Source organism: Hydrogenophaga sp. (genome assembly GCF_030651625.1).
In the GTDB taxonomy this organism is placed as follows: domain Bacteria; phylum Pseudomonadota; class Gammaproteobacteria; order Burkholderiales; family Burkholderiaceae_C; genus Hydrogenophaga.
This window is the reverse complement of sequence record NZ_JAUSCF010000022.1, coordinates 170844-228514: the sequence shown is the minus strand read 5'-3', so window position 1 is coordinate 228514 and position 57671 is coordinate 170844. Positions and strand designations below refer to the sequence as shown.

Here is a 57671-nt window from a genome sequence, read left to right as displayed (position 1 = left end):
ATGCGGGCTTGTCCCTGTGGCGATCCCCTACCGCGTTGGAGACGAGCCAGGCGCTGCTGTTTGTGGATGTGTTCCACCGCACCACAGCTTCCCACCCTGTGTTCTGGCAGGGCAAGGCGCAAGTGTCCGCCTTGCTGCCGCTGGTGGGGCGCTTCCTGGGGCCGGAACCCGCTCAAAGGCTTTTTGAGGAATACGCCCGCCGCATGGGCGCGGACCGCATTGAAGACATCTCGGCAGATGCCCGTCTGGTGCAGTTCGTGGAAACGCAGCTCGCAGGGGCCATTGGCAGTGCGTCTGCCCGTGTGATGGTGGCCTCGGTGGTGGAAGAGGAGGCGCTCGATCTCGACGACGTCATGCGCATTCTGGATGAGGCCTCCCACCTGCGTGCCTATTCCCATGCACTGGAAGACAAATCGCGTTCACTGGAGCGAGCCACGTCCGAGCTGCGCAAGGCCAATCAGGCGCTCAAGAGCCTGGACCGCATGAAAGACGATTTCATGTCCTCTGTTTCACACGAGTTGCGCACGCCGTTGACTTCGATCAGGGCGTTGTCTGAGCTCATGCGTGATGATGACCACATGGAGTTGGCCCAGCGTCAGCAATTTCTGGACATCATCGTCACCGAGGCCGAACGACTGAGTCGCCTGGTGAACCAGGTGCTGGACATGGCCAAACTGGAGGCAGGGCATGCCGATTGGCACCCCACAGACGTGGACATGCGAGCCTTGCTGACGAAGGCCTCGGGTAGCATGGCCGAGTTCTTTCGGGAAAAGGGCATCACATTGACGTTGCGCATGCCCGAGCAGGTGCGCAGCTTGCGGGTAGACGCCGACAGGATCACGCAGGTCGTGCTGAACCTGCTGTCCAATGCAGTCAAGTACGCTCCGAGAGGCACAGGCCTGGTTGAGTTGTCGCTGAGTGAGAGTGCAGAGGGCGTCACGGTCGAGGTGCAGGACAACGGACCGGGCATTCCCGAGGACCAGCAAGCCATGGTGTTCGAGAAATTCCGGCAGGTCGAAGGCGACGAACACTACCGCCCTGGTGGCACGGGGCTTGGATTGCCAATCAGCCGACAGATCGTGGCGTACTTTGGCGGGCGTATGTGGCTGCGTTCAGTAGCAGGGCACGGTGCCAGCTTCGGATTTTTTCTGCCTTGGCGCCGTGATGTGCCTGACGATCAAGATGAGTCCCTGAACCGGAGCAGTGAAACATGAACCAGAAGATCCTGATCGCAGATGACGAGCCCAACATCCTGATCTCACTGGAGTTCCTGATGAAGCGGGAGGGTTATGAAGTGGTGGTGGCCCGCGATGGCCAGGAGGCCATTGATGCCATCGAACGCGAGCGGCCGGCGCTCGTGTTGCTTGACGTGATGATGCCGATCAAGACGGGCTTTGATGTCTGCCACGAGGTGCGCGCCAGCGATTCGCTCCGCGACACGCTCATCCTAATGTTGACTGCCAAGGGACGCGACACCGATGTGGCAAAGGGATTGGCCCTGGGTGCCAATGCCTACATGACCAAGCCGTTTTCTACCAAGGAACTGGTACAGAAGGTTCGTGAAATGCTGGAGCAGACGCCATGAGCGCCGCGCCGGGCCGTTCCCAAGCAAGCTCGCACCGCAGCCCGCGGGGCGAAGGTACTGCAGTGAGTGCCGCTTGGTCGTTCCGAAGGCGCTCAGCTTCGCAGTGCGTAGCACGGAGGGCAGTCCGGTGAGCCGTCGACCGCTGGACCGACGCGTCTTGTGGGGTAGCGGCCTGTTGCTGGGGGCGGTCGTGGTGTGGCTGCTCGCCGCAGCGGGGTTGTTGTGGTCCACCTTGAACGCTGTCCAGCGCGATAGGTTTCTGCTGGTCTGGGCCGAATGGGGCTTTTCGGCCATTGCCCTGCTTGTGATGATGTGCCTGGTCCTGGCCATGCTGAGCGGGTTTGCCCTGCATGCATTGATACAGAATTTCCTGGCGCCCGCCGCCCAACTGGCCGAAGAAAGTGGTGCGGTGGCGCGCGCAGACGTGGCGAGAGAATTGCCGGAGCGCGGCAGCATCGAGAACCGGGCGTTGGCGCGCGTGATCAATCTGTTGGTCGAGCAGCGCGGGCGATTGCGCCACGACATGGACGAGCGCGTGAAAGAGGCGAGCCACAACATCGAGCTGGAAAAGAGCCGTCTGGCAGCGCTCATGTCGGAGCTCACGCAAAGCGTGGTGGTGTGCAATCTGGATGGGCGCGTCATTCTGTACAACAACCGCGCACGCATTCAGTTTCGCGCGTTGTCCTCCACGCCGGTGGTCGCCGGTGGCGCCGAACTGATCGGCTTGGGCCGATCCATTTACAGCGTGTTCGATCGCAAGCTGGTGGCACACGCGCTGGAGAACATTCAGCAGCGCATGCTGCGTGGTGCGGACCAGCCATCCGCACAATTCGTGACCAGCACCACCGCCGGGCAATTGCTTCGCGTGCAAATGGCGCCGGTGCGTTCCGTGCAGGCTCAGGTTGCTGAATCTCCCGCAGACCGGGTCGAACTGACCGGTTTTGTGTTGATGTTGGAGAACATCACCCAGGACTACGAGTCGGACTCCGCCAGAGATCGGGTCCTGCATGCGCTGACCGAGGGAAGCCGGTCGGCTTTGGCCAGCATGCAGGCTGCTGTGGACATGCTGGACTTTCCCGATCTGGACGCCGCCACCCGAGAGCGATTTCTTCGGGTGATCCGGGAAGAAACGCAGATGCTCACCCGCCGCATTGCTGATGCGGAAGCTGGTGCCATTGCTCACATCAAGAGCCGCTGGCCGCTTGAGGACATGCTGGGGACCGACTTGCTGCAGGCGGCGCTTCGCCGTATCGAGACGGTGACGGGCCTACCGGCCTCGTCCATCGAGGTGGACGCATCACTGTGGCTCAAGGTGGAGAGCTTTTCACTGCTTCAGGCACTGGTCTATCTGTCGGGTCGATTGGCAGACGAGTTTTCGGTGCGGTTCGTGCAACTGCGCCTGACCGCCGCACCTGCAAGTCCCGGCAAGGGTCAGCTGGACCTCATCTGGGGCGGTGGTGCAATGAGCACCGAGACCGTGATGAGCTGGGAGATGGACACGATGAAGGTCGGGGCTGAAGCCACGCGTCTCTCGGTGCGCGATGTGGTGGAACGCCACGGGGGTGCCTTCTGGTTTGAACGCGAACGGGTTCGGCACCAGGCCTTCTTCCGCTTTTTGCTGCCATTGGCCAACCCACAGGAGCAACTGGATGTGGCCACCATTGTTCGAAACCAGGGCCGCCCGGAATACTACGACTTCGATCTCTTCCAGACATCCGAATTCACCCGGTCGCTGGACGACCGCAAACTGACGGAGCTGGTCTATACGGTGTTTGACACTGAAACCACGGGATTGAATCCCCTTGAGGGTGACGAGATCATTCAGGTGGGCGCCACGCGCATCGTCAACGGCAAGCTGCTCAGGCACGAGTGCTTCGATCAGCTCGTGGACCCGAGGCGAAGCATCCCTGCGGCCTCGATTCCCATTCACGGTATCCGGCCTGAGATGGTCAAGGGCCAGCCCACGATCGAAGTGGTTTTGCCTGCCTTCTACACGTTTGCCCACGACACCGTTCTGGTGGCACACAACGCGGCCTTCGACATGCGGTTTCTGCAGATCAAGGAGCGCCAGACGGGGGTGGTCTTCGACCAGCCGGTGCTGGACACGCTGCTTCTCTCGGCGCTCATCCATCCGCAGCAGGACTCCCATCGCCTGGAAGCGATAGCCGAACGTTTGAACGTCACGGTCATTGGACGCCACACCGCCATTGGCGACGCCATGGTCACTGCCGAGGTGTTTCTGAAGCTGATTCCCTTGCTGGCCGAGATGGGCATTCACACGTTGGGGCAGGCCCGCGAGGCCGCGCAGCGGACGTTCTACGCCCGCTTGAAGTATTGACCCCCCGCACCGGCCTGTCGGCCGGCACCCCCCCAGGCTGCGATGCGAGTGACCTGGCAAAGCCAGTTCCACCGCATCCTGGATTGAGGGGCAGGCTCTCCGTAAATTGCGCTGCTGGAATCAGAGGCGATGGCGAGACAGAGGGGGAGTCGCTCCAGGGCACCGCGGAACCGGCTTTCCGGGCAGTGCCGCCCCCTGGGGGTGGCGGCCGCAGGCCGTCGCGGGGGCAACGGCTAAAACCTGAATCGCTGGCCCAGCACGCTTTGCATGGATTTCACCACCGTGAAGGCATCCTTGAGCTGGGTGCGCTCGAAGTTGGAGATTTCTTCCAGCCGCATGTGGTTGTCGGGAGGCTGGCCGTTGCTGATCTGACGGGTCTGGTGCTGGATGCGCAAGAAAGCCAGAAATTCCAGGGCATCGCGCAGGTCCCTTGCGCTTTGTTCGCCGATGGCGGCACCTGCCACGCTGGTGGCGAGCCGGTCATGGGTGTTGACCGCATCGTCGCCGCTGGAAAGTGCATGGACACGGGCCAGATCGACGATGGGAACGATACCTCCATGCTTGAGATCGATCGTGCCTTTGTGCTCGCCACTTCGGATGGTCGTGATGCGATTGAACACGCTCAGGGGTGGAAAGTGGGTGAGGGCGTTGCCCACCATGTGTGCCAGGAAGAGGGTATTGCCCTTCGTGCGCAGCAATACATCCTGGCGCAATTTTTCCAGCAACTCTGAGCGACCGTAGATGGCCCTCAGATCGAAGAACACACAAGTCAGCATGAGCGCCTTGGGATCAGGTTGCCCGGTCCAGCGGGCGAAATACTCTGCCCACCGGCTCACGGGCTGTCGCCATGTGTCGGTCATCGCCATCATTTCGCCTGGGCAATAAATGTAGCCACAGGCGTCCAGGCCATCGCAAACAAACTGTGAAAGCGACTTGAAGTACGCCCCATGGGTTTTTTCGTCGAAGCTGTCGTCCAGCAACATGCAGTTGTCCTGGTCCGTTTTTGCCGTTTGCTCACTGCGGGCCTGGGAGCCGGCCGCTACCCAGACGTAGTCCACTGGAGCTGGACCGAGCTGGGCCTCACCCAGTTGCAGCAAGCGGCTGGTGATGGCGTCGGTGATCGTGGTGATGATGTGGCCGGTGCTGTAGGCGGACGCATCGGCCGAAGCCAGGCTGTGTTGCAGTGCCTTGATCTTGGTGCTCGCCTGCTGCAGGCCGCTCACCGAGGATTGCTTGTAGATGTCGCCAGCCAGGTACACCGCTGATGTGCTGTGCTGCTCGGTCAGATCGGTCGCCGTGATCATGCCCACGACCAGCTGACCGTCAAGTACCGGCACGTGATGAATGTTGTGCCGTGCCATCAATAGCAGTGCATTGAATGCCGGGTCATCCACATCGACTGACAACGGCGCCAACGTGGCAATGTCCATGATGGGGCGCCCGGTGTCCAGCCCGGTGGCGATCACGCGGTTGCGCAAGTCGCGGTCGGTGATCAATCCGAAGAGCAGGCCTTGCTCGACGATCAGGATGGAGGAGACGCGCTGCTCGCTCATCAATTGCGCGGCCGCCCGGATGGTTGTCTGGGGCGGCAGCGAGATCGGCTCCCGCTTCACTAGCGCCCTCACAGGCGTCGTCATGAGAGTGAGTGCCGGATCGTTGGCAGAGCCCGAGACATCACTGGGTGACTGGGCAGGCAATGCGGGGTCGAGGAAGTGGCTGGTCATCAGAGAGAAGAAATCGGGAGCTCGAAAGCGACACTTCATCCTAACCCTTGTGATCAGTTTGAGATGCGGGTAAATCCTGAGAGGGTTTGACCTGAGTCAGGGCAGAGATGAGTCAATTTGTAAGAACTTGGTAAGGTGCAAATCCAGAATGGCACCAACTCACACGAGGGCACGATGCTCTTATTCATCTCATCGATCAAACTGATCGCCGAAATCGCACTGCTGGCCTTGTTTGGCCAGTGGGTGCTTGGGTTGCTTGCCGGGCAGCGCAAGCAGCAGAACCTGTTCTATCAGGTGCTGCAGATGGTAGGAAAGCCTTTCGTGCAACTGGCCAGAGTGATCACCCCCAAATTTGTACTGGAGCGCCACCATCCATTGGTGGCGTTTCTGGTTCTGGGCTTCGTCTGGGTAGCGGTGACCATTGCCAAAATCAACCACTGTCTCAAGATCGGGGTGGCGCTGTGTCAATGAGCCAATCCCTCAATCGCCGCTTCATTCAGCTCCAGATTCGCGCCCTGGTTCTGTTCGGACAGCGACAGCGGGCGCTGGACAAAGTGGACCAGGTGCTCACGTCCAGTGCTGCTGACGCGCATGCCTTGGCCACACGCGCCCACCTGCTGGCCGAAATGGGCGACCAGGCCGGCGCACAGCAGAGTTTGAAAACCTTGGTGACCATTCAAGCAGACCAGCCTGCGGCATGGTTCAACCTGGGCTATCTCTGCGAAGAAATGGGTCAGCTGGAGGAGGCCGAATCGGCCTTTCGCCGTGCGACCGAACTGGATCCCAAACTCGACCGTGCCTGGTACGGCCTGGGTCTGAGCCTCATTCGCCAGCATCGCTTCGAAGAAGCCATTGAAGCCCTGCGCAAGAACACCGAACTGCAACCCATGAGTCCTTATGGCTGGTACCAGCTGGCCCGGGTTCATGTCGACCGGCACGAGCCCGACGAGGCGGCGAAGATCATTCGCCACCTCCGAAAGTTCGAGCCCAAAGTGGCGGCACAACTGGAGCGCGAGACCGGTCTGGTGCAAACCCAGGCCTGAATTGGCGCTGCCGCTGCGCAGCCATCAAAAGGGGGAGCTGGCGCAAGCGGGTTCCCGAGAAACGCGGACGGGTTGCAGGGCTGCCGGGGGGACATTGGCAGCGTCCGCGACGTGCCCGAAAGGGTGTTGTTGACTGGAGGTCGATCGCATGGAACTGTCTGACAAGCACCGCCGTTATTGGCGGAAAAACCTCAACATCACCGCCATATTGCTTGCAATATGGTTTGTGGTGACGTTCGTCGTGGGCTATTTCGCCAGAGAGCTGAGCTTCAACTTTTTTGGTTGGCCCTTCAGCTTCTGGGTGGGAGCCCAGGGCGCCTTGGTGGTGTACTGCGTGATCATTGGGTACTACGCCTGGTACATGAACAAACTCGACATCGAGCACGGTGTCGAAGAGACCGAGGAATAACACCATGGCTGGCATATTCGAAACCAAAGCCGGCATGAGTGCCGGGGACTCCAATCGGGCGTTCAAGAAGCAACTCAATAAGGTGTACAAGTGGTACACGGGCGGCTTTTTCGTCTTCGTGGTGGTCTTGGCCATCCTTGAGCAGATGGGGCTGTCCCGAGAGTGGATTGGCTTCATCTTTCTGCTTGCCACCATCGGCTTGTACGCTGGCATCGGCATCATGAGCCGCACCACCGACGCGGCCGAGTACTACGTGGCAGGAAGGCGGGTCCCGGCGGTCTACAACGGAATGGCCACCGGGGCAGACTGGATGTCCGCTGCGTCCTTCATCGGCATGGCCGGTACGCTCTATCTGACCGGCTACAGCGGTCTGGCCTTCATCATGGGCTGGACGGGTGGCTACTGTCTGGTAGCACTGTTCCTGGCACCCTACCTGCGGAAGTTCGGTCAGTTCACCATCCCTGACTTCCTGGGTGAGCGCTACGGTGGCAACTTGCCGAGATTCATCGGCATCTTCGCTGCCATCCTGTGTTCGTTCACCTATGTGGTGGCGCAGATCTACGGCGTGGGCCTGATCACGTCTCGGTTGACTGGTGTGGCGTTCGAGTTGGGCGTGTTCCTGGGGTTGGGCGGCATTCTGGTGTGCTCTTTCCTGGGTGGCATGCGTGCGGTGACGTGGACGCAGGTGGCGCAGTACATCATTCTGATCATTGCCTACATGATCCCGGTGGTATGGCTCTCTGTGAAGCAGACCAGCATACCTGTGCCGCAAGCCATCTACGGCTTCCAGCTGGAGAAGGTCTCGGCCAAGGAAAAGCTGCTGACGCAAGATCCCAAGGAGCTGGAGGTGCGCGGTATCTTCAAGGCGCGTTCCGATGCGCTGGCCGAGAAACTCAAGGACCCAGCAGCTGCACTGGTGGCGGACAAGGCCGCTGCCGAAGCCAGGCTGGCCGAATTGCGTGCTGCCAATGCGCCATCCGTCGATATTGCCGCAGCGGAGAGGGCGGTCGCCGACGTGCCCAGAGACGAGGCCGCCGCCCGCGCGGCCTGGACGAGGGCAAAAGCGGCTGCAGATGCCAAGGCACGACCGCTCAACGGCATGCCGCCACACGCGCAGCAGTTCGCGGGTGACCCGAACGGTGATGCGGCAGCGGTGGCGGCCTACGACACCTCGCGTCGCAACTTCCTGGCACTGATCTTCTGCCTGATGATCGGTACCGCCGCGCTACCCCACATCCTGATGCGCTACTACACGGTGCCCAGCGTGAAGGAGGCGCGTCAGTCGGTGACCTGGTCGCTGTTCTTCATCTTCCTGCTGTACTTCACTGCGCCGGCTTTGGCCGTGCTGGTGAAATACGAGGTGTTCCATGTGCTGGTCGGCACGCCCATCGATCAGCTACCGGCATGGGTGGCCTCGTGGAACAAGGTGGATCCTTCGCTGATGTCAATCACCGACATCAACAGGGACGGCATTCTGCAGCTCAATGAGATGACCATCGGTGGCGACATCATCGTGCTGGCAACCGCTGAAATTGGCGGCTTGCCTTACGTGATCTCAGGCCTGGTGGCCGCAGGTGGCCTGGCAGCTGCGCTGTCGACCGCCGACGGCCTGCTGCTGACGATCGCCAACGCGCTGTCGCACGATCTGTACTACAAGATGATCGATCCGAACGCATCAACCGCTCGTCGCGTCACCATCTCCAAGATGCTGCTGCTCATCGTGGCCCTCGCAGCGGCTTACGTGGCGGCGCAGAAACCGGCGGACATCCTGTTCCTGGTATCGGCGGCGTTCTCGTTCGCGGCAGCGGCGTTCTTCCCGGCCCTGGTACTCGGCATCTTCTGGAAACGAGCCACTGGCATTGCGGCATCCATCGGCATGATCGCCGGCCTGGGAATCACCTTCTACTACATGGCGACCACTCAGGTCTGGATGCGCGGACTGTTTGGCATCACCTCCCCGATCGAGCTCTGGTGGGGCATCCAGCCAATTTCGGCTGGACTGTTTGGTGTGCCCCTGGGCTTCGCCGTGATCATCCTTCTGAGCCTGGTCACCCCGGCGCCCAACCGCAAGATTCAGGAACTGGTGGAGCATGTTCGCTACCCCAATCTGAGGCCTGCATGAGGCGCGGAACTGCCTGACCTGAGCTGATGCGACCGGTGCCTTGATGCCGGTCGCACCACCTGAACCCGGCCAGTCTTGCGACTGACCGGGTTTTTTTGTTAGAATCGCGGGCTTGCCTTGCTGCACCCCAATCGACGCTGGGGGTAGCTTTCATCCAGTCCCGCCGCTGAAGTCGGTGGGCGAATCCACAAGGAGAGTCTATGCGTCACTATGAAATCGTTTTGCTGATCCACCCGGATCAAAGCGAACAGGTTCCGGCCATGCTGGAACGCTACAAGGGCATGATCACCACTGGCGGTGGTCAGATTCATCGGGTAGAAGACTGGGGTCGCCGTCAACTGGCCTACCAGATCAACAAGCTGTCAAAGGCCCACTACCTCTGCGTCAACATCGAGGCTGACCAGGCCGTGATGGCCGAACTCGAGCACGCCTTCAGGTTCAACGACGCCGTGCTGCGTCACCTGACCGTGCTGCGGAAAAAGGCCGAAACAGGCCCTTCGTCCATGATGAAGTCGGTCGAGCGCGAAGAAGCCCGCAAGTCCCAGCAACAACCGCAGGAACAGGCCGCAGCTTGATGCTGCTGCGTGACATCGTCAGCGGGTGAACCAACTCCAGTTGTCCGCCTTGGTGGTGCAGGTGCAGAGCATGCGCTACACCCCGGCAGGCATACCGGCCGTCAATCTGGTGCTTGAACACGAGTCCCAGATCGTCGAAATGGACACACCCCGGTTGGTGAAACTGCAACTGAAGGCCATTGCCTTTGGTGCCCAGGCCGAAGTTCTGTCCCGACAGGGGCTCGACGCGGTTTGTGAGTTTCACGGCTTCATGGCGAGTGCACGCAACGGCAAAGGCGTAGTGTTCCATATCCAAGATTTCAGCAAAACATAGGAAGGCCCATCATGGCTGCACCCAAACGTTTCAACAAAGACAAGCGCCCCAAGCGCAACACCCAGTCGCTGCTGTTCAAGCGCAAGCGCTTCTGCCGCTTCACCGTGGCAAACGTCGAAGAAGTCGACTACAAGGACGTTGATGTCCTGCGTGACTTCATCGCCGAAAACGGCAAGATCATTCCCGCGCGCCTGACCGGCACGCGTGCCTTCTACCAGCGCCAGGTCAACACCGCCATCAAGCGTTCACGCTTCCTGGCCATGCTGCCGTACAGCGACCAGCACCGCGTCTGAAAGGGAGCCTGACATGCAAATCATTCTTCTCGACAAAGTTGTCAATCTCGGTGCGCTCGGCGATGTGGTCAAGGTCAAGGACGGCTATGCCCGTAACTTCCTGATCCCGTCTGGCCGTGCTCGCCGTGCCACTCAAAACGCCATCGCTGAATTTGAAGCCCGTCGTGCCGAACTTGAAAAAGTGGCCGCCGCCAAACTGGCTGAGGCGCAAGCCCAGGGTGAAAAGCTGGGCGCTGCTACGGTCAAGCTCTCGCAAAAGGCCGGTGTGGATGGACGCCTGTTCGGCTCCGTCACCAACCACGACGTGTCCGAAGAACTCAACAAGCAGGGCTTCAAGATCGCCAAGTCGCAAGTGCGCATGCCCAATGGTCCCCTCAAGAACGTGGGCGACTACACGGTGAGCGTGAACCTGCACACCGACGTCACCGTTGAGGTGGCCGTGACCGTTCTCGGCGAGTCAGCCTGATCCTCTCCTGCCGGCGCCCAGGCGCCTCGCAAGAAGCCGCCGCCCTTGAACGGGGTGGCGGCATTTTTTTTGGACTGGTGGATCACATCAGGCAGACCGCTGGTCGGTGCCTTGTCTTAAACCGCGTGTTCACCAACTCTGCACCGGTTTTCCACAGGGTTGTCCCATGACTTCCGGTGCCTCAACGCGTACCATCACCAATTGTCCTTGGAAGCAGCGGTTGACCGCGCTCTATCCGCTGGAGAAGCCATCGGGCATTGGGAATGCTGGCCACGAAGTGGCTCACCACAGGGGTGAGGGCGCTACAGACCCGAATGAGCTGCCAGAGAGGGCGCTGGACGCGTTGTTCTCCCTTGCGGGCGGGGCCGTAGCCCGTTGCCTCGCGCGCTTTGTCAGAGCACCCCTGACTGCCCACCAGGGTCCGTCCAACTGCCGTTTCTAGGCTGACCAAAGAGAGCCCATGTCCGCCGTATTTTCCAGTCCGTTTCCGCCATTTGATTCGGGTTTTGATGACCCTGCGCTGGGCGACCGTCAGATCGCGCAGCTGCGTGTTCCTCCCCATTCGATCGAGGCCGAGTCCAGTGTGCTTGGGGGACTGCTGCTCGACAACGGCGCCTGGGACCGCGTGGCCGATCTGGTCAACGACTCCGACTTCTACCGTTATGAGCATCGCCTGACCTATTCGGCCATCGCCACACTGGTCAACGCCAGCAAACCCGCTGACGTGGTCACGGTTTTTGAGCATCTGCAGAACCTGGGCAAAGCCGAGGACGCCGGCGGGTTGGCGTACCTCAACTCGCTGGCGCAGTACGTGCCCAGCGCAGCCAATATCCGCCGCTACGCCGAAATCGTCCGTGAGCGAGCCATTTTGCGCAAGCTGGTGGCGGCCAGCGACGAGATCGCCACCGCCGCATTCAATACCCAGGGTCGTCCCGTCGACAAGATTCTGGATGAAGCCGAGCAGAAGATCTTCCACATCGGGGAAGAGGGCTCTCGCATGAAAGAGGGTTTCCAGGGCATGGACACGCTGGTCGTGGACCTGCTCGACCGCGTGCAGGAAATGGCCGACAACCCGAACGACATCACCGGCGTGCCCACAGGCTTCGTGGATCTCGATCGCATGACGTCCGGGCTGCAGGCCGGCGACCTTGTTGTGCTGGCCGCCCGTCCTTCCATGGGCAAGACCGCTTTTGCAATCAACATTGCGGAACATGTGGCCCTGAACGAAGGCCTGCCGGTCGCTGTGTTCTCGATGGAAATGGGTGCATCCCAGCTGGCTGTGCGTATCGTCGGCTCCATCGGGCGGATCAACCAGACCCACTTGCGCAACGGCAAGCTGACCGACGACGAATGGCCTCGACTGACCGAGGCGATCGAGAAGCTGCGCAATGTGTCTCTGCATATCGATGAAACGCCTGGGCTGACCACCAGTGTGCTGCGCGCCAATGCCAGACGTCTTTCGCGACAGTGTGGCAAGCTGGGCCTGATCGTGGTCGACTACCTTCAGCTCATGAGCGGCAGTGGCTCAGACGGCGACAACCGGGCCTCCGAACTGGGTGAGATTTCCCGTGGCCTGAAGATGCTGGCCAAGGAACTGCAATGCCCGGTGATTGCACTGTCCCAGCTCAACCGCAGCGTCGAGACCCGCACGGACAAGCGCCCCATGATGAGCGATTTGCGCGAATCCGGTGCCATCGAGCAGGATGCGGACATCATCATGTTCATCTACCGCGATGAGTACTACACCAAGGATGCATGCAAGGAACCCGGCGTGGCAGAAATCATCATCGGCAAGCAACGAAATGGCCCCACAGGAACGGTGAAGCTGGCGTTCCTGAACATGCTCACCAGGTTCGAGAGCCTGGCGGGGGGCGGGGACTACTGACTGACCACGCAGGGCAGGCTGGGATCTACTTCTTCTTGACCAGACCGTAAACAAACAGCAGCAGGATGGCCCCGATCACTGCGGCCACGAAGCCGGCGGGCTGTCCTGGCTGGTACAAGCCCAGCGCCGCACCCAGATAGGTGGCCACAAAAGAGCCTGCCACACCCAGCAAGGCGGTCATGATCCAGCCCATGCTGTCGTCGCCCGGTTTGAGCGCTCTTGCAATGAAACCTGCAATCAAGCCGATGAACAGCGTTCCGAGAATGGACATCATGTGTTGTTTCCTTTGGCCGCAATAGGGCCAATCGCCGGATTGACGAGCCGTTCAGGATAACCCAAGGCCGTGACGGCGTTCAAGGTCGGCTCATTTCCTCAAGCGATTCGTGCAATTCGAGCCAACGCGCTTCGAGCGTTTCGGTTTCATCGCTCAAGGCCTTCAGGCGTCGCCCCATGTCCGCGATGTCGCTCTGGCTGCCGGGTTGGGCCATGGCCGCTTCCAGGGTGGATTTCTCCTGCGACACTTGGGCCATGCGCTTTTCGTTCTGATCAAGCTCTCTCTTCAAGGGCTTGGTCTTTTCGGCCAGCTGCTGGCGCCGCTGGGCGTCAGCCCGCTTCTGCTCGGGCGTTCTGCCGGGCTCCGTGGGGTTCTTGCTCACTGCCGGGGCCTGTGCTTCGGCGGGTGTCGCTACACGCTGTGCACCTCGCTGTTCCTGGCGCTGCGCTTCTCGCGACTGCTTGGCCATGTCGAGCAGATAGCGCTGGTAATCGTCAAGATCACCATCAAAGGGCTCGATGCCACCTCTTGAGACCAGCCAGAACTCGTCGCACACTGCGCGCAGCAGGGCACGATCGTGGCTCACCAGCATCACGGTGCCCTCGAACTCGTTGAGCGCCACCGACAACGCCTCGCGCGTGGCCAGGTCCAGGTGGTTGGTCGGTTCATCCAGCAGCAGCAGGTTGGGGCGCTGCCAGACGATCATGCAGAGTACCAGCCGTGCTTTCTCGCCACCACTCATGCTGCCCACAGACTGTTTGACCTGATCGCCTGTGAAGTTGAAGTTGCCGAGAAAGCTGCGCAGATCCTGTTCGCGGGTGGCCTGGCCGCTCAGGCGCCCCTCTGCCGTGCACTCGCGCACCAGACGGATCATGTGTTCCAGCGGCGTGTCGGCCGGGCGGAGCACATCCAGTTCCTGCTGTGCGAAATAGCCGATGTTGAGGCCTTTGCCCTCGGTGATCTGTCCGGCAAGCGGATGCAGGTCGCGGGCGATGGTCTTGACCACGGTGGACTTGCCTTGCCCGTTGGCTCCGAGAATGCCGATGCGCTGACCCGCCAGCACGGAGCGGCTGATGTTGCGCACGATGACCGTCGGTTCGCTGCCCTCGTCGGGCGGTGGGTAGCCGAAACTGGCATCGCTCATGGCCAGCATCGGGTTGGGCAGATTTTGTGGCTCTGCGAACTCGAAGGTGAAATCGGCATCGGCGAGCACGGGGCCGATTTTTTCCATTCGCTCCAGCGCCTTGACCCGGCTTTGCGCCTGCTTGGCTTTGCTGGCTTTGGCCTTGAAGCGGTCGATGAACTTTTGCAGGTGCGCCATTTTTTCCTGCTGGCGCGAGTAGGCGGATTGCTGCAGGGCCATTTGTTCGGCGCGCATGTCTTCAAACCGGCTGTAGTTGCCGCCGTAGCGCGTCAACTGGGCGCTGTGGATGTGCAGCGTGACGTCGGTCACGGCGTCCAGGAATTCACGGTCGTGGCTGATCACCAGCATCGTGCCTTCGTACCGCTTGAGCCAGGCTTCCAGCCAGACCAGGGCGTCCAGATCCAGGTGGTTGGTGGGCTCGTCCAGCAGCAGGAGTTCGCTTGGGCACATCAGGGCCCGCGCCAGCTGAAGGCGCATGCGCCAACCGCCGGAGAAGCTGTTCACCGGGCGTTCGAGTTCGTCGGTCCGGAATCCGAGACCCAGGATCAGTGCCTGCGCCCGTGCCGGTGCGTCGTGCGCACCGGCGTCGTGCAAATCCATGTAGGCGTGGGCCATGCGTTCGCCATCACCACTCTCTTCCGATGCGGTCACTTCCTGCTGTGCAGCAAGCAAGGTCACATCTCCGTCAATCACGAACTGGGTGGCTGACTGGTCGGTTTCCGGCATGTCCTGGGCCACCTGGGCCATGCGCCATTGCGGCGGCACGTAGAAGTCACCTTTGTCTTCATGCAGGGTGTGGTTGAGCAGGCCAAACAGGCTGGATTTACCCGCGCCGTTCCTGCCGACCAGACCGACCTTTTCGCCAGGATTGATGACGCAGGAGGCGCCATCAAGCAGGACCTTCACTCCGCGGCGAAGTACAACATTTTTGAGGGTGATCATGACTACAGGGAAAAATTCAAAAGGTGGTTGTCGCAGCGCAATGGCGGCGCTGGTCGATGCCAATTCAGCGAATGTCGTGCCGGCTCAGATTCAATGGGCAGAACGGCCGTGAAGCCAGGCGGTCATGGCAACAGGTCGTCTCGGGTCAGCAACAACACCTGATCGTCGCCCGCACTGGTGCTGAGCCATATGGCTTCCAGTTGTGGAAAGGCGGCTTCAAAATGCGGCCGCTCGTTGCCAATCTCCAGAACGAGCACGCCTTTTGGGCTCATGCGGGCCGGCGCATCTGCCAGCAGATGCCGCACGAAGTCCATACCGTCTTGGCCGCCGGCCAGCGCGAGTTCGGGCTCAGCACGGTACTCGGCTGGCAGCGACTTCATGCTTTGTGCGTTGACGTAGGGCGGGTTGCAGAGCATGAGGTCGTAGGGCCCGGTGCAATTGCGGAGCCCGTCGGACAGGACCAGCTGAATGCGACCCTCCATGTTGTGTTTTTCGATGTTGATGCGCGCCACTTCCAGCGCATCGGTCGAGAGGTCGGCCGCGGTCACATTCACCTCGGGCCACGCCATCGCGGCAAGGACCGCCAGGCTGCCGTTGCCCGTGCACAGGTCGAGCACCGATTGCGTGTGTGATCCCAGAAAGGGGTCGATGCCGCCATCGGCGATCAGTTCGGCAATGAAGCTGCGAGGAACAATCGAGCGCTCATCCACATAGAACGGAACGCCTTGCAGCCAGGCTTCACGTGTGAGGTAGGCCGCAGGTTTTCTTATTTCAATGCGCTCTGCAATCAGCGCTTTGGTGGCAAGCACGGCTTCCGGGCTCACCTGCAGGTTGGCGTGCTGATCAAGGTCGGTGTCGAGTGGCAGTTCAAGTCGCCAGAGCACCAGCCACGCGGCCTCGTCACGCGCGTTGGCGGTACCGTGCCCGTAGGACAACCTGGCCTCGTCGAGCCGGGTGTGGGCCCAAGCAATGAGATCTTTCAGGATCATGAGCGTTCAGCGCCTGCCATCGGTACCGGCAGCCAGGTTCTCCAGCGTGCGTCGGTAGATGTTTTTCAGGGGCTCGATATCGGCCAAAGCCACATGCTCGTCGATCTTGTGAATGGTGGCATTGGGGGGGCCGAGTTCGATCACCTGGGGGCATACCTGTGAGATGAAGCGCCCATCGCTGGTGCCGCCGCTGGTCGAAAGCTGGGTGGTGATCCCTGCTTCAGCTTCGATGGCCATGCGCACCGCATCGACCAGATCACCTGGCGGCGTCAAAAAGGGCAGGCCGCCTACCGTCCAATACAGGTCGTAGTCGACTACCCTCTCGAGTCCGTGCCCTTGCAGGATGGAAACAGTGCGTTGCTGCAGGTCTTCAGGCGTGGATTCGGTGCAGAAGCGGAAGTTGAAATCGATCACCACGCTGCCAGGAATGACGTTGCTGGCACCGGTGCCGCCATGGATGTTGCTGATCTGCCAACTGGTGGGGGGGAAGTAGGCGTTGCCCTGGTCCCATTCGGTATTGGCCAGTTCAGCCAGCGCCGGTGCGGCCATGTGAATGGGGTTGCGCGCGAGATGGGGGTAGGCGATGTGTCCCTGCACACCCTTGACCGTGAGCTTGCCGCTCATGGTGCCGCGCCGTCCGTTCTTGATCATGTCGCCGGTGCGCTCAACCGAAGTGGGCTCGCCCACGATACACCAGTCCATGCGCTCTTGGCGCTTCTGCAATTCGCGGCAGACAATCACCGTGCCGTCCAGCGCTGGTCCTTCTTCATCGCTGGTGAGCAGGAAGGCGATGTCGATGGATGGCTTGGCGCTCAGCGCAAGGAATTCTTCGCAGGCCACCACCATGGCCGCCAGCGAAGTCTTCATGTCGCTGGCACCTCTGCCGAACAACTTTCCTTCTCGATGCGAGGGTGAGAACGGCGGGCTGCTCCACTGCTCTTGGGGCCCGGTGGGTACCACGTCGGTGTGCCCGGCAAATACGAGGGTGGGGTTCTTGCCCTGGCCCAGACGCGCCCACAGGTTGGTGACTCGAAACTCAGGTGGTCCGCTCTCGATGGTTTCACAGGTGAAACCCAGCGCGGTCAAGCGCTCGGCGATCAAGGCTTGGCAGCCTTCGTCCAGCGGGGTGACGGAAGGTCTTGAAATGAGTTGTTCGGTCAGCCGAAGGGTGGCGGTCATCAGAATTTGACGTCGAGCGTGAACTCGGTAAAGGTCGCGCTGTCGCTGTGCTCTTCTTCGGCAGGCGTGGCAGACAGATTGGACTTGCTGGCGTTGAAGTCGTTTTGCAGGCGCCACATCAGGTTGTTGGGCGAGTCGGCATGGGCTAGGCCTTCGTTGCGGGCGATCACGCCGTCGTTCACGAGGCGGGCAATGTCCTGCTCGAAGCTCTGCGAGCCCTGGGCCAATGACTTCTCCATGGCCTCGCGCACGCCAGAGAAGTCGGCTTTCTGGATCAGGTCGGCGATCAGGGCCGTGTTGAGCATGACCTCCATGGCAGGCACCCGACCACCGGTGTGGGTACGCAAAAGGCGCTGTGAGACCACCGATCGCAGTGCCGCAGCGAGATCGCCCAGCATGGTCGGGCGCACTTCGACAGGGTAGAAGCTCAGGATGCGGTTGAGTGCCTGGTAGCTGTTGTTGGCGTGCATGGTGGCCAGGCACAGGTGGCCAGACTGGGCGTATGCGATCGCGGCCGACATGGTTTCCCGGTCGCGGATTTCGCCAATCAGGATCACGTCGGGGGCCTGTCGCAACGCGTTCTTGAGCGCGATTTGCAGCGAAGCGGTGTCGGAGCCCACCTCGCGCTGGTTCACCACCGACTTCTTGTTGCGGTACATGTATTCGATGGGGTCCTCGACGGTGAGGATGTGCCCGGTCGCGCGCTCGTTTCGGTGATCGATCATGGCCGCCAGCGTCGTGCTCTTGCCGGCACCCGTGGCGCCCACCATCAAGACCAGGCCCCTTTTTTCCATCACCAGATCGGCAAGCACCGGCGCGACGTTGAGCGAGTCGAGCGTGGGGATTTCCCCGGGTACGAAACGCATCACGACAGCGTAGTTGTTGCGTTGGCGGAAAGCGCTGACCCGGAAGTTGCCCACCCCATCAAGCGGCACGGCCATGTTGAGTTCGCCCGTTTCCTGCAGTTCTTCAATCCGGGTGGGTGGCACGATTTCGGCCAGCAGATTGCGGGGCGCTTCCGGCGGCAGCACCTGGCTGTTGATGGGGATGGTCTGCCCATTGATCTTGATCATCGCCGGCGCATGGGCCGACAGGTAGACGTCGGACGCCTTCTTTTCGGCCATCAGGCGCAGAATGCGCTCCATCGTTCCGCTGCTCATGGGTTGCCTTTCAGGAAGCTGGAAAACGGTCTGTCTTGGATGCGCCCAGTCAGGATCTGCTCGCCAATGAAAGACCCTCTGTGCGGCGACATCATTTCAGGGACGCAGGAGATCGTTCAGGCTGGTTTTGGCGCGGGTCTGCGCATCGACGCGTTTGACGATGATCGCAGCATACAGGCTGTACTTGCCACCGTCCTTGGGCAGACTGCCGCTGATGACGACCGAGCCCGCCGGAATGCGGCCGTAGCTGATTTCGCCGGTGGCACGGTCATAGATCGGCGTGCTCTGGCCGATGTAGACACCCATGGAAATGACCGAATTCTCTTCCACGATCACACCTTCGACCACTTCTGAGCGCGCGCCGATGAAGCAGTTGTCTTCGATGATGGTGGGGTTGGCCTGCAGGGGCTCAAGCACACCACCCAGGCCCACACCGCCTGAGAGGTGCACGTTTTTCCCCACCTGGGCGCACGAACCCACGGTTGCCCACGTATCCACCATGGAGCCTTCGTCCACATAGGCGCCAATGTTCACGTAGCTGGGCATCAGGATGGCCCCTTTGCCGATGAAACTGCCGCGGCGCGCGACCGCAGGTGGCACCACCCGAACCCCGGTGGCTTTCATTTCCGCGTCGGACAGGTGAGCGAATTTGGTAGAAACCTTGTCATAGAAGGCGAGGTCGCCGCTGCGCATGATCTCGTTGTCCTTGAGGCGGAACGACAGCAGCACTGCCTTCTTGATCCACTGGTGCACGGTCCACTGGCCGACCGATTCCCGCGTGGCCACACGCAGCTTGCCTGCGTTGAGTTCGGCAATGACATGTTCCACGGCGTCCATGACTTCCTTGGGCGCAGTGGATGGCGAAAGCTCTGCGCGGTTGTCCCACGCGTTGTCGATCAGTGATTGCAGTTGTAGAGTCATAAGGCTTGTACAGAGGGTGAAAAAAGTCGACGTGCGCCACTCAGGTGTTGCGGGCGACAAAGTCAGCGATGCGGCGGGCCGCCTCAAGGCATTCCGCGGTTTCGGCCACCAGGGCCATTCGAACGCGCCCCTTGCCCGGGTTGACGCCACCAAAGTCACGCGCCAGATAGCTGCCAGGCAGAACCGTCACATTGTATTGAGCCAGCAGGGCCTGCGAAAAGGCCTCATCCGCGCTCAGCCCAGCCACACGTTGCTCAAAGGATGCGGGCACACCGGCCCAGAGGTAGAAAGAAGCGTCCGGCAGCGCAACATCCAGCACCTCCGCCAGCACAGGTGTGACCTGCGCGAACTTTTCCCGGTACTGACGGCGGTTGTCTTCCACATGGGTTTCTTCGGCCCAGGCGGCGGCGCTGGCAGCCTGGATGGCTGGGCACATGGCGCCACCGTGGTAGGTGCGGTAAAGCAGGAAAGGTTTGATGAGCGACGCGTCGCCGGCGACAAAACCGCTGCGAAGGCCGGGCACGTTGCTGCGTTTGGACAGGCTGGTGAAGCACATCAGGCGTTTGAAATCGGCTCGCCCGAGCCTGTTCGCGGCCTCCAGGCCGCCCAGCGGGGGTTCGTCGCGGAAATAGATTTCGCTGTAACACTCGTCGGACGCGATCACAAACCCGTGGCGGTCGCTCAGTTCAAACAGCGTGCGCCATTCGTTCAGCGGCATCACGGCGCCCGCCGGATTGCCCGGCGAACACACGAACAGCAATTGGGTGCGTGCCCAGACGGCTTCTGGAACAGCGGACCAGTCGGCTGCGAAATTGCGCTTCGGGTCGCTCGCCACGTAGTACGGTTCAGCGCCACCCAGCAGCGCCGCGCCTTCATAGATTTGATAGAACGGGTTGGGAAACACCACCGTGGCGCCGGGTAGGGTGGGATCCAGCACGGTCTGGGCAAATGCAAACAGCGCTTCCCGCGAGCCGTTCACAGGTAGCAACTGGGTCGACGGGTCCACGCTCACGCTGTAGCGCCGCTTCAGCCAGTCGGCACAGGCCTGCTTCAGGGCGGGTTGTCCCGCTGTGGCCGGGTAGTTGCTCAAGCCGGTATCCAGCGCAGCAGACAGCGACCGTTTGAGGAACTCAGGCGCGGCGTGCTTGGGTTCGCCAATGCCCAGGCTGATGGCATCAAACTCGGGGTTGGGTGTGATGCCTTCGAAAAGCTTGCGCAGTCGTTCAAACGGGTAGGGCTGGAGGCGGGAGAGAAGCGGATTCATGCCCCGATTATCTGTGGGGTGGACAAAACGCTAAGCCCACCCCCTGGAATCCGTCGTGTATCGACTCACCTCGCTGAGCGCATGGCCCGTGAAGCGTCTCTGGAGGTTTTGGCGACAAGCCCTTGAAAAAACTGATGCATACCGAGCAAGGCCACCATCAGCACGGTGGACACAATGACCAGGGAAGGTAGGCGGAAGGCACTGACATAGCCTGGACCTTGTGGAATGGCTACCCGATTTTCTGTGGTGCAAATGAACTCGGCAGCGTACATGCCGGTGTAGTGCATGGCGCACACCGCCACGCCCATGGCAAGGGAGGCTGCAAAACGACGGAGGAGCGTGGGGCTGTTGAAGGCCAGCCAGAGGGCTGCAGTGGCGGCCACGATGGCAATCACCATCGACAGAACGACGATGCCGTAGTCCCAACGGATGTAACCGTTGAATTTCAGCCCGAACATACCCAGATAGTGCATCACCACCACGCTCATGCCCAGCAGGGAGCCAGCTATTGCCAGTCGAACGAGGTTGTCGGGTGACTTTGCCGCGTAGGCCACAGTGAGCGATGTCGCCACCACCACCACGGCGAGTGACGCGAGGGTTTCGATCATGGAATAGCTGCTTCCCACGTCCATGTTCAAGGCCAGCATGCCGATGAAATGCATGGACCATACCCCGACGCCACCCAGTGCGATTCCGATTGTTGCCAGGTTGATCAGACTGGGCCTGCCATTGCCTGGGCTCAACCGTGAAGCAGCCGTGAGGGCAACAAATGATCCGATCACGGCAAAGGCGAATGAGAGTGCAACAAGGAGGGGGTCATATGAGGTGCTGACTTCAGGATTCATGTGGATAGCCTGGAAAGATGGATTTTGAACTAGGCAGTATTTAAATGTACCGGTAAGTAAATGTAATCGGCGGCATATAGCCCCTGGTATGTTGTGGGCATGTCAGGTGCAGCTTCAACCGCTGCTGACTGTGCGGCTCGCTTGCCCAGGCCGAATGCACGATTTCGCAGGGTGGGGGGCGGGTATCATTTCCCGGTGTCGGCGGCCGGGACCGGGCGTCTTCTCTTCAGTCAGTCATCGGGCAGCGTCGTGCGTCTCAACTCCATCAAGCTCTCCGGCTTCAAGTCTTTCGCCGAACCCACCAATTTCATGTTGCCTGGCCAACTGGTGGGCGTGGTGGGGCCCAACGGATGCGGCAAGTCCAATATCATGGATGCGGTACGCTGGGTATTGGGCGAGTCCAGAGCGTCTGAACTGCGTGGTGAATCCATGCAGGACGTGATCTTCAATGGCACCAACACGCGCAAGCCAGCCAGTCGATCCAGTGTGGAGCTGGTGTTCGACAACAGCGACCACCGCGCCGGCGGGCAGTGGGGCCAGTTTGGCGAAATTGCGGTCAAGCGCGTGCTCACGCGCGACGGCACCAGCAGCTACTACATCAACAACCAGCCGGTGCGCCGCCGCGACGTGCAGGACGTGTTCCTGGGCACCGGCCTGGGACCACGGGCCTACGCCATCATCGGTCAGGGCACCATCAGCCGCATCATCGAGAGCAAGCCCGAAGAGCTGCGCCTGTTCCTCGAAGAAGCCGCCGGCGTTTCCAAATACAAGGAACGCCGCCGCGAGACCGCCCACCGGCTGGCCGACACGCGCGAGAACCTCACCCGGGTCGAAGACATCCTGCGCGAGCTCAACGCCAACCTGGACAAGCTGGAAAAGCAGGCCGAGGTGGCGGCGAAGTACAACCAGCTGCAAGCCAGCGTCACGCTCAAGCAGCACCAGCTGTGGTTCCTGAAGCGCAGCGAAGCCGAGGCCGATCAGGTCAAGGTGAAGACCGACGCGGCCCAGGCGGTGAATGATCTGGAGGCGCGCACCGCCGATCTGCGGCGCATCGAATCCGAACTGGAGACCATCCGACAGGCGCATTACGCCGCGGGCGATCAGGTCAATCAGGCGCAGGGCAAGCTCTATGAAGCGAGTGCCGAGGTGGGCAAGCTCGAAGCAGAAATCCGCTTCGTCGTCGAGGGGCGCACCCGGGTGGAACAGCGTCTGGTGCAACTGAAGGAACAGATCGCCTCTTGGGCCACGCGCAGCGAAGATGCCGCTGTTGAACTGGAACAACTGGCCGAAACCATGGTGGCAGCAGAAGACCAGTCGGTCGTGCTGGCCGCACAGGGCGAAGAACAGGCTGGCGCCTTGCCTGCGCTGGAAGACAGCCTGCGCCAGGCCCAGGCCCGCGCCAACGAGCAGCGCGCCAGCGTCGCGCAGGTGCAGCAGCAGATCCAGGTGCTGGCCGCTGAGCAGCGCAACATCGAAGAACAGAGCCGCACGCTCAGTCAGCGCCGTGAACGTCTGAACGCGGACCGCAATACGCTCGCCGCGCCAGATGAAGCGCGGCTGCTGGACGCGCAAGGCCAGCTCGCCAGAGCGCAAGAGTCGGCGGAACTGAACGACGCCGTGCTGCATGAACTGCAGGACAGCGTGCCCCAGCTCGACGATGCGCGGCGCGCGGCGCAGCAGGCGGTCAACCAGGAATCCGCCAGGCAGGCCGACTTGTCGGCCCGCATGGAAGCGCTCAAGGCACTGCAGGAAAAGGTCAAGACCGACGGCAAACTGAAGCCCTGGCTGGCCAAGCACGGGCTCGACAGCCTGCAAGGGCTGTGGAGCCGCATTCACATCGAAGCCGGCTGGGAAAATGCCCTGGAAGCCGCGTTGCGCGAGCGCCTGGGTGCGCTGGAAGTCTCGCGACTGGACATGGTGCGTGCCTTTGGCGCCGACGCACCGCCGGCCAAACTGGCCTTTTACAACCCGCCAGCGGGCGGCGCAACACCCGCTTCCACCGTGGGTCTCAAGCCTCTGTCCGCCTGGCTGCGACTGAGCGACGCCGGGCAACAGGCGTTGCTGGGTGAATGGCTGCACGGCTGCCTGACCGCACACAGCCTGGAAGAGGCCATGGCACAGCGCGACCGGTTGCAGCCCGGCGAGGTGATCTTCGTCGCCAGCGGCCACGCTGTCACGGCGCACAGCGTGAGCTTTTACGCCCCGGACAGCGAACAGGCCGGCCTGCTGGCACGCGCGCAGGAAATTGAGAACATCGAGAAGCTGCTGAAGGCCCAGGTGCTGATCAACGAACAGGCGCGCTCAAGCCTGGTGCGTGCCGAGGCCGCTTACACCGATGCCTCTCAGCGGCTGGTGAGCGCACGTCGCGAGGCCGCCGAATCGCGCAGCCGGGCACACGAGCTGCAGGTGGAAGCCCTGCGCCTGACACAGCTGGCCGAACAGACCCGCGCACGCAGCGAGCAGATCAGCGCCGACCTGTCCGAGGTGGACGCCCAGCTTGACGAACTGCAGGAGCGGCGCGTGACCGCTGAAGCGCGTTTTGAAGAGCTCGACATGCAGTTGGCCGACAGCCAGGAGCGGCACGCCCAGCTGGACGACACCGTGATCGCGGCCGAACGCGCATTGAATCAGGCCCGTGAGCAGCAGCGCTCCCTGGAGCGCACCGCACAAGAAGCCACCTTTGCCCTGCGCAGCCTGCAGGCGCGGCAAGCCGAACTGCAGCGCTCGCTGGAGACGGCTGCCTCACAGGAAAAATCGCTGGCCGACGAAGAGCAGCGGGCCGCCGAAGAACTGGCCCGTCTGAACGATGCCGCCGCTCAGGCCGGGCTGCAGAACGCCCTGGCCATGAAGCTCGAACGCGAGCAGGCGCTGGGCGCGCTGCGCAGCCAGTACGACGACCTCACCCTCAAGCTGCGCGCCAGCGATGAGCGTCGCCTTCAGCTTGAACGTGAACTGGAGCCCCTGCGATCGCGCATCACCGATTTCCAGCTCAAGGAGCAGGCTGCCCGGCTGGGTGTGGAGCAATACAGCCAGTTGCTGGACGAAGCACAGGCCGACCTGGCCGCCGTGGCGCAGAGCGTGCAGGAAGGCAATGTGCGCATGGCGGGCATGCAAGGCGAGATTGACCGCATCCACCGCGAAATTCAGTCGCTGGGTGCGGTGAACCTGGCCGCATTGGACGAACTCACATCCGCGAGCGAGCGCAAGGTGTTTCTGGACGCGCAGTGCGCCGACCTCAACGAGGCCATGACCACGCTGGAAGACGCGATCAAGAAGATCGATAGCGAGACCCGCGACCTGCTGGGTAGCACCTTCGCCACGGTCAATACCCACTTTGGCAAGATGTTCCCCGAGCTGTTCGGCGGGGGCAATGCCAAGCTGGTGATGACGGGCGAAGAAATTCTGGATGCCGGCGTGCAGGTGATGGCTCAGCCACCGGGCAAAAAGAACCAGACCATTCATTTGCTGTCAGGTGGGGAAAAGGCGCTGACCGCCATCGCCCTGGTCTTCGCCATCTTCCAGCTCAACCCCGCGCCGTTCTGTCTGCTGGACGAGGTGGACGCGCCGCTGGACGACGCCAACACCGAACGCTATGCGAAACTGGTCACCACGATGTCAAGAGAAACGCAGTTCCTGTTCATCAGTCACAACAAGATCGCCATGGAAATGGCCGAGCAACTGATCGGCGTGACCATGCAGGAACAGGGTGTTTCCCGTATCGTGGCGGTGGACATGGAGTCTGCCGCGGGCATGCTTGAATCCACCTGACCAATGGCGAAAGCACCATGAGTTCACTTCAAATCAGTCTGGCCATCATTGGCGGCCTCGTGCTGGCGGGGGTGGTGGCCTACAACGCCTGGTTGACCAGCAAGAGTGCGCCCCGCACGGCCCGCGAATGGCCGCAGGACACCCCGGGTGCCGAGCCGGGCCATCAGAGCGCACGCGTCTTTGCCGAGACCGACCCGCCTGAGGACATGCTGGGTGACCGGATTGAACCCGTTCTGGACGACGTGTCTGTGGATGAAGCCATGGGACTTGCCAGCGCACGGCCAGGTGCTGCGGCTCCGCAGCACCTGGCTGCAGTGGCGCCCGTCACTTCTGTTCCACCTGCTTCACCTGCTCCGCCAGCTGTACCGGTCACACTTCACCATGTGATTTCCGCTCCGGAAAAGCGACCCGGCCTCGACGCGCTGATCGATGTCATCACCCCCCTGCTGCTGGAAAACCAGGTTTCCGGCGATGCGCTGCTGGCTGCGATGCCTGGCACACGCCGTGTGGGCAGCAAACCCTTTGCGGTGGAAGCCCAGTGCGAAGAAACCGGCGAATGGGAGGCGCCGCGACTGGGGCAGCGCTACCGCGTGTTGCAGGCGGGAGTGCAACTGGCCAACCGGGCCGGGCCTCTCAATGACATTGAGTTTTCGGAGTTCGTGGTGAAGGCACAGGCCTACGCTGACGCGGTCGGCGCCACACCGGATTTCCCCGACATGCGCGCAGAGGTGGCCCGCGCGCGCGAGCTCGATGCTTTTGCCAGTGGGCATGATGCACAGCTCGGATTCACCTTGCGTGCCCGCAGGGCTGCCTGGAGCCCTGGCTACCTGACGCAAAACGCGGCGCAGCTCGGTTTCGTGGCCGGCGTTTTGCCGGGGCGTATGGTCTTGCCTGGCAGTGAAGGCGGCAAGGCACCCATTCTGAGTCTCACATTCGACTCGCAGGCGGCCATGGCGGAAGACCCGGAGCAAACGGCCTTGCGCGAAGTGGCGCTGGCGCTGGAAGTGACGCATGTGCCGCGCAGCGAGCAGCCGTTCCAGCGCATGCGCCAGGCGGCAGTTGCACTGGCCCAGGCCATGGATGGTGTGATCACCGATGACGCCGGCCAGCTGTTGTCGGTTGAGACCATGGACAGCATCGGCGCCGATCTGGAAAACCTCTACGATGCGCTCGACAGTCGCGATCTGTCTGCGGGTTCCCCGCAAGCCCGGCGACTTTTTTCCTGACACTTCTGAGAAGCAGTTGAAGCGCTTCGCAACTTCTGCGGTGTGAAAGGCGCGTAGTACCTACCAATCACAATGCGTTGGTTTGCCCGCACCGGGTCTATCAGGTCGGCCTTACCCGCAACCGAAGCGTGATCTTTTCGCATGAGCACATCTGATCTCTTTTCTTCTGACGTGTCGACAGCGGCTCGGGCCGCCGCATTGCGTGAGCAGCTCCATCACCACGCCGACCGGTACCACACGCTCGACGACCCGGAAATTCCCGACGTCGAATACGACCGACTGTTTCGTGAGCTACAGGCGCTGGAAGCGCAGCATCCCGAACTGCTCACCCCCGACTCGCCCACTCAGCGGGTGGGTGGACGCGTGCTTGACGAGCTGGTGGCGGTGCGGCACCGGGTACCCATGCTCTCCATCAATACCGAGACCGACACCGAGCCCAGCGGGGCTCTCAAGTTCGACAGCCGTGTGCGTCGAGCACTTGGATTGAAGGAAACAGATCCCCCGGTGGCGTATGTGGCTGAGCTCAAGTTCGACGGCCTGGCCATGAGCCTGCGCTATGAGCAGGGTGTGCTGGTGCTGGCGGCCACCCGTGGCGACGGCGAGGTGGGCGAAGACGTGACGCACAACCTGCGCACCGTGAAGTCGGTGCCGTTGCGGTTGCCGCAAGATGTGCCACCGGTGCTTGAAGTGCGTGGCGAGGTCTACATGCGCCGCGACGATTTTGATGCGCTTAATGAACGTCAGCGCACCCGCATCGCTGCGGGCGCCAAGGGCGAAAAGACCTTTGTGAACCCGCGCAATGCAGCAGCCGGCGCGGTGCGCCAGCACGACTCGGGGATTGCCGCACAACGCCCCTTGAGCTTTTTCGCCTACGGCCTGGGCGAGGTGACGCCGCCGGATCAAGGCGGCCCCGAGTTCGGCACCCACTTTGACATGCTCATGAGCCTCAAGGTCTGGGGATTTCCTGTGGCCGAGCAGACCACCCTTTGCACTGGCGCAGAAGAGCTGGTGGCCTTCCACCAGCGCATCGGCGCGGTACGCGACCAGTTGCCCTACGACATCGATGGTGTGGTCTACAAGGTGAACTCGCTGGCCTTGCAGCAGCAACTGGGTTTCGTCTCCCGCGAGCCGCGATGGGCGGTGGCGCACAAGTACCCTGCACAAGAGCAGCTCACCACCGTGCTGGCCATCGACGTGCAGGTGGGGCGCACCGGCAAGCTCACACCCGTGGCCAAGCTGGCACCCGTGTTCGTGGGCGGCGTGACAGTCACCAACGCGACCTTGCACAACGAAGATGAAGCGCGTCGCAAGGACGTCCGGGTCGGCGACACAGTGATTGTGCGCCGCGCGGGCGATGTGATTCCGGAAGTGGTGTCGGTGCTCGTGGACCGCCGCAACAGCGCAGACGCCGCAGTCTTTTCCATGCCCAGGCAGTGCCCGGTGTGCGGCAGCGCCGCCGTTCGCGAAGAGGGTGAAGCCGACTACCGCTGCACCGGTGGCCTGTTCTGTGGTGCCCAGCGCAAGCAGGCCATCCTCCACTTTGCCCAGCGGCGAGCGGTGGAGGTGGAAGGCTTGGGCGACAAGTTGGTGGAGCAGTTGGTGGACGCTGGCCTGGTCAAGACCTTGCCCGACCTTTACCGGCTGGGCTTTGCGGCACTTGCGCAGCTTGAACGGATGGCCGACAAGTCGGCGCAGAACATCGTCGCTGCGCTGGAGAAATCCAAGCAGACCACGCTGCCGCGGTTTCTGTTTGGTCTGGGTATTCGGCACGTGGGCGAAACCACTGCCAAGGACCTCGCGCGGCATTTTGGTGGCCTGGACCGCATCATGGACGCCAGCACGGAACAGCTGCTCGCAGTCAACGACGTGGGGCCGGTGGTGGCACAGAGTGTGCGCACCTTTTTCGACCAGCCCCACAACCGAGAGGTGGTGGAGCAACTGCGCGCGTGCGGTCTGCGCTGGGAAGAGGGCGAACCCGCGGAGCGCGCGCCTCAGCCGCTTGCCGGCAAAACCTTTGTGCTGACGGGCACGTTCCCCAATCTGAGTCGCGATGCGTCCAAGGACCTGCTGGAAGCCGCAGGCGCCAAGGTGGCCAGTTCTGTAAGCAAGAAAACCGACTACGTTGTGGCTGGCGCAGAAGCCGGCAGCAAGCTGGAAAAAGCGCAAGCCCTCGGTGTCACCGTGATCGACGAGGCGACCATGCTCGCCCTGCTGAGGAGTTGAATTCGACGCCGGGCTGCTGCAAGTCGAATTCGCCGCCTATGGGGGCAACAACCCGCTTCAGAGACGGAGTGGAGAGGCCAGGATTCGGCCTACTTGAACTTGTAGTGATCCCGGTTGAGAACCGCAGCCACAGCGCTGACATCCTCAGGGAACATGCCCATGTTCATGGTGGTGTTGCACATTTCCACCATGCCGCGAAGCAGGCCAGCAGTATTGATCTTGCCCAAGGGTTTGTAGATGGCGCTGCCGTCACCGCCCACTTTGCTGACATGGCAGGCAACGCATTTGTGTTCGGCGATCAACTTCTCGCCCAACGCCATATCGGCATCCTTGAAGATCTCTGCGCCCTGAGCCCGGGCGCCTTGCACGCCGGCCAGTGCAAGGACCAGGAAACCTATCCCGAAAAGGCGCGACCGCAGAAGTGCCCGTGGGGGCGTGTACGGGGTGCAGAGGGAGCGGGAGGAAGAGGGGGAGGTCGACAAAGCGAGACGCTTGGAGAAAAATGGCATGGTAAGCAGCCTCCTGAAAGGGATTAGGGCCGGTCATGGCATCGCCCGGGTGTGCGAAGCAATTTACACCGCTTCTTGCTTTCGCCATCATCCGGGTAAACCATCGCTTGGCCGCAGTTCGCATCTATGCCTGAGGGAGAATCGGAAATCTCCACCACTGGTCTGACGCGCCGCCCCTCGATCGACACGAACCAGCCGTGTTCCTCGGCGAAGCTCTCGCTGGTTTTGCGGTCGCCTCACCTTGCAGCTGCCACTTTCCCCGCCAATGGAATGCGCCATGCAGCGCAGACGTGAGGGAATCGATGATGTTCTGCCGATTGCGGCCGAATCTGGCCGTTCCGGGCACTGCCGGGAGGCGTTTGATGCACGCCGTCACTGTTTGTGAATAGGCAATTGCGGTGAATCGAAACAGGAACCGCCCTATCATCGTCTGCTCCGAATCCACCCGAGCAGTTCCCTTCGCCATGACCCGCCACGCCATCCTGAAAATGGGCGACCCGCGTTTGTTGCGTGTGGCCCGCCCTGTTACCGAATTCAACACCCCAGAGTTGCATCGTCTGGTGACAGACATGGAGGAAACCATGACGGGCGCCAGTGGTGCCGGATTGGCGGCACCCCAGATCGGTGTCGATCTCCAAGTGGTGATCTTTGGTACCGGGGGTCTGAACCCGCGTTACCCCGAGGCACCGGTTGTGCCGCGCACGATCCTGCTCAATCCGGTCATCACGCCGCTGGGTGACGAGGAAGAAGAAGGTTGGGAGGGCTGCCTCTCGGTGCCTGGACTGCGTGGCATCGTGCCCCGGTGGCGGCGCATTCGTTACCAGGGTTTCGATGTGGCGGGGTCGCCGATCGATCGCGAGGCGGAGGGTTTTCACGCCCGCGTGGTGCAGCACGAGTGCGATCACCTCTGGGGAAAGCTGTACCCGATGCGCGTTCGGGATTTTGCCCGGTTTGGATTCACCGATGTGCTGTTTCCCGGCCTGACAGTACACGACGACTGAAGTCTTGCCGGCGACCTCTTCGGACAGGTCAACCGGGCCTATCCTTCCAGCGTCTCCAGCAGTTCGGTTTCGATTTCTATCTGGCGGCGGTTGACCTGCAGTTGCGGCCCGCTGATGAGGAATGTGTCTTCAACACGCTCGCCCAACGTGGTGATTTTGGCCAGTTGCACGCTGATGTCATGGCGTGCAAGCACCCGCGATATGCAGTACAGCAGGCCCGCCCGGTCGCTGGCCGAGACACTGAGCAGCCAGCGCTGGGCCTTGTCGTCGGGCCGCAGGTCGACCCTGGGATTGACGGGAAAGTTCTTGACCCGGCGCGAAAGGCGACCCTTGGTGGGCGTGGGCAAGGGGCCGCGTTCGTCAATGGTGCGAGCGAGGTTGTTCTCCACCATGGCGATCAGTTCGCGATAGTGGTCGGACAGCGTGGATGCCACCACCTGAAAGGTGTCAAGCGCATGTCCGTCCCGTGTGGTGTGCACCCGTGCATCCAGAATGCTGAAGTCGGAGGTGTCGAAGTAGCCGCAGATGCGCGCGAACAGATCATGCTGGTCGGTCGCGTACACCAGAACCTGCAAGCCTTCCCCGGCCGGTGAGAGGCGGGCGCGAACGATGGCTTTGCTGTTCGTATGGGCGGAGGGGGCTGCGGCGGTCTGGGCTATCTGCCGGGTCAACACCCGTGTGTGCCAGGCGATTTCATCGGCCTGGTGGCGCATGAAGTAGCTCACGTCCAGCGTGTCCCAGAGCGCCTTGTGTGCCTGGTGCGGCAGTGCGTGCAATGCCAGGATCGAGAGCGCTTCGCGCTTGCGTGCCTCGATCATGGCCCCGGGATCGGGCGCCCGTCCGCCCAGGGCACGCAGGGTGTAGCGGTACAGGTCTTCCAGCAGTTTGCCTTTCCAGGCGTTCCATACCTTGGGGCTGGTGCCCCTGATATCTGCCACCGTCAGAAGGTAGAGCGCGGTGAGGTAGCGCTCGTTGCCTATGCGCTGGGCAAACGCATCGATCACCTCCGGGTCGCTGAGGTCTTCTTTCTGGGCCATGCGGCTCATGATCAGGTGCTCGGCAACCAGAAATTCAATCAGGCGCGCATCCTCGCGCGCAATCCCGTGCTGGCGGCAGAAGGTGCGCACATCGCGTGCGCCCAATTCGGAATGATCACCGCCCCGACCTTTGGCGATGTCATGAAACAGCGCCGCTATGTACAGCAGCCACGGTTTGTCCCATCCGGCCGCCAGTTGCGAGCAGAAGGGGTACTCGTGTGAATGCTCGGCAATGAAAAATCGGCGGACATTGCGCAGCACCATCAGGATGTGCTGGTCCACCGTGTAGACGTGAAACAGGTCGTGCTGCATCTGTCCGACGATGTGGCGGAACACCCACAGGTAGCGTCCCAGCACCGAGGTCTGGTTCATGAGACGGATGGCGTGCGTGATGCCTTCGGGTTCCTGGAGGATACGCAGGAAAGTCGAACGGTTCACCGGGTCGCTGCGGAAGCGTGCATTCATGACCGGGCGGGCGTTGTACAGGGCGCGCAGCGTGCGTGCCGACAACCCCTTGATACCCACGGTGGTCTGGTAGATCAGAAATGTTTCCAGAATGGCATGGGGCTGCTGCACGTACAGGTTGTCGCTGGCCACTTCCAGCATGCCGCTCTTGTCGAAAAAACGCTCGTTGAGCGGCCGCAACCGGTCCACACCGGCGTCGTCGCAGCTGAGCCGCTCTTCGATATTGAGCAAGAGGATCTGGTTGAGCTGGGTGACGGCTTTGGCCGCCCAGTAATAGCGCTTCATGAGCGCCTCGCTGGCCCGGCGGGTCCCCCGGGCAGTGGGTGCTGCATGCGATTCGGGCGCTGCACCGGTCAGTACCGCAGGCACGTGAGCCCTGAAGCCGAAAGACTCGGCCACCGACGTCTGCAAGTCGAAAACCAGGCGGTCTTCACGGCGGCTGGCCAGCAGGTGGAGCCGTGCGCGAATGAGGTTCAGCATGGCCTCGTTGGCCTTGATCTGGCGCGCTTCCAGTGGCGTGGCCAGTCCCTTGCGCGCGAGTTCGTCCCAACTGCGGCCCAATCCGGCGGCCTTGGACACCCAGAGAATGATCTGCAGGTCACGCAACCCACCCGGGGACTCCTTGCAGTTGGGCTCCAGTGAATAGGGCGTGTTCTCGAATTTGTTGTGCCGCTGGCGCATCTCCAGCTTCTTTGCCACGAAAAACGCTTTCGGGTCCATGGCTTCGCCCAACTTGGCCACCAGGCGGGTGAAATGCGATTTGCTGCCGCAAAGCAACCTGCATTCGAGCAGCGATGTCTGGACGGTCACATCGCGGAGCGCCTCATCCACACATTCCGCGACGGTGCGCACGCTGGAACCGATCTCCAGACCCAGATCCCAGCAGGCGCCGATGAAGCCTTCCAGACGCACCTTCAGGACTTCGTCCGAGTCCGGCGTGCTGCCATCGGGAAGCAACACCAGTACGTCGACGTCCGAATAGGGAAACAGTTCGCCACGCCCGTAGCCGCCTACCGCCACCAGCGAAAAACCGGGGCCGAAACCCGACCGTGCCCAGAGCTCCCGCAACGTCTGGTCGGTCAATTTGGATAGCCGTTGTAGTGCGCTGCGCACACCCCGGGTCGAAGAACCCTCGACGCCCAACTGGGCCAGCAGGGCCGCTTTTTCGTGACGATACTGCAGGCGCAGTGAGCCAAGGTCGCTCACACCGGGGGCGAGCACGGGCGCCGACATGGCGTCAGGCGCTCACGGTGGCGGTGGCTGTGGCGGCTTCGGACGCAACGAAGGCGGGTACCGGCGGATTGCCGGCAGACAAGGTCAGCACTTCGTATCCCGTGGGCGTGACCAGCACGGTGTGTTCCCACTGTGCAGATAGTGAGCGATCGCGCGTGACAATGGTCCAGCCGTCGCCCATTTCCTTGATTTCGCGTTTGCCGGCGTTGATCATGGGCTCTATGGTGAATGTCATCCCCGCCTTGAGTTCTTCCAGCGTGCCGGGGCGGCCGTAATGCAGCACCTGAGGGTCTTCGTGGAACCGTTGTCCGATGCCATGGCCGCAGAATTCGCGTACCACCGAGAAGCCGCTGGCCTCGGCGTAAGTCTGGATCGCATGGCCGATGTCGCCGAGGCGAACACCCGGCTTCACCATGGCAATGCCTTTCCACATGGCCTCGTAGGTCACCTGACAGAGCCGCCGCGCCTGGATCGTGCAGGCCGCTTCGCCGCCGATCAGGAACATGCGGCTGTTGTCACCGTACCAGCCGTCCTTGATCACGGTCACGTCCACATTGAGGATGTCGCCCTTCTTCAATGGCTTGTCACCTGGTATGCCGTGACAAACCACCTGATTGACCGAAGTGCACAGGTGACCAGGATAGGGGGGGTAGCCGCTGGGCTGGTAGCCAATGGTGGCCGAAACCGTTCCCTGCTGCTTCATGAACTCGGCGGCCAGCCGGTCGATTTCGAGCGTGGTGACGCCCGGTTGGATCAGGGGCGTGAGGTAGTCGAGCACTTCGGATGCGAGGCGCCCGGCCACGCGCATGCCGGCAATGCCCGCTTCGTCTTTGTAGGTGATGCTCATCACACAATTATCCTAGAAACCGCGACTGGACGGGCCCGGGAGGGCTGTCAGGGCGTGCGCTGGAAAAGCGAAACCTTTCAGTCCGCGGTCTCTTCAGATCAACCTGTTCGGTAGCGCTTCGTCAGCCATCCCATTTGGCGTAGGCTCACCTCGCACAGCCGGTCGACCCACCGGTCAGGAGCGGGGCAGTGCCCGCTCGGCCGATTCGAGCGTGTTCACCAGCAGCATGGCGATGGTCATGGGGCCCACACCACCGGGCACCGGTGTGACCCAGCCCGCCACCTGTTTCACGCCTTCGAAGTCCACATCGCCGCAGAGCTTGCCTTCGTCGTTACGGTTCATGCCCACGTCGATCACCACCGCGCCGGGTTTGACCATGTCAGCGGTCAGAACGTTGCGCCTGCCCACCGCCGCCACGATCACATCGGCCTGCAGGGTGTGGGCTTTGAGGTCGGTGGTGGCACTGTGGCACACCGTGACCGTGGCGTTGGCTTGCAGCAGCAACAACGCCATGGGCTTGCCCACCGTGTTGCTGCGACCGATCACCACAGCGTGTTTGCCGCGCAGATCGATGCCGGTGCTTTCAATGAGCTTCATGCAACCGTAAGGTGTGCAGGGCAGGAAACCTGGCAGGCCGGTCATCAGGTCGCCTGCGCTCTGGACCGAATAGCCGTCCACATCTTTGGCTGTTGAAATGGTTTCGATCACGCGCTGTGGGTTGATGTGCCTGGGCAGCGGCATCTGGACCAGGATGCCGTGAACAGAGGGGTCGCTATTGAGGGCCAGGATGCGCTCCAGCAAGGCCGATTCACTCAGATCGGCTTCATAGCGTTCCAGCACCGAATGCAAACCCGCTTCAGCGCACGCCTTGACCTTGTTGCGCACGTAGACGGCGGAAGCGGGGTCGTCACCGACCAGAATCACCGCGAGTCCGGGCTGCACACCTTTGGCCACGAGTGCGGCGGCACGGGCGGCAACGTCGGAGCGGATATTTTGCGAAAGGGTGGTGCCGTTGATCAGTTGGGCGGTCATCGGAGGTTCGAGAAAGGAGATGGATGCCGTCAGGCGGCTCGACAGTGCCTGCCTCTGCGCGAATGGCGCCCTGGAGGCGGTCAGATTGTCTGTGTCAGACCTTGGCTGGCGTCTGACCCAGGGCAATCTTGAGGAGGTCGGCCACGGTGTTGGCACCGAGCTTTTCCATGATGTTGGCGCGATGTGCCTCCACGGTCTTGATGCTGATGCCGAGATCATCCGCAATCTGTTTGTTGAGGCGACCTGCGACGATGCGCTCCAGAACCTGGGCTTCGCGGCTGGTGAGCTTGGACAGCAGTGCGTCCCTGCTGGCGGCTTGCTGGGAAGTTGCAAACGCGTCTTTGGCGTGTTCGAGCATGCGTTCAACCAATGCCACGAGCTGGTCTTCCTTGAATGGCTTCTGAATGAAGTCCAGAGCGCCCTTCTTCATGGAGTTCACTGCCATGGGCACATCGCCGTGACCAGTGATGAACACGATCGGCAGCGGAGACTGACGCTCGATCAACCGTTCCTGCAGATCCATGCCGCTCATGCCACCCATGCGAATGTCTGCAATCAGGCAGGCAACCTCTCGCGCGTCGTACCGGCTAAGAAATGCTTCCGCTGACTCGAAGCAGCGGACGCGGTAATCCTTGCCTTCAAGCAGCCACTGGAGGGAGTCGCGCACGGCCTCGTCGTCGTCGACCACGTAGACGGTACCTTTTTTGGGAATCAAACTCATCTCGCTCTTTCTGTGTCCGTCAACGACCTGGAAGGGGCGCTTTCACCAGTGCTGTCGGCACGAAGCCGCGAAACCACTGGGATCCAGAAGCTGAAGCAGCACCCCGAAACCTCGTCACCATTGTAGATGTTCTGAACTTGCATCCTGCCGTTGTGGGACTCCACGATGCTGCGGCACAGTTTCAGTCCAATGCCCATTCCCTCGCTCTTGGTGCTGTAGAACGCCTCGTAAATGCGCTCGATCATTTCGTCGGGCACCCCGTTGCCGGTGTCCATTACTGAAAACTCGATCACATCCTGGTCTTCCTGGCGACGCGGCCCGACTCTCAGTTCGATGGAACGATTGCCTGGCGGCCGGCCAGCCTGCGCAATGGATTCACCCGCGTTCTTGAGCAGGTTGATCAGCACCTGCTCAATGAGAATGGGGTCCACCATCAGTAGCGGCAGCCGAGCCGCTACGTAGGGAGTCAGGCGAACCTGCTGGCGGCGCAATTCGATGTCCGCGAGTTCGATTGCATTGCTCACCATCTGGGGCACATCCGAGAGGGTGGGGTTGGGTTCGCTTCGCTTCACGAACGCCCTGATGCGCTGAATGATCTGTCCGGCACGCTGGGCCTGCCGCGCGGTTTTCTCCAGTGCCCCGAGCAGTTCGTCGGGGCTGATCCGCTGATCCTGCAAGCGCGAGATCATGCCGTTGCAGTAGTTGCTGATGGCCGTGAGAGGCTGGTTGAGCTCGTGAGCGACGCTGGACGCCATCTCGCCCATGGTGATGAGCCGGCTCGCGGTCTGGGCGCGTTCGGTCTGTCGTGCGGCCTGTTCTTCCGCCAGCCGGCGTGGCGTGATGTCGCTGGCGATCACCATCTGTGCCAGTCGGCCATCGACCCATGTGAGGTAGCGCGTTCGCACTTCCAGCCAGCGATCGAGTTCCTCGGCAAACACCTCTGCATTTTCGGCCCCCGCGTCGGTCAAGGTCTCGGTTGGCATGCCTGCAAAAGCGTCCACCGCGTCACCGTCGTCGGGGCTGGGTGTGGGCTGGTTGCCGGCAAGATCAACAAGGTGCCGGTGACCTTGTCCGCGGGTGCCAAACCAGAGCCGGTACATCTTGTTGGCGAACAGCATTTCATCGCTGCCCAGGGGGGCAACCGAAACGGCCGAGTCCAGACTCTCAAGAACGGTGGTGAAGCGTTCGTACGAAGCGGACAACTCTTCGCGAATGCGCTTGGGCTCGGTGATGTCGGTCATCGACGTCATCCACCCTGTCTGGTGCCCATGGGGGTCTATCAGCGGCGAGACGTACATGCGTGCATCAAAGATGCTGCCATCGCGGCGCCGCACCCGGACCTCAAAGCCTCCCGGGGTCGAGCGGCCATTCAATTCGTCGTCCAGCCTGGCGGCCAGGAGGTCGTGGTCTTCTTCAGGCCAATAGGGGAAAGGCGCCGTTCTTCCCACCAGCTCGCCTTCGGTCCATCCGGTCATGGAGCAGAAGGCGGGGTTGACATAGGTGATCCTGCCCTGCAGGTCGAGTGCCCGCATGCCGGTCAGCATGGAGTTTTCCATGGCGCGTCGGAAGTTGGTCTCGGACACCAGCGCCTGCTGTGCCTGCACCCTGCGCCGGGTGTGGCGCCAGGTTCCCAGAAGCATCCAGACCGTCAGTGCGCTCAACGCACCAATGACCCAGAAGAAGCCACTGCCGACGACATCTTGTGAGGTGCGGTAGCCGTGCGCTTTCAGGATCAACCCATTGCCCACGGGCGATACGGGGACTTCATGTCCCATGGGCTGGTCGGACCAAGGCAGCAGTTGCAGCACTTCATTCGGCGTTTGCAGACTGCCAGCCAGCACCCGTCCCCGGTCATCCACCAGCGCGACCGCATACCGCGCCATGATCTCGGGCGGTATGCCGAAGCGCAGAAGCCCATCGACCGAGTACTCGCCCATCACGGTTCCGGCGAATCGGCCCTGTTCACTCAGGGGAACCTGAAGCATCAGCACCGAGTTGCGTGGGTCTTCTCCCATGGGGCGGGAGTAGATGGGTTGACGAAGGTCTCGCGCCAATTCGAACGAGCCATCTGTATCACCGGCATCGAGCGTGCTGTCCACCGGACGCATGAGGTTCACTGGCGCACTGGGTGAAGCGTAGGTGGCCAGGACGTTGCGCCGGGCGTCGATCCAGCTGATGGCCATCAACTCCGGGAACTGGCTGATCAGTGACTCGACCTGGAATTCAAATTCGTCCTTTTCGATTTCCTTGTTGCTCACTTCTCGTGCCAGACGCATGAGTTGCTCCTGGCGCTCCAGCAACCGCAGGCGAAGGCGCTGCTGGGCGTATTCCACATCTCGCGTGACCGCTTCCTGGTCGCGCTTCAGCTCTTCAAATCGAAGGTAGGTGATGGCCACTGCGATGGCCGACAGGAACAGCAGCACCGCCAGCAGCGGCCCGAGCGTGGCAAACCGGTCTTGCCTTGACGGCGGCAGGCGTCGCCACCAGCGTTTCCACCACACGGTTTGTGGGCGCCGGGGTTCTTGTTTTGTGCTGGACTGGAGCTGAGTCGACATTGCTAGGCAGAGTCTACGTGAGTGCGTGAGCATCTTCTTGTGAATGACGGCCGGACACACGCTTGGACCCTGGCATCAAGATCCTTTCTGTGTGGACGAAAGAAGGATCGATGGAAGCGCGATAACCACAATATGAAATATGCATGCACATATTGAAATCATGAAAACATTGTGGGAAAATCCGTGACACGGTGGATAGCCCGCCTTAAGCTTGATTTCAAAACCCAGAAGGAGACAAAGATGTCAGTGATCGACCCGCACAACGGCCAGGGTGCTGTAGACGTGGACAGCCAGGAAACCCGGGAATGGATGGACGCACTGGCTGCGGTCATCGAGCGCGAGGGGCCTGAGCGGGCGCATTTTCTTCTGGAGCAGTTGCTGGAAGAAGCGCGACAGAACAGCATCGATTTGCCGTTTTCTGCGAAAACCGGCTACGTCAACACCATTGAACCGATCGAAGAACAGCGCTGCCCCGGCAACATCGAGATCGAAGAGCGCCTGCGCGCCTACATGCGCTGGAACGCCATGGCCATGGTGGTCAAGGCGAACCGCCATCACCCTGAAGACGGCGGAGACCTTGGCGGTCACATCGGTTCGTTCGCTTCGCTGGCCCACATGTTCGGTGCCGGTTTCAACCACTTCTGGCACGCCGAGAGCGAAAACCATGGTGGCGACTGTCTCTACATACAGGGCCACGTATCGCCCGGCGTGTACGCCCGGGCTTACCTCGAAGGCCGTCTGAGCGAAGAGCAGCTGCTGAACTTCCGCCAGGAAGTCGACGGCAAAGGGCTCTCGAGCTACCCGCACCCCAAGCTCATGCCCGAGTTCTGGCAGTTCCCGACGGTGTCCATGGGCCTGGGCCCGCTGATGGCGATCTACCAGGCGCGCTTCCTGAAGTACCTGCACGCGCGCGGCATCGCCAATACCGAAAACCGCAAGGTCTGGGTGTTCTGCGGCGACGGAGAAATGGACGAGGTCGAATCCCTGGGGGCCATCAGCCTGGCCGCCCGCGAAAAACTCGACAACCTGATCTTTGTCGTCAACTGCAACCTGCAGCGCCTGGACGGCCCGGTGCGCGGCAACGGCAAGATTGTTCAGGAACTTGAAGGCGAGTTCCGTGGCTCGGGCTGGAATGTGATCAAGCTGCTCTGGGGCAGCAATTGGGACCCGCTGCTGGCGCGGGACAAGGACGGCGCCCTGCGCAAGATCATGATGGAGACGCTGGACGGCGACTACCAGGCCTTCAAGGCCAATGACGGCGCCTACGTGCGCAAGCATTTCTTCGGTCGCGACCCCAAGGCACTGGAGCTCGTCGCGCACATGACCGACGACGAAATCTGGAACCTTCGTCGCGGTGGACACGATGCGCACAAGGTCTACGCGGCTTACCACAAGGCGGTGAACCACAAGGACCAGCCCACCGTGTTGCTGATCAAGACCGTGAAGGGTTTTGGCATGGGCAAGTCGGGCGAAGGCAAGAACACGGTTCATCAGACCAAGAAGCTCACCGACGAAGACATCAAGATCTTCCGCGACCGCTTCAACCTGCCCATTCCGGACAGCGAGTTGCCCAAGATCCCGTTCTACAAGCCGGCCGACGACACGCCAGAGATGCAGTACCTGCATGAGCGCCGCAAGGCCCTGGGCGGCTACCTGCCCAAGCGCCGCACCAAAGCCGACGAGAGCTTCACGGTACCTTCCATCGAAACCTTCAAAGCCGTGATGGAGCCTACCGCCGAAGGTCGCGAGATCAGTACCACACAGGCTTACGTGCGCTTCCTGACGCAGTTGCTGCGCGATCAGGCCCTGGGTCCGCGCATCGTGCCCATCCTGGTGGACGAAGCGCGCACCTTTGGCATGGAAGGCCTTTTCCGCCAGATCGGCATTTACAACCCTGCAGGACAGCAGTACACCCCGGTCGACAAGGACCAGGTCATGTACTACAAGGAAGACAAAGCGGGGCAGATCCTGCAGGAGGGTATCAACGAGGCTGGTGGCATGAGCAGCTGGATCGCGGCGGCCACGAGCTACAGCACCAGCAACCGCATCATGGTGCCGTTCTATGTGTATTACTCGATGTTCGGTTTCCAACGTGTGGGCGATCTGGCCTGGGCGGCCGGCGATATGCAGGCGCGCGGCTTCCTGCTGGGTGGCACGTCTGGGCGCACCACGCTCAACGGCGAAGGCCTGCAGCATGAGGATGGCCACAGTCATATCCTGGCTGGCACCATTCCCAACTGCATCAGTTACGACCCCACCTTTGCGCATGAAGTGGGTGTGATCCTGCACCACGGCCTCAAGCGCATGGTGGAGAAGCAGGACAACGTCTTCTACTACCTGACGCTGCTCAACGAAAACTACGCCATGCCGGGCCTGACGCCTGGCACCGAAGATCAGATCATCAAGGGTATGTACCTGTGCAAGCCCGGTGCCCAGGGTGACAAACGGGTGCAACTACTGGGTTCGGGCACCATCCTGCGCGAATCCATCGCAGCCCAGGCGCTGCTGGAAAAGGACTGGGGCGTGGCCGCCGATGTGTGGAGCTGCCCCAGCTTCAACGAACTGACCCGCGACGGCCAGGACGCCGATCGCTGGAACCTGCTGCATCCCACCGAGCCGCAGCGCGTTTCGTTTGTGGCGCAGCAGTTGGAAAAGCATGCGGGCCCGGTGGTGGCATCCACCGACTACATGAAGGCTTATGCCGAGCAGATTCGACCCTTCATTCCCAAAGGGCGCATCTACCGTGTACTCGGCACCGACGGCTTTGGTCGCAGCGATTTCCGCAGCAAGCTGCGCGAGCACTTCGAGGTAAACCGCCATTACATCGTGCTGGCGGCGTTGCGTTCGCTCGCTGATGAAGGCGCGATCCCGATGGCCAAGGTCACCGAAGCGATCCAGAAGTACGGCATCAAGACCGACAAGGTCAACCCGCTCTACGCATGAAGTGGGCGCACCCCTGCAGCGCCTTCGGCGCTTCCCCCTTTGAAGGGCGAAGTCAGCCGGCAGGCCTTGCCCGCGCGGCGGTTTCCCGGGTTGAAGGCATGACCTTCGGCGCATTGAACATCTGATTGGAGACAGACATGGCATTGGTAGAAGTGAAAGTCCCGGACATCGGCGACTTTGATGAGGTGGCGGTGATTGAACTGCTGGTCAAGGTGGGAGACACGGTCCAGGCCGAGCAGTCGCTGATCACGGTCGAATCCGACAAGGCCTCGATGGAGATTCCGTCGAGCACGGCAGGCGTGGTCAAGGAACTCAAGGTCGCACTCGGCGACAAGGTGAAGGAGGGCTCTGTGGTGCTGGTGGTGGAGGCTGCGGGTGATGTAGCCGCTCCTGCGTCCGCTGCAGGCCCGGTTGCTGCCGCGCCCGCTGCCCCTGCTGCAGCACCGGCGGCCGCTGACGCTCCTGCCCCAGCGCCCGCCGCCTCTGGCCCGGTTCAAGTCCTGGTGCCCGACATTGGCGACTTCAAGGACGTGGCCGTCATCGAGGTGCTCGTGAAGCCTGGCGACCCGATCCAGATCGAGCAGAGCCTGATCACAGTCGAATCCGACAAGGCTTCGATGGAGATTCCTTCGTCGCATGCTGGCGTGCTCAAAGAGCTCAAGGTCAAGGTTGGCGATACGGTCAACATCGGTGACTTGCTGGCTATCCTGGAAGGTGCTGCAGGCAGCTCAGCGCCGGCGCCTTCTCCGGCCGCCGCTCCAGTCGCGGCCCCAGCCGCTGCAGCTTCCATCGCCGCACCCACCGCAGCCACTGCATCGCCAGCTGCAGCACCGCCCCACAACCCCGGCGGCACACCCGCACTGGGTCTACCGCACGCCTCCCCGACCGTGCGCAAGTTCGCACGCGAACTCGGCGTGCCGCTGGAAGAAGTGCAGGGAAAAGGTCCCAAGGGCCGCATCACGCTGGACGACATACAGGGTTTCACCAAGTCGGTCATGGCCGGCGCGGTGCAAACCGCCGCACAAAAGGCCAAGGCCCCTGCTGCCACCGGTGGTGGCGGCTCAGAGCTGGGCCTGATCCCCTGGCCCAAGGTGGACTTCGCCAAGTTCGGCCCCATCGAACGCAAGGAGATGGGCCGCATCAAGAAGATCAGCGGTGCCAACCTGTTGCGTAACGCCATCATGATTCCGGCCGTCACCAACCATGACGACGCCGACATCACCGATCTCGAAGCCTTCCGCGTGTCGACCAACAAGGAAAACGAGAAATCCGGCGTCAAGGTGACGATGCTTGCCTTCCTGATCAAGGCCAGCGTGGCGGCGCTCAAGAAGTTCCCCGAGTTCAACAGCTCCATTGACGGCGACTCGCTGGTCTACAAGCAGTACTGGCACATCGGCTTTGCGGCCGACACGCCCAATGGCCTCATGGTCCCTGTGATCAAGGACGCCGACAAGAAGGGCGTGCTGCAGATCAGCCAGGAAATGGGCGAACTCGCCAAGAAGGCGCGCGAGGGCAAATTGAGCCCCGCTGAAATGAGCGGCGCCACCTTCACCATCTCTTCGCTGGGTGGCATCGGTGGCCGTTACTTCACGCCCATCATCAACGCGCCCGAAGTCGCCATCCTCGGCGTCTGCAAGAGCCAGATGGAACCGGTGTGGGACGGCAAGGCTTTCGCCCCGCGCTTGATGCTGCCGCTGTCGCTCACCTGGGACCACCGCGTGATCGACGGCGCTGCTGCGGCCCGCTTCAACGCCTATTTGGGCCAGATTCTCGGCGACTTCCGCCGGGTATTGCTGTAAAGGAACCGGACCATGGCATTGATTGATATTCAGGTTCCAGATATTGGCGACTTCGACGAAGTGGCCGTGATCGAGTTGCTGGTCAAACCCGGCGACACCGTCAAGGCCGAGCAGTCGCTCATCACCGTGGAGTCCGACAAGGCTTCGATGGAGATTCCTTCCTCGCACGCGGGTGTGGTGAAAGAACTCAAGGTGGCGCTGGGCGACAAGGTCAAGCAAGGCTCGGTGGTGCTGGTGCTGGAAGGTGAGGGCGCCACCAGTGCTCCCGCCGCAGCGCCCGCGGTCGCCGCGGCGCCCGTTGCTGCTGCGCCGGCACCAACTCCCGCTAGCGCGCCGGTGGTGGCGCCCACCGCGTCCAGCTTTGGTGGCAGCGCCGACACCGAGTGCGATCTGCTTGTGCTCGGCGCCGGCCCTGGCGGCTATTCCGCTGCCTTCCGAGCGGCCGACCTCGGCCTCAAGGTCGTGATCGTTGAACGCTACGCCCAACTGGGTGGCGTGTGCCTGAACGTGGGCTGCATCCCGTCCAAGGCGCTGCTGCACGTGGCGGCGGTGATGGACGAGGTCAGTCACATGGCAGATCTGGGCGTGGAGTTCGGCCGGCCCATCGTGAACATCGAGAAGCTGCGTGGCCACAAGGAAAAGGTGATTGGCAAGCTCACTGGTGGCCTGGCGGCCATGGCCAAGATGCGCAAGGTCACCACCGTGCGTGGCTATGGTGCCTTCGTTGGCCCCAACCACGTGGAAGTGGAAGAAACCACCGGCACGGGTCAGGAAAAAACCGGTAGCAAGAAGGTGGTGGCTTTCAAGAAATGCATCATCGCGGCCGGCTCACAGGCCGTGCGCCTGCCCTTCATGCCGGACGATCCGCGCGTGGTCGACAGCACCGGCGCACTGGCGCTGAAGGATGTGCCCAAGCGCATGTTGATCCTGGGTGGCGGCATCATTGGCTTGGAAATGGGCACGGTCTACAGCACGCTGGGTGCACGCCTGGACGTGGTGGAAATGCTGGACGGCCTGATGCAGGGCGCCGACCGCGACCTGGTCAAGATCTGGCAGAAGATGAACGCCAAGCGTTTCGACAACATCATGCTCAAGACCAAAACGGTGGGGGCCAAGGCCACACCTGAAGGCATCGAGGTGACGTTCGAGAGCGCCGAGCCCGGTGGCACCGCACCCGCGCCCCAGGTCTACGACCTGGTTCTGCAGGCTGTGGGCCGCACGCCCAACGGCAAGAAGATCGCCGCCGACAAGGCTGGCGTGGCCGTGACGGACCGTGGCTTCATCAACGTCGACATCCAGATGCGCACCAACGTGCCGCACATCTTCGCCATCGGCGACATCGTGGGCCAGCCCATGCTGGCGCACAAAGCGGTGCACGAGGCGCATGTGGCGGCCGAGGTGATTGCAGGTGAACTGCAGGGCAACAAAGAGCTGGCTGCAGCCGCCTTCAACGCCCGTGTGATTCCGAGTGTGGCCTACACAGACCCCGAGGTTGCGTGGGTGGGTCTCACCGAGGACCAGGCCAAAGCGCAAGGCATCAAGGTCAAGAAGGGGTTGTTCCCCTGGACCGCTTCAGGCCGCGCCATTGCCAACGGCCGGGATGAGGGCGTGACCAAGCTGCTGTTCGACGATTCACCCGAGGCCCATGGCCACGGGAAGATTCTTGGCGGTGGCATGGTGGGCACGCACGCGGGTGACATGATCGGCGAAGTTGCGCTGGCCATCGAGATGGGTGCCGACGCAGTGGACATCGGCAAGACCATCCATCCGCATCCCACGCTGGGCGAGAGCATCGGCATGGCGGCGGAGGTGGCGCACGGGTCTTGTACCGACTTGCCGCCGAGCAAAAAGTAAGCGGTTTCCATCTCACCCGAGAGCAAGCCCGGCCTGGCATCAGCCCGGGCTTTTTTCTGCTTGATTGAGCCGCTGCTTACTTATCTGAAAACGGCGCAGCACTTTCAAGTTCCTGTGCCTTGCGTTGTTCCCGCTCGCGGATGGCCTTTTTGACGTCGTACAGCTGCCAGACGCCAAAAAGCAGAACCACAAGAAAGACGCCCAGTTCCAGCCAGATACCCATGACATTGCCTCATTGAAACAAGCCCATCACACAGAGTTGCCATGTTGCCTGACGCGATGGGCGGGCGCAACAGAGTCCCTTTTTTCGGCAGACACCATGCCCGCTCGCCAAGTGCCGGTGGCATCCCTTGCCAATGTCAGGTGCGAGCACCCGTCTGTGCGCGCAGCCAGAACAGCGCCGCCACTGCACTGACCCCGATGCCGGCCGACACCCAGAGCGCGCCCGAGCCCCAACGCTGGATGCACAGGCCGAACAGCAGCGGCGCAAAGGCCTGTGCCACGCGAGAGGGCGCCATGAGAATGCCTTGACGCTGTCCATAGCCCCGCGGACCAAAGTACACCAGCGGCAGAGTGCCTTTGGCAATGGTGAGAATGCCGTTGCCTGCGCCATGCAGCAGGGCAAAGACCGCTCCGGCCGTCGGCCCGATGAGCAGCCAGCAGACCACCCCCAGCGGGTGCAGCAGCGCTGCGACCCGCGCCGAAAGCAAAGGGTGGAACCGCTGCAACAAGCCGAATTCGAGCAGTCTGCCCGCCACTTGCGCAGGCCCCACCAGTGCGCCGATGGCCACCGCTGCGGCCAGCGTGGCGCCGCTGGCCACCAGCAGTTGCGGAAGGTGGGCCGCCATGGCCGTGCTGATGAACCAGGTGGCCGCGAACACATACGACAGCAGCCACGCTGTGTGACGATGAGGTGGTGTCGCCGGCGTCTGCGAAACCACAGGTGAATCGTCAGATTGCAGCGGCTGCGGAGCCGCTGGCGCGGCACCAGCGCGGGGGATGCTGGCATTGAGCGGCAGCCCCACCAACAGATGCAGCGCGGCCCAGCTCAGGCACGCGCCGCGCCACCCCAGTTCGGCTTCCAGCCAGCCACTCAGCGGCCATCCCACCGTGCTGGCAAACCCCGCAATGAGCGTGATGCCGGTGATGGAAGCGCGCGCTCCGGTGCCTTTGAGCCTGACCAGCGCCGCAAACGCGGCTTCGTACAAGCCGCTGCCCATGGCCACGCCGAGCACCAGCCAGGCCAGTATCAGGCCGCCTATGCCCTGGGCCTGAGACAGCGCGGCAAGGCCAGTGGCGAACAACACGCTCGTGCCCATGAGCACGGGCCGGCCACCCAGACGGTCGATGGCACGGCCTGCAAACGGACCCAGCGCGGCTGATGCGAGCAGGGCCAGCGTGAAGGCGGCCCAGATGGTGGTTTCCGGCAGACCCAGTCCTGCAGCCATCGGCTTCGCCAGGAGGGCGGGCAAGTAATAGGTGGAGCCCCACGCCAGCGTCTGCGCAGTGCCCAGTGCAAGCACCAGAGGCCAGTCACGCTGCAATTTCATGGTTCAGCAGGCTTGCAGAAGACGCCGGCTATGCGATATCAAAAGCGTGAAATTCGAAACGGCCCTGGCGTCTGTCAGCAAAGTGGTGCTCAAGCGTTTCCCGCACGGTGCGAAACGCAATTTCGTCCCAGGGAATCTCTTCTTCGGTGAACAGGCGAGCTTCCATGGTTTCATGACCCGGCAGGAAGTGGTCGCTGAGGAGCTTCGCGTGGTAGTAGATGTGAACCTGTCCGACGCGGGAGACGTTCATCAGCGTGAAGATGCCGCCCATTTCGAAACGGGCGCCGGCTTCTTCATCGGTCTCACGCGCCGCGCCCTCGGCGGTGGTCTCGTTGAGCTCCATGAAACCGGCGGGCAGCGTCCACTTGCCCCTGCGGGGCTCGATGTTGCGTTTGCACAGCAGCACGTACTGGCCAGCGTCACCCCAGACCGGCACTGTACCCACGACGAGCAGCGGGTTGTCGTAGTGCACGGTGTGGCAGGCAGGACATACCGCGCGGGTTTTTGTATCGCCATCGTCGGGCAGTCGCAATTCGACGGCGGTTCCGCAATTGCGGCAGTGTTTGGCTGGGGGGCGAATCATGCGGGCAGTTTAGCTGGCCGCGATGACCCCAAAAAGAAACCGGGCCATGGCCCGGTGTTCTGGTGGGTTGAAGCAAGCCCTCAGGCTATCGGCTTCTTATGCCTTCTTGCCGTGTTTCTCGATCAAAGCCTTTGCGGTGTCGAACAGCTGCTTGCCGTTGAAGCCGCGCTTGTCCATGTCCTGCATCCACTCCACCTCGACCAGGCGTGCCTTGCGACGGAATTCCTGGGCTTCTCCGGCCGCAATGGTGTAGATGCTGTTGCCTTGATCCACGGCCGCCTTGCGGCCGGCGGGGTCGCCACCTTGTTGCACCTTGCCCAGCCAGCCGGAGGTCTCCATGCCGGAATTCTTGTCGATGATGGCTTTCAGATCAGGTGACAGGCTGTGGTACTTGTTCTTGTTCATCGCCATCACAAAGGTCGTGGTGTACAGGGCGCCGCCGGCGGGGTCGAACTCGCTGTGGAATTTGGTGAGTTCGTGCACCTTGACCGACGGCACCACTTCCCACGGAATCACGCAACCATCGATCACCCCCTTGGAAAGCGAATCGGGGATTTGCGGCAGAGGCATGCCCACGGGCGTGGCACCCAGATAGCCCAGCATCTTGGTGATCTGGCGGGTTGGGCCGCGCACTTTGGAGCCGCGCAGGTCTTCTGCCGTTTTGATCTGCTTGGTGCGCATGTGGAACATGCCTGGACCATGCACTTGCAGGGCAATGGGCTGCACGTCCTTGAATTCGTCCTGGGCCACGGTATGCACGTATTCCCAATAGGCCTTGGAGGTCGCTTCCGCGTTGTTCATCATGAACGGCAGTTCGAACACCTCGATGCGCGGGAAGCGACCGGGCGTGTTGCCGGGCAGCGTCCACACCACATCCACGATGCCGTCGCGCGCCTGATCGAACAGCTGCACGGGCGAACCGCCGAGCTGCATGGCAGGGTAGGCTTCAAATTTGATGCGTCCTCCCGAGTCTTTCTCGACCTTGTCCATCCAGGCCTTGTGCATGTTGAGCCACACGTTTGACTGTGGTGACATGAAAGTGTGGAACTTGAGGGTGACGCTTTGCTGGGCAAAGCCCACCAGGGCGGGGGCGCCCAATGCGATGGCAGCACCGGACTGAAGCAGGGTTCTGCGTTGGATCATGGTCGGGATCTCCTGTGGTTGTTCAAAGAAAGGCGTTGCTGTACCCGTTGCGTCCAAGGTAACGGTTTTGCTGGGCGTCGGGAAAGAGGTCAAACCCGGAGACGCGTCGCTGGACTGAAAATTGTGGATTTACTCTTGTGAAATGAATTTACTCAAATGGAAGTATAGAGAGATGGAGTCCGGGGAAAACCCTGGGGGACCAATCAAATCACCCGTACCTTGATGGGCGTCAAACCTTCAACCATTCCGTGCAGGGTGTCACCCCTCACCACCGCCCCCACGCCTTCGGGCGTACCCGTATAGATCAGGTCACCTGGTTGCAGTTCCCAGGCCCTGGACAGGTGCTCGATGGTTTCCGCCACGTTCCAGATGAGTTTGTCGATGGAGCTGCTCTGGCGATCTGCACCGTTCACAGTGAGCGCAATGGCCGCTTTGTGGATGGCGCCCGCATCTGCAGCGGGCGTGATCGGACCGATGGGCGCGGAGTGGTCGTATGCTTTTCCGATGCACCAGGGCCGGCCCTGCTTCTTCATGTCGGACTGCAGATCGCGGCGCGTCATGTCCAGGCCGACGGCGTAGCCAAAAATATGCTCGTGGGCCTGGCCTGCGGCGATGTTGCTGCCCCCCTTGCCAATGGCGACCACCAGTTCGATCTCGTGGTGCAGGTTGTTGGTGAGGCTGGGGTAGGGTATGGATGCGGTCTGACCCGCCTCGCACACCACCACCGTATCGGCTGGCTTCAGGAAAAAGAAAGGTGGTTCACGGCCTGTGAAGCCCATTTCCTTGGCGTGTTCTTCGTAGTTACGGCCCACGCAGTACACGCGGTGCACGGGGAACCGTTCGGTGCGGCCGAGCACGGGCACGGCGACTGCGGGTGGTGGCGGGAAAAGGTAGTCCATCTGTTTCCTTTGTTAAGACAAGATCAGAAGCAGCAGGCGGCAGGCGTGCCGATGTCTGACGGCATTGTCAGTGCTGCGATGCGGGCAGGTGCACCACCAGGCCATCAAGTTCAGGGGTCAGGCGAATCTGGCAGCTCAGACGGCTCGTTGGTTGCACCGGGCTGGCGGCGAAGTCGAGCATGTCGCGTTCGTCGGAACTGGCAGGGGGCAGCTTCGCGGACCAGAAAGCGTCCACCATCACGTGACAGGTGGCGCAAGTGAGGGTGCCGCCACAGTCGGCTTCGATACCCTTCACATTGGCATCGACGGCGGCTTTCATCAGGCTCTGGTCGGTTGAGGTTTCAATCTCCTGGTGGGATTGATCGGTCGCGATGAAACGGATGCGGATCATGGTGATTGGCCTGGGAAATGGGGAGGGTGTCAGGTTCGAGCAAAGTATTCGCGACGCTCAAAGTCGGTCCGGTCTTCCGCCTGTGCGCAGCGGTCGATTTCGCTCTGCTTGATGCGACAGAAATAGCGCACGAAGTCGGGGCCGAGGCTCTCGCACAAGGCGGCGTCGGCCTTGAGGGCCTCGAGGCCCTCAGCCAGCGTGCTCGGGATTTTTTCGCCCTGACCGCCATACGGCCTTTCACTGCCACGCGGTGGCTGTAGCGACCTTTCAAGACCATCCAGCCCGGCATGAATCTGCGCGGCCATGTAGAGGTAGGGGTTGGCGGCCGGTTCGCCCACGCGGTTTTCGATGCGGGTGGCGGTGTCTCCTGCCGCGCCCACCACGCGCAGCATCGCGCCCCGGTTGTCACGGCCCCACAGCACCGCCTGAGGGGCCAGCGCGTTGGGGCGGAAGCGGTCAAAACCGTTGATGGTCGGGGTGCAGAGCGCGGTCATGCCGCGCGCGTGTGCGAGCAGGCCGCCCAGCCAGTGCGCGCCCGCGTCCGACAAGGTGTGCGTGGCATCGGTCGGTTCACTGCCATGGGCAGCGGCCTCGCGCACGCATGCGTTGCGGCCAGATGCGAGATCCAGAAGCGACTGGTGCAGGTGCCAGCCGCTGGACATGATGTTGGGGAACGGCGGGCGGCACATGAAGGTGGCGTGGTAGCCCGCTCGGCGCAGCGCCTGGCGCACACCATTGCGGAACAGCACCATCTGGTCGGCCGCGGTCATGGCGTCGGTGGCGTCGAACACGGCCTCCACCTGGCTGGGGCCGAGTTCGATTTCGAGCGACTGCAGGGGCAGGCCAAGGGCTTGTGCGGTGTGCTGAACGATACGCAAGGGCTCGTCGGCCATGTCCATCATGGCTTCGGCCTGAAGGTTGTAGCCGGGGTGGATCATTTCCACGTCGGGCGGCAGGCCGGGCCAGGCGGCGAGTTCGGGGTTGAGCTGGGGGCGGGTGCTGGTGATGCGGTAGATGTGAAACTCCACCTCCAGGCCGGTTTTGAGGCCGTAGCCTGCGCTGTTCAACCGGGCCAGCGCATCTTGCAGCACGCGGCGTGTGTCCAGTGGCACAGGCGTACCGTCACCAAACCAGGGCTGGCAGCGCAGCCAGCCTGTGCGGGGCAGCCAGGGCAAGGCGATGAAGCTGCCCGGGTCGGGCAGTAGCATGAGGTTGGCCGCGCCCGCAAAGCCCGGCAGGTCGCTCACGCCGTCGGGCTCAAACACCTTCCAGGCTGTGCGATCGGCGGTGTCCTTGAGCATGAGCGTCCCCACCATGCCCACGCCATCGCGCAGCGCACGGATTGCGGCTGCGGCGGTCAGCGTCTTGCCGCGCAGCATGCCGTGGGTGTCGCACCAGCCCATGCGCACCAGTTCAATGCCGCTGACTTCGATCAGCTTGGCCAGATGCAGGCAGGCCGCTTCTCTTTCGGCCGAATGGACGCCGCAGCGTGCCGCGAACGCCATCAGATCACTGCCTTTTGCCCTGATTCTGTCGCTGCGCTGGCCTCCACCTGCGGACGGGCTTCGGCCGGCCCAGCCCGAACGGGCAGCAGCGAACGCCATGGTGCACCCTCGCGTTTGGCGCGCACGCTGGCCTGCCACCAGACTTGCCAGTCCTGTGCGGGCGCGATGCCATCCACCGTGTCGGGACCACCGATCTGGTCGTGCAGTGCAGGGTCGGCCAAGCCGGGTGCGGTGCCACCTTGTTCGACAGCGTCGATGGCCTGTTGCAGCAGGCGTCGGTTGGCCATGATCACCTTGTCGGTGGTGCCCAGGTGCTCGCGTGTGCGGTCCTGAATGGCACCCATGCTTTCGCAGGCCCACTGGTCGTGCACGTTGATGTCGTCCTCGCCCATGCCCAGGTAGGTGCGATTCATTTGTTCTTCGGGATTGAAGCCCCACTGATTGTGGCGGCCAGACTTGGGGATGTAGTCGGGCAGGGTGACGGCATCCAGTCGCTGGTTGCGCATGGCCGACTTGTCCACCGGGCCGGCAAAGCTGGTGAAGAAGGCGAACCAGTGGTTGTGCGTGTCGTCCACTGGCACGTGCATCTGCGTGATGGTCATGGTTTCTGACAGGGGGATCACGAAGGTCTGGGGAAACACCGCATTGGTGATGCGCACGTGTGTCAGGGCTTCGGTCATGGGTCGCAAAGCCGTGAGCTGCAGTCCGTAGGGCTGGCTGGTGAAGGAAATCTGGGGCTGTCCGAACTCGCGCATCACCCGGGTCATGGGCCAGCGTTCGCCACCCACATCCCCTGCGCTGGCACCACGGAACTGTTTGCCATAGCTGTCTTCCAGCGAGGCGTCGTTGAAGAAGCGGTGCAGGTACGACGCATGTGCCGGGTCGATGCCCACCTCAAAAGCCTGCAGCCAGTTGCAGTTCCAGAGCCCCTTGAAGGCAAAGGTGTGGGTGTCCGGTGCAACGAAACAGTCCAGATCGGGAAAGGGAGGAGGGGTCTGTCCCTCAGGGCCAATCCAGCCGAAGAGCACACCGCTCCTTTCAACCAGTGGGTAGCTGCGCTGGCGGATGCGCGTGCACAGCGTGCTGCCCGCTGGTTCGGCCGGGGTGTCGATGCACTGGCCAGTGGTGTCGAACTTCCAGCCGTGGAACGGACAGCGCAGGCCGTCGCCTTCATTGCGCCCGTAAGCCAGATCGGCCCCACGGTGGGGGCAGTCGCGGTCGAGCAGGCCGAAGGTGCCCTGTGCATCGCGAAACAGCACGAAGTCCTGCCCCAGTATCCGCACCGCCTTCACCGGGCGCACCGCCATGCGCGGGTCCAGTGCGGGGTCGAATTCATCAAGCAGTGCCACCGGCTGCCAGTAGCGACGCAGCAATTCACCGCCCGGTGTGCCGGGTCCGACCTGGGTGAGGCGTTGATTGAGTTCGGCTTTCATGGGGCGTCCTTGCAGGTTCGGATGCTGGGGGTCAAACGGTATACCATTTTCTCCATTCAGTGTACATTTTGCTTCATGAGCCTGCAAGACACCGTTTTGATGCAATTGCGCGATCTGATTCTCAGCGGTCAGTTTGAGCCTGGTCAACGCCTGGCCGAGCAGCAACTCGCGGAGCGCCTGGGCGCCTCCCGAACGCCGGTGCGCGCGGCCCTGGTGACGCTGGAGCAGGAAGGCCTGGTGGAAGCGAATGACACCGGCAAGTACCTGGTGCGTCAATTCACCGCGCAGGAGGTGACCGATGCCATCGCGGTGCGTGGCCATCTGGAGGGCATGGTGGCGCGACTGGTGGCAGAGCACGGCCTGACCCGCCAGCTCCAGGGCGAGCTGCAGGCTTGCCTAGACGAAGGCGACCGCCTGCTGGCTGACAACCCGCTCACGCTGGAGAGCTACGCGGCCTACGCCGCCATGAACGACCGCTTTCACGCACTGTTGCTGGAGGCCTGTGGCAACCGCGCCTTGCAACGCGCCGTGGCTCTGAATGACAAGCTGCCCTTCGCGCCAGCGTCTGCCATGCTGCCCATGCAGGGCACGGTGGCCATGGACCGCGACTGGATGCTCTACGCCCACCGCCAGCACCACATGCTGTTTGATGCGATGCGTCGCGGTGAGGGCGCGCGCGCCCAGGCCCTGGCGGCGGAGCACACCGAAGTGGCGCAGATGAACATGCGTCTGGCGCTGGAGCGGCGCGCCGAATCGGAGCGCGTGATGCCGGTGATGCGGCTGGTGGTCGGATAAGAACTGGTCCACCCCCGCGCCGGCCCTGCGGGCCGTCACCCCCTTCAAGGGGGCGCCAGCAGCGGCCCGGCAAAGCCGGTTCCGCGCTGGCCTTGGTATGGAGTCCAGCGCGCACGATCAGTCGCGGTGTATTGTGTCGACCATGGAGACACCACAAATGCCCGAATCGGGAACCAGCCTGTCGCTGCGGCGGGTGGCCATTGACACTTACCACGAGAATGTGGCTTACCTGCATCGAGACTGCGCGGTGTACCGGGCCGAGGGCTTTCAGGCGCTGTCCAAGGTTGAGATCCGGGCCAACGGCCGGCGCATCCTGGCCACGCTCAATGTGGTGGACGACACCAGCATCGTCGGTTGCGACGAGCTCGGCGTCTCTGAAGATGCGTTTGCGAGGCTTGAGGTGGCGAACGGCCATCCCGCTTCGGTCTCGCAGGCCGAGCCGCCGGAGTCCATTCCCGCGCTGTTTCGCAAGATCAACGGCGAGCGTCTGTCCCGTGAGGACTTTCATGCCATCGTTCGCGACATCGCCGACCTGCGGTACTCCAAGATCGAACTGACCGCTTTCGTGGTGGCCAGCAACCGCAGCGAGCTTGACCGCGAGGAGGTCTACTTTCTCACCGAAGCCATGGTCGCCAGTGGGCGCCGGCTGGACTGGCACGAGTCGCTGGTGGTGGACAAGCACTGCATCGGGGGCATTCCGGGCAACCGGACCACCATGCTGGTGGTGCCCATCGTCGCGGCCTATGGCCTGGTCTTTCCCAAGACGTCTTCCCGTGCCATCACTTCGCCTGCGGGCACGGCCGACACCATGGAGGTGCTGGCCAATGTGGAGCTGCCTTTCGAGCAGCTCACCGGTATCGTGCGCGACCACAAAGGCTGCCTGGCCTGGGGCGGCACGGCGCAACTGTCGCCGGCCGACGATGTGCTGATCTCGGTGGAGCGACCCTTGAACATCGACTCGCCGGGGCAGATGGTGGCCTCCATCCTTTCCAAGAAGGTGGCTGCTGGTGCGACCCATCTGGTGCTGGACATACCGATCGGTCCCACGGCCAAGGTGCGTTCCATGCCCGAGGCGCAGAAGCTTCGTCGCCTGTTCGAATACGTGGCACAGCGCCTGCACCTTTCGCTGGATGTGGTCATCACCGACGGGCGCCAGCCAATCGGCCGTGGTGTGGGGCCGGTGCTGGAGGCGCGCGATGTGATGCAGGTACTCGAAAACGACCCGCAGGCCCCTGACGACCTGAGACAGAAGTCACTGCGCCTGGCAGGCCGAATCATCGAATGCAGTCCTGATGTGCGCGGAGGCGATGGCTTTCGCATTGCGCGTGACATTCTGGATTCCGGCCGTGCGCTTGCACAGATGCAGGCGATCATCAAGGCGCAGGGAACGCGCGGGTTCGATCATCACCATCCGCAGTTGGGTGTGCTCACCCTGGAGGTGCTGGCCACCGACAGTGGCGTTGTCATCGGCATCGACAACCTGCAGATTGCACAGGTGGCGCGGTTGGCGGGAGCGCCCAAGGTCAAAGGTGCTGGCGTGGATTTGTTGCGCAAGCTGGGCGATGCGGTGTGCGCAGGCGAACCGCTGTACCGCATTTATGCCAGCTTCCCTGCCGACCTGGAGTTTGCCCGTCTGGCCAGCGTGCGTGCCAGCGGGTTCAGCATCGGTAGCGAGGCCGACGTACCGCGCGTTTTCGTGGAGTTCTGATGAACGATGCTCGGGTCAATGCGGGGGGGTGCCTGCTGTGTTTCGACGATGAACATGCCATGGCACAGTCGGCCGCCGATCAGGCGGATTTGTTGTGTGCCGTGATCGAGCGGCATCGCTTTCCTGATGGCGAATTGCGCCTGCGGCTGCCCGAAGCGCTACCGAATCGTGTGGTGCTGTGGCGCAGTCTTCATCAGCCCAATGAAAAGCTGGTTGAGCTCTTGATCGCCGCACGCACGGCTCGCGAGCTGGGTGCGAAACACCTCACGCTGGTGGCACCTTATCTGGCCTACATGCGGCAAGACATCGCCTTTCGACCGGGAGAGGCCGTCAGCCAGCGCATCGTGGGCGGTTTTCTGGCCAGCCTGTTCGATGCCGTGATCACGGTCGATCCGCACCTGCACCGCGTGGCCACCCTCGAAGAAGCCATCCCGGTACCCGATGCCATCGTGCTCAGCGGCGCGCCGCTGTTGGCCGACCACATCGCAGCACATCGCCACGATGTGCTGCTGATGGGCCCGGACGAAGAGGCGCTGCAATGGGTGGCCGTGGCCGCGCAGCGCCATGGCTGGGATCATGCGGTGTGCCGAAAGACGCGCCATGGTGACCGGGATGTGGATATCGAGCTTCCGGCGCTGTCTGTGGCGGGGCGGGCCGTGGTGCTGATTGATGACATGGCCAGCTCCGGCCATACGCTGGTGCGAGCCATCGAGTTGCTGCGCTCTGCGGGAGCTGCGTCGGTCGACGTGGCGGTGACACACGCCCTGTTTGCATCGGACGCGCTCGCGCGGGTGCGAGCCGCCGGTGCGGGGGCGGTCTGGAGCACGGACTGCGTGGCCCATGCCAGCAACGCTGTGAGCATCGTCCCGGCGATCGCCGGGGCTTTGTGCGACCTGCAGGCCCGCCGGGGCTGAAAAGCCCACAATCGCGGCTTTCCGTTCACCAGGCTCCTATTTCATGTCTACCTTGTTTGAACCGGTCGCCGTTGGCGACCTGCAACTGGCCAACCGCGTCGTGATGGCGCCCCTGACCCGCAACCGTGCGCCCGGCGCCGTGCCCACGCCCCTGATGGCCACCTACTACAGCCAGCGGGCCACCGCTGGCCTGCTGGTTACCGAAGCCACCCCGGTGAGTCATCAAGGTCAGGGCTATGCCGATGTGCCTGGCCTGTACGCACCCGAACAAATTGCAGGCTGGCAGATCGTCACCAAGTCCGTCCACGATGCAGGCGGCAAGATCGTCGTGCAGCTCTGGCATGTGGGCCGTGTGTCGCACAACGATTTGCAGCCCGGGGGTGGCGCACCTGTGGCGCCCTCGGCCATTCGTGCCCAGACAAAGACCGTGCTGATCGTGGATGGCGTGCCCACCTTCGTGGACACCTCGGAGCCTCGCGCTCTGGCACTGGACGAACTGCCCGGCATCGTGAAGGACTTCCGTCAGGCTGCGCTCAACGCCGTGGAAGCCGGTTTCGACGGCGTGGAAATTCACGCGGCCAACGGTTACCTGATCGACCAGTTCCTCAAGACCGGCAGCAACCATCGCACCGACGCCTATGGCGGAAGCATCGAAGACCGTGCCCGTCTGCTGATCGAGGTGGTGAAGGCCGTCACCGATGCCATCGGCGGAGGACGCACCGGCATCCGCCTTTCGCCGGTGACGCCGGCCAATGATGTGGTGGATGCCGATCCCCAGCCGTTGTTCGATCACGTGGTCCGCCAGCTCGCACCCATGAACCTGGCCTACCTGCACCTGATTGAAGGTGCCACCGGTGGCCCGCGAGAAATTGCCGATCGTCCATTCGACTACGCCGCGCTGCGGGCCGCCTACCGCGCCGCCGGGGGAAAGGCCGCCTGGATGGTCAACAACGGTTACGACCTTTCACTGGCTGAGCAGGCCTTGAAAGACGGTGCCGACCTCGTCGCCTTTGGCAAGTCCTTCATCGCCAACCCCGACCTTGTCGAACGCCTGCGGCGCGGCGGACCCTTCAACACGCCCGACCGCAACACCTTCTACGGAGGTGGCGAACAGGGCTACACAGACTATCCGGCGCTGGCCTGACGCATTGCGCGGAATTGCGGGCCGCCCGCGGTGCCTCGGCGGCCCTTCGGCGGCCCGTTTCTTGATGTGGGTCAGTTTTAGACCGATTGATCAGGCAGTGGACTGGACAAGCCACGTTTGATTGGGGACCATGTGCCTGAACAGAGGGTTCTGGAGCTTTCGCCAGACCCGGAGACAGGAGACAGGTCTTGCGCCACGGTCCCTTTATCGCTTCTGCATCCCGTCAAAAGGGAGGCCCGTTCTGGTGCCTGCTGACGGCCCGACTGTTCGCGTTTCTGCTCGGTCTGGCGGTGGTGGCTTCGGTGCCCGCCAGAGCCGCCATCGTGCCCGTGCTGACGGTGGATGGCGCCATTGGCCCGGCCAGCGCCGACTATGTGGTGCGAGGCATTGCACAGGCGGCCAGCGACGGCGCTCCCCTGCTGGTCCTGCAAATGGACACGCCCGGCGGGCTGGACCTTTCAATGCGGCACATCATCCAGGCCATCATGGCCTCATCGGTGCCGGTGGTGACTTACGTGACACCTGCAGGGGCACGCGCCGCCAGCGCCGGCACCTACATCCTGTACGCCAGCCACGTGGCGGCCATGGCACCGGCCACCACGCTGGGTGCTGCCACGCCAGTGGCCATCGGCATGCCGGGTGTGCCGCAGCCTGTCCGCGAACCGGCCCCGGCAGGTGTCGGCAAGGAAGGTGAGAACAAAAACGAGTCCGCACCAGCAGCCCCGGCCGATGCCATGACCGCCAAGCAGGTCAACGATGCCGCAGCGTTCATTCGTGGGCTGGCCAAAGAGCACGGACGCAATGCCGAATGGGCCGAACGGGCCGTGCGCGAAGCCGTCAGCCTGACAGCGGCCGAGGCGCTGGAGCAGGGTGTGATCGACCTGGTGGCACGGGACCTGGCCGACTTGCTGGCGCAGATCGA

At 62.3% G+C, this 57671-nt stretch carries 47 protein-coding genes (2 of these 47 cut by a window edge); 24 read left to right on the top strand and 23 right to left on the bottom strand.

Annotated elements, in window-relative coordinates:
• The 3 genes from Q7V46_RS08950 to Q7V46_RS08940 all read left to right on the top strand — a co-directional run.
• Positions 1 to 1214: the final stretch of a sensor histidine kinase gene (locus Q7V46_RS08950; RefSeq protein WP_304913180.1), read on the top strand. Its footprint begins 1558 nt before the window's first position; only the last 1214 of its 2772 coding nucleotides appear in the window; its start codon lies beyond the left edge, outside the window; it ends in the stop codon at positions 1212 to 1214.
• Positions 1211 to 1585 carry a response regulator transcription factor gene (locus Q7V46_RS08945; RefSeq protein WP_304913179.1) on the top strand — a complete coding sequence of 125 codons (375 nt, stop codon included), beginning with the start codon at positions 1211 to 1213 and terminating at the stop codon, positions 1583 to 1585. The genes Q7V46_RS08950 and Q7V46_RS08945 overlap by 4 nt, the downstream gene beginning before the upstream one ends.
• 127 nt (positions 1586 to 1712) lie before the next feature.
• Positions 1713 to 3923: an exonuclease domain-containing protein gene (locus Q7V46_RS08940; protein ID WP_304913178.1), complete on the top strand. Its 2211-nt coding sequence runs from the start codon at positions 1713 to 1715 to the stop codon at positions 3921 to 3923.
• A gap of 233 nt (positions 3924 to 4156) precedes the next feature.
• Here Q7V46_RS08940 and Q7V46_RS08935 read toward each other — a convergent pair whose 3' ends face one another.
• Entirely contained in the window at positions 4157 to 5647 is a 1491-nt protein-coding gene (locus Q7V46_RS08935; RefSeq protein WP_304913177.1) for a putative nucleotidyltransferase substrate binding domain-containing protein, read from the bottom strand.
• Between the two features lie 174 nt (positions 5648 to 5821).
• Between Q7V46_RS08935 and Q7V46_RS08930 the strand changes: the two genes are divergently transcribed.
• From Q7V46_RS08930 to dnaB, 9 genes are all read left to right on the top strand, one after another.
• A complete protein-coding gene (locus Q7V46_RS08930; RefSeq protein ID WP_304913176.1) occupies positions 5822 to 6118 on the top strand; it encodes a hypothetical protein in 297 nt (98 codons plus the stop codon).
• Positions 6115 to 6690, top strand: a complete 576-nt coding sequence (locus tag Q7V46_RS08925; RefSeq protein WP_304913175.1) for a tetratricopeptide repeat protein — start codon at positions 6115 to 6117, stop codon at positions 6688 to 6690. Before Q7V46_RS08930 ends, Q7V46_RS08925 begins: the two co-directional genes overlap by 4 nt.
• Positions 6691 to 6838: 148 nt before the next feature.
• Positions 6839 to 7099, top strand: coding sequence for a DUF4212 domain-containing protein (locus Q7V46_RS08920; RefSeq protein WP_304913174.1), 261 nt, complete (start codon positions 6839 to 6841; stop codon positions 7097 to 7099).
• A gap of 4 nt (positions 7100 to 7103) precedes the next feature.
• The gene (locus tag Q7V46_RS08915; RefSeq protein ID WP_304913173.1) at positions 7104 to 9221 is read left to right on the top strand and encodes a sodium:solute symporter family protein; all 2118 of its coding nucleotides are present in this window, start codon (positions 7104 to 7106) and stop codon (positions 9219 to 9221) included.
• 200 nt (positions 9222 to 9421) lie between these two features.
• Complete coding sequence (rpsF, locus tag Q7V46_RS08910; protein ID WP_304913172.1) at positions 9422 to 9796, top strand: 30S ribosomal protein S6; 375 nt, start codon at positions 9422 to 9424, stop codon at positions 9794 to 9796.
• 25 nt (positions 9797 to 9821) lie between these two features.
• Positions 9822 to 10109, top strand: a complete 288-nt coding sequence (gene priB / locus Q7V46_RS08905) for a primosomal replication protein N (protein ID WP_304913171.1) — start codon at positions 9822 to 9824, stop codon at positions 10107 to 10109.
• Positions 10110 to 10120: 11 nt separating this feature from the next.
• A complete protein-coding gene (gene rpsR, locus Q7V46_RS08900) occupies positions 10121 to 10402 on the top strand; it encodes a 30S ribosomal protein S18 (RefSeq protein ID WP_077330375.1) in 282 nt (93 codons plus the stop codon).
• A 13-nt stretch (positions 10403 to 10415) separates the two neighbouring features.
• Positions 10416 to 10868 carry a 50S ribosomal protein L9 gene (gene rplI / locus Q7V46_RS08895; protein ID WP_304913170.1) on the top strand — a complete coding sequence of 151 codons (453 nt, stop codon included), beginning with the start codon at positions 10416 to 10418 and terminating at the stop codon, positions 10866 to 10868.
• A gap of 460 nt (positions 10869 to 11328) precedes the next feature.
• Positions 11329 to 12753: a replicative DNA helicase gene (gene dnaB, locus Q7V46_RS08890; protein WP_304913169.1), complete on the top strand. Its 1425-nt coding sequence runs from the start codon at positions 11329 to 11331 to the stop codon at positions 12751 to 12753.
• 25 nt (positions 12754 to 12778) lie between these two features.
• Here dnaB and Q7V46_RS08885 read toward each other — a convergent pair whose 3' ends face one another.
• The 8 genes from Q7V46_RS08885 to Q7V46_RS08850 form a co-directional block, all read right to left on the bottom strand.
• Positions 12779 to 13027 (bottom strand): GlsB/YeaQ/YmgE family stress response membrane protein, encoded by a 249-nt coding sequence (locus Q7V46_RS08885; RefSeq protein ID WP_304913168.1) that lies wholly within the window; start codon positions 13025 to 13027, stop codon positions 12779 to 12781.
• A gap of 79 nt (positions 13028 to 13106) precedes the next feature.
• Positions 13107 to 15113: an ABC-F family ATP-binding cassette domain-containing protein gene (locus Q7V46_RS08880; protein ID WP_304913167.1), complete on the bottom strand. Its 2007-nt coding sequence runs from the start codon at positions 15111 to 15113 to the stop codon at positions 13107 to 13109.
• A gap of 122 nt (positions 15114 to 15235) precedes the next feature.
• Positions 15236 to 16102: a 50S ribosomal protein L3 N(5)-glutamine methyltransferase gene (gene prmB / locus Q7V46_RS08875; protein ID WP_304913166.1), complete on the bottom strand. Its 867-nt coding sequence runs from the start codon at positions 16100 to 16102 to the stop codon at positions 15236 to 15238.
• A 6-nt stretch (positions 16103 to 16108) separates the two neighbouring features.
• Complete coding sequence (dapE, locus tag Q7V46_RS08870) at positions 16109 to 17281, bottom strand: succinyl-diaminopimelate desuccinylase (RefSeq protein ID WP_304913165.1); 1173 nt, start codon at positions 17279 to 17281, stop codon at positions 16109 to 16111.
• Complete coding sequence (locus tag Q7V46_RS08865) at positions 17281 to 18441, bottom strand: PilT/PilU family type 4a pilus ATPase (protein ID WP_304913164.1); 1161 nt, start codon at positions 18439 to 18441, stop codon at positions 17281 to 17283. Before Q7V46_RS08865 ends, dapE begins: the two co-directional genes overlap by 1 nt.
• Positions 18442 to 18537: 96 nt before the next feature.
• On the bottom strand, positions 18538 to 19362 hold the full coding sequence (dapD, locus tag Q7V46_RS08860; RefSeq protein WP_304913163.1) for a 2,3,4,5-tetrahydropyridine-2,6-dicarboxylate N-succinyltransferase: 825 nt from the start codon (positions 19360 to 19362) through the stop codon (positions 18538 to 18540).
• A 40-nt stretch (positions 19363 to 19402) separates the two neighbouring features.
• Entirely contained in the window at positions 19403 to 20626 is a 1224-nt protein-coding gene (gene dapC, locus Q7V46_RS08855; RefSeq protein WP_304913162.1) for a succinyldiaminopimelate transaminase, read from the bottom strand.
• 65 nt (positions 20627 to 20691) lie between these two features.
• Positions 20692 to 21471 carry an MHYT domain-containing protein gene (locus Q7V46_RS08850; RefSeq protein ID WP_304913161.1) on the bottom strand — a complete coding sequence of 260 codons (780 nt, stop codon included), beginning with the start codon at positions 21469 to 21471 and terminating at the stop codon, positions 20692 to 20694.
• A 249-nt stretch (positions 21472 to 21720) separates the two neighbouring features.
• Here Q7V46_RS08850 and smc point away from each other — a divergent pair, with 249 nt between their 5' ends.
• The 3 genes from smc to ligA all read left to right on the top strand — a co-directional run bounded on the left by smc (position 21721) and on the right by ligA (position 28688).
• The gene (smc, locus tag Q7V46_RS08845; protein WP_304913160.1) at positions 21721 to 25239 is read left to right on the top strand and encodes a chromosome segregation protein SMC; all 3519 of its coding nucleotides are present in this window, start codon (positions 21721 to 21723) and stop codon (positions 25237 to 25239) included.
• Between the two features lie 17 nt (positions 25240 to 25256).
• Complete coding sequence (locus Q7V46_RS08840; protein ID WP_304913159.1) at positions 25257 to 26465, top strand: cell division protein ZipA C-terminal FtsZ-binding domain-containing protein; 1209 nt, start codon at positions 25257 to 25259, stop codon at positions 26463 to 26465.
• A 141-nt stretch (positions 26466 to 26606) separates the two neighbouring features.
• Positions 26607 to 28688, top strand: coding sequence for an NAD-dependent DNA ligase LigA (gene ligA, locus Q7V46_RS08835; RefSeq protein WP_304913158.1), 2082 nt, complete (start codon positions 26607 to 26609; stop codon positions 28686 to 28688).
• Between the two features lie 89 nt (positions 28689 to 28777).
• On the opposite strand, the gene Q7V46_RS08830 is transcribed toward ligA, so the two are convergent.
• Positions 28778 to 29056: a hypothetical protein gene (locus tag Q7V46_RS08830; protein ID WP_304913157.1), complete on the bottom strand. Its 279-nt coding sequence runs from the start codon at positions 29054 to 29056 to the stop codon at positions 28778 to 28780.
• A 605-nt stretch (positions 29057 to 29661) separates the two neighbouring features.
• On the opposite strand from Q7V46_RS08830, the gene def reads away from it, so the two are divergent.
• A complete protein-coding gene (gene def / locus Q7V46_RS08825) occupies positions 29662 to 30198 on the top strand; it encodes a peptide deformylase (RefSeq protein ID WP_304913156.1) in 537 nt (178 codons plus the stop codon).
• A gap of 38 nt (positions 30199 to 30236) precedes the next feature.
• Here def and Q7V46_RS08820 read toward each other — a convergent pair whose 3' ends face one another.
• From Q7V46_RS08820 to Q7V46_RS08800, 5 genes are all read right to left on the bottom strand, one after another.
• Positions 30237 to 32933, bottom strand: coding sequence for a [protein-PII] uridylyltransferase (locus Q7V46_RS08820; protein WP_304913155.1), 2697 nt, complete (start codon positions 32931 to 32933; stop codon positions 30237 to 30239).
• 4 nt (positions 32934 to 32937) lie between these two features.
• Positions 32938 to 33780, bottom strand: a complete 843-nt coding sequence (gene map / locus Q7V46_RS08815; protein ID WP_304913154.1) for a type I methionyl aminopeptidase — start codon at positions 33778 to 33780, stop codon at positions 32938 to 32940.
• Between the two features lie 174 nt (positions 33781 to 33954).
• Positions 33955 to 34812, bottom strand: a complete 858-nt coding sequence (gene folD / locus Q7V46_RS08810; RefSeq protein ID WP_304913153.1) for a bifunctional methylenetetrahydrofolate dehydrogenase/methenyltetrahydrofolate cyclohydrolase FolD — start codon at positions 34810 to 34812, stop codon at positions 33955 to 33957.
• Between the two features lie 94 nt (positions 34813 to 34906).
• On the bottom strand, positions 34907 to 35533 hold the full coding sequence (locus Q7V46_RS08805) for a response regulator transcription factor (RefSeq protein ID WP_304913152.1): 627 nt from the start codon (positions 35531 to 35533) through the stop codon (positions 34907 to 34909).
• Complete coding sequence (locus Q7V46_RS08800) at positions 35530 to 38088, bottom strand: PAS domain-containing sensor histidine kinase (protein WP_304913151.1); 2559 nt, start codon at positions 38086 to 38088, stop codon at positions 35530 to 35532. The genes Q7V46_RS08805 and Q7V46_RS08800 overlap by 4 nt, the downstream gene beginning before the upstream one ends.
• 240 nt (positions 38089 to 38328) lie before the next feature.
• Here Q7V46_RS08800 and aceE point away from each other — a divergent pair, with 240 nt between their 5' ends.
• The 3 genes from aceE to lpdA all read left to right on the top strand — a co-directional run bounded on the left by aceE (position 38329) and on the right by lpdA (position 44684).
• Positions 38329 to 41031: a pyruvate dehydrogenase (acetyl-transferring), homodimeric type gene (gene aceE, locus Q7V46_RS08795; protein ID WP_304913150.1), complete on the top strand. Its 2703-nt coding sequence runs from the start codon at positions 38329 to 38331 to the stop codon at positions 41029 to 41031.
• A gap of 137 nt (positions 41032 to 41168) precedes the next feature.
• Complete coding sequence (gene aceF, locus Q7V46_RS08790; protein WP_304913149.1) at positions 41169 to 42830, top strand: dihydrolipoyllysine-residue acetyltransferase; 1662 nt, start codon at positions 41169 to 41171, stop codon at positions 42828 to 42830.
• A gap of 12 nt (positions 42831 to 42842) precedes the next feature.
• On the top strand, positions 42843 to 44684 hold the full coding sequence (gene lpdA / locus Q7V46_RS08785) for a dihydrolipoyl dehydrogenase (RefSeq protein ID WP_304913148.1): 1842 nt from the start codon (positions 42843 to 42845) through the stop codon (positions 44682 to 44684).
• 76 nt (positions 44685 to 44760) lie between these two features.
• On the opposite strand, the gene Q7V46_RS08780 is transcribed toward lpdA, so the two are convergent.
• The 8 genes from Q7V46_RS08780 to Q7V46_RS08745 all read right to left on the bottom strand — a co-directional run bounded on the left by Q7V46_RS08780 (position 44761) and on the right by Q7V46_RS08745 (position 52188).
• Positions 44761 to 44907 carry a hypothetical protein gene (locus Q7V46_RS08780; protein ID WP_304913147.1) on the bottom strand — a complete coding sequence of 49 codons (147 nt, stop codon included), beginning with the start codon at positions 44905 to 44907 and terminating at the stop codon, positions 44761 to 44763.
• A 136-nt stretch (positions 44908 to 45043) separates the two neighbouring features.
• On the bottom strand, positions 45044 to 46234 hold the full coding sequence (locus Q7V46_RS08775) for an MFS transporter (RefSeq protein WP_304913146.1): 1191 nt from the start codon (positions 46232 to 46234) through the stop codon (positions 45044 to 45046).
• 28 nt (positions 46235 to 46262) lie between these two features.
• A complete protein-coding gene (locus Q7V46_RS08770) occupies positions 46263 to 46817 on the bottom strand; it encodes an NUDIX hydrolase (protein ID WP_304913145.1) in 555 nt (184 codons plus the stop codon).
• 96 nt (positions 46818 to 46913) lie between these two features.
• A complete protein-coding gene (locus Q7V46_RS08765; protein ID WP_304913144.1) occupies positions 46914 to 47960 on the bottom strand; it encodes a TRAP transporter substrate-binding protein in 1047 nt (348 codons plus the stop codon).
• 203 nt (positions 47961 to 48163) lie between these two features.
• A complete protein-coding gene (locus tag Q7V46_RS08760; RefSeq protein ID WP_304913143.1) occupies positions 48164 to 48859 on the bottom strand; it encodes a fumarylacetoacetate hydrolase family protein in 696 nt (231 codons plus the stop codon).
• Positions 48860 to 48926: 67 nt separating this feature from the next.
• Positions 48927 to 49250 carry a 2Fe-2S iron-sulfur cluster-binding protein gene (locus Q7V46_RS08755; protein ID WP_304913142.1) on the bottom strand — a complete coding sequence of 108 codons (324 nt, stop codon included), beginning with the start codon at positions 49248 to 49250 and terminating at the stop codon, positions 48927 to 48929.
• A gap of 29 nt (positions 49251 to 49279) precedes the next feature.
• On the bottom strand, positions 49280 to 50854 hold the full coding sequence (locus tag Q7V46_RS08750) for a glutamine synthetase family protein (RefSeq protein ID WP_304913141.1): 1575 nt from the start codon (positions 50852 to 50854) through the stop codon (positions 49280 to 49282).
• Positions 50755 to 52188, bottom strand: a complete 1434-nt coding sequence (locus tag Q7V46_RS08745) for an aromatic ring-hydroxylating dioxygenase subunit alpha (protein ID WP_304913140.1) — start codon at positions 52186 to 52188, stop codon at positions 50755 to 50757. The genes Q7V46_RS08750 and Q7V46_RS08745 overlap by 100 nt, the downstream gene beginning before the upstream one ends.
• A 75-nt stretch (positions 52189 to 52263) precedes the next feature.
• On the opposite strand from Q7V46_RS08745, the gene Q7V46_RS08740 reads away from it, so the two are divergent.
• From Q7V46_RS08740 to Q7V46_RS08720, 5 genes are all read left to right on the top strand, one after another.
• The gene (locus Q7V46_RS08740; protein ID WP_304913139.1) at positions 52264 to 52983 is read left to right on the top strand and encodes a GntR family transcriptional regulator; all 720 of its coding nucleotides are present in this window, start codon (positions 52264 to 52266) and stop codon (positions 52981 to 52983) included.
• Between the two features lie 157 nt (positions 52984 to 53140).
• Positions 53141 to 54691: a thymidine phosphorylase family protein gene (locus tag Q7V46_RS08735; protein WP_304913138.1), complete on the top strand. Its 1551-nt coding sequence runs from the start codon at positions 53141 to 53143 to the stop codon at positions 54689 to 54691.
• Complete coding sequence (locus Q7V46_RS08730; protein ID WP_304913137.1) at positions 54691 to 55605, top strand: ribose-phosphate diphosphokinase; 915 nt, start codon at positions 54691 to 54693, stop codon at positions 55603 to 55605. Before Q7V46_RS08735 ends, Q7V46_RS08730 begins: the two co-directional genes overlap by 1 nt.
• A 43-nt stretch (positions 55606 to 55648) precedes the next feature.
• Positions 55649 to 56749: an alkene reductase gene (locus Q7V46_RS08725; RefSeq protein WP_304913136.1), complete on the top strand. Its 1101-nt coding sequence runs from the start codon at positions 55649 to 55651 to the stop codon at positions 56747 to 56749.
• Positions 56750 to 56997: 248 nt separating this feature from the next.
• Positions 56998 to 57671, top strand: partial view of a nodulation protein NfeD gene (locus tag Q7V46_RS08720; protein ID WP_370690318.1) — the 5' portion only. Its footprint extends 721 nt past the window's final position; only the first 674 of its 1395 coding nucleotides appear in the window; the start codon lies at positions 56998 to 57000; the stop codon falls past the right edge of the window.

Excerpts from the sequence above, each read along its gene's own strand:
- Q7V46_RS08740 (WP_304913139.1), top strand. The coding sequence starts at position 52,264 with ATGAGCCTGCAAGACACCGTTTTGATGCAATTGCGCGATCTGATTCTC.
- Q7V46_RS08780 (WP_304913147.1), bottom strand. The coding sequence starts at position 44,907 with ATGGGTATCTGGCTGGAACTGGGCGTCTTTCTTGTGGTTCTGCTTTTT.
- rpsR (WP_077330375.1), top strand. The coding sequence starts at position 10,121 with ATGGCTGCACCCAAACGTTTCAACAAAGACAAGCGCCCCAAGCGCAAC.
- dapE (WP_304913165.1), bottom strand. The coding sequence starts at position 17,281 with ATGACCGCCACCCTTCGGCTGACCGAACAACTCATTTCAAGACCTTCC.
- Q7V46_RS08925 (WP_304913175.1), top strand. The coding sequence starts at position 6,115 with ATGAGCCAATCCCTCAATCGCCGCTTCATTCAGCTCCAGATTCGCGCC.
- Q7V46_RS08865 (WP_304913164.1), bottom strand. The coding sequence starts at position 18,441 with ATGAGCAGCGGAACGATGGAGCGCATTCTGCGCCTGATGGCCGAAAAG.
- rplI (WP_304913170.1), top strand. The coding sequence starts at position 10,416 with ATGCAAATCATTCTTCTCGACAAAGTTGTCAATCTCGGTGCGCTCGGC.
- aceE (WP_304913150.1), top strand. The coding sequence starts at position 38,329 with ATGTCAGTGATCGACCCGCACAACGGCCAGGGTGCTGTAGACGTGGAC.
- lpdA (WP_304913148.1), top strand. The coding sequence starts at position 42,843 with ATGGCATTGATTGATATTCAGGTTCCAGATATTGGCGACTTCGACGAA.
- Q7V46_RS08945 (WP_304913179.1), top strand. The coding sequence starts at position 1,211 with ATGAACCAGAAGATCCTGATCGCAGATGACGAGCCCAACATCCTGATC.
- Q7V46_RS08745 (WP_304913140.1), bottom strand. The coding sequence starts at position 52,188 with ATGAAAGCCGAACTCAATCAACGCCTCACCCAGGTCGGACCCGGCACA.
- Q7V46_RS08735 (WP_304913138.1), top strand. The coding sequence starts at position 53,141 with ATGCCCGAATCGGGAACCAGCCTGTCGCTGCGGCGGGTGGCCATTGAC.
- dnaB (WP_304913169.1), top strand. The coding sequence starts at position 11,329 with ATGTCCGCCGTATTTTCCAGTCCGTTTCCGCCATTTGATTCGGGTTTT.
- Q7V46_RS08730 (WP_304913137.1), top strand. The coding sequence starts at position 54,691 with ATGAACGATGCTCGGGTCAATGCGGGGGGGTGCCTGCTGTGTTTCGAC.
- Q7V46_RS08930 (WP_304913176.1), top strand. The coding sequence starts at position 5,822 with ATGCTCTTATTCATCTCATCGATCAAACTGATCGCCGAAATCGCACTG.
- Q7V46_RS08750 (WP_304913141.1), bottom strand. The coding sequence starts at position 50,854 with ATGGCGTTCGCTGCTGCCCGTTCGGGCTGGGCCGGCCGAAGCCCGTCC.
- Q7V46_RS08775 (WP_304913146.1), bottom strand. The coding sequence starts at position 46,234 with ATGAAATTGCAGCGTGACTGGCCTCTGGTGCTTGCACTGGGCACTGCG.
- Q7V46_RS08820 (WP_304913155.1), bottom strand. The coding sequence starts at position 32,933 with ATGTCGGCGCCCGTGCTCGCCCCCGGTGTGAGCGACCTTGGCTCACTG.
- Q7V46_RS08935 (WP_304913177.1), bottom strand. The coding sequence starts at position 5,647 with ATGACCAGCCACTTCCTCGACCCCGCATTGCCTGCCCAGTCACCCAGT.
- prmB (WP_304913166.1), bottom strand. The coding sequence starts at position 16,102 with ATGATCCTGAAAGATCTCATTGCTTGGGCCCACACCCGGCTCGACGAG.
- Q7V46_RS08840 (WP_304913159.1), top strand. The coding sequence starts at position 25,257 with ATGAGTTCACTTCAAATCAGTCTGGCCATCATTGGCGGCCTCGTGCTG.
- Q7V46_RS08760 (WP_304913143.1), bottom strand. The coding sequence starts at position 48,859 with ATGGACTACCTTTTCCCGCCACCACCCGCAGTCGCCGTGCCCGTGCTC.
- ligA (WP_304913158.1), top strand. The coding sequence starts at position 26,607 with ATGAGCACATCTGATCTCTTTTCTTCTGACGTGTCGACAGCGGCTCGG.
- Q7V46_RS08765 (WP_304913144.1), bottom strand. The coding sequence starts at position 47,960 with ATGATCCAACGCAGAACCCTGCTTCAGTCCGGTGCTGCCATCGCATTG.
- folD (WP_304913153.1), bottom strand. The coding sequence starts at position 34,812 with ATGACCGCCCAACTGATCAACGGCACCACCCTTTCGCAAAATATCCGC.
- def (WP_304913156.1), top strand. The coding sequence starts at position 29,662 with ATGACCCGCCACGCCATCCTGAAAATGGGCGACCCGCGTTTGTTGCGT.
- Q7V46_RS08725 (WP_304913136.1), top strand. The coding sequence starts at position 55,649 with ATGTCTACCTTGTTTGAACCGGTCGCCGTTGGCGACCTGCAACTGGCC.
- rpsF (WP_304913172.1), top strand. The coding sequence starts at position 9,422 with ATGCGTCACTATGAAATCGTTTTGCTGATCCACCCGGATCAAAGCGAA.
- aceF (WP_304913149.1), top strand. The coding sequence starts at position 41,169 with ATGGCATTGGTAGAAGTGAAAGTCCCGGACATCGGCGACTTTGATGAG.
- Q7V46_RS08800 (WP_304913151.1), bottom strand. The coding sequence starts at position 38,088 with ATGTCGACTCAGCTCCAGTCCAGCACAAAACAAGAACCCCGGCGCCCA.
- Q7V46_RS08880 (WP_304913167.1), bottom strand. The coding sequence starts at position 15,113 with ATGATCACCCTCAAAAATGTTGTACTTCGCCGCGGAGTGAAGGTCCTG.
- Q7V46_RS08850 (WP_304913161.1), bottom strand. The coding sequence starts at position 21,471 with ATGAATCCTGAAGTCAGCACCTCATATGACCCCCTCCTTGTTGCACTC.
- map (WP_304913154.1), bottom strand. The coding sequence starts at position 33,780 with ATGAGCATCACCTACAAAGACGAAGCGGGCATTGCCGGCATGCGCGTG.
- Q7V46_RS08920 (WP_304913174.1), top strand. The coding sequence starts at position 6,839 with ATGGAACTGTCTGACAAGCACCGCCGTTATTGGCGGAAAAACCTCAAC.
- Q7V46_RS08755 (WP_304913142.1), bottom strand. The coding sequence starts at position 49,250 with ATGATCCGCATCCGTTTCATCGCGACCGATCAATCCCACCAGGAGATT.
- Q7V46_RS08915 (WP_304913173.1), top strand. The coding sequence starts at position 7,104 with ATGGCTGGCATATTCGAAACCAAAGCCGGCATGAGTGCCGGGGACTCC.
- dapC (WP_304913162.1), bottom strand. The coding sequence starts at position 20,626 with ATGAATCCGCTTCTCTCCCGCCTCCAGCCCTACCCGTTTGAACGACTG.
- Q7V46_RS08805 (WP_304913152.1), bottom strand. The coding sequence starts at position 35,533 with ATGAGTTTGATTCCCAAAAAAGGTACCGTCTACGTGGTCGACGACGAC.
- Q7V46_RS08885 (WP_304913168.1), bottom strand. The coding sequence starts at position 13,027 with ATGATGTCCATTCTCGGAACGCTGTTCATCGGCTTGATTGCAGGTTTC.
- Q7V46_RS08770 (WP_304913145.1), bottom strand. The coding sequence starts at position 46,817 with ATGATTCGCCCCCCAGCCAAACACTGCCGCAATTGCGGAACCGCCGTC.
- dapD (WP_304913163.1), bottom strand. The coding sequence starts at position 19,362 with ATGACTCTACAACTGCAATCACTGATCGACAACGCGTGGGACAACCGC.